Here is a 55,824-nt window from a genome sequence, read left to right as displayed (position 1 = left end):
GGTTCTCGGGGCATGTCACGCTGGAGCTGTCGAACCTGGCCACCCTGCCGATCAAGCTGTGGCCGGGGATGAAGATCGGGCAGCTGTGCATGTTCCGGTTGAGTTCGCCGGCGGAGCACGCGTACGGGAGTGAGCGGTACGGGTCCCGGTATCAGGGGCAGCGGGGGCCGACGGCTTCCCGGTCGTTTATGAATTTCCATCGGACGCAGGTGTGAGGACCGGTACGTCATGAGTGAGGCAGTGCGCGAGAACCTGACGTACGAGAAGTTCGGCGGAGCCATCCGCGAACTCGCCCAGACCATCGCCGATGACGGGTACGAGCCCGACATCGTGCTGTCCATCGCGCGCGGCGGGGTCTTCGTCGCGGGCGGGCTGGCGTACGCGCTGGACTGCAAGAACATCCACCTCGTGAATGTCGAGTTCTACACAGGAGTGGGTCAGACCCTCGAAATGCCCGTGATGTTGGCCCCCGTGCCGAACGCGATCGATTTCTCGAACAAGAAGGTCCTGATCGCGGACGACGTCGCCGACACCGGCAAGACGCTCAAGCTCGTGCACGACTTCTGCCTCGATGCCGTCGCCGAGGTGCGGTCCGCCGTGATCTACGAGAAGTCCCACAGCCTCGTGAAGTGCGAGTACGTGTGGAAGCGGACGGATGACTGGATTAACTTCCCCTGGTCGGTCGAACCGCCTGTGGTACGTCGAGAGGGTCAGGTGCTGGACGCCTGAGGCGGGTCTGAGGCGTCTGAGAGGCGCCTGAGAGGCCTTGAGACGTGACTGCGCCCGTCGGCCCTCCTGGGGCGGCGGGCGCAGCTCATGACGAGGCAGACCGAGCCGCCGTTCGGCTGATTACGCAGGCGGTGGCGTGTCGTCAGAGGGGCGAGGGGCCGGATTGCGGTTCTTCTGGCCCTATGACAGTCAGATTTCTTGTGCGGGCCGTGGCCGCGATGGCCGCCGGGCTCGTGCTGGTGGCGCTCCCGGGTGGCGCCGTCCATGCCGACGCGGCTTCCGCAGCCGCCGCTTCCGCTGTTCCCAAGGTGCTGATCAAGACCGTACAGACGCCGGGTGACGGGTTCGCGTTCGCCGGGGCCCCGGCCGGCGGCGGGGACGCGCTGGCTCCGGCGCCGCCGGCCACCAGCACCCTGGTCGACGGCGTGGTGTTCTTCTCCTCGACGACGGCGGCCACCACCTACTCGTTCAGCAACGGGACCACCACCGTGGCGATCCCCGCCGCCGCCCTCACCTCCGACGTCATCGCCGGGCGGACGGTCGTCAAGGCTGTGCTGTCCGACTTCGCGCCAGGACTCGTCGGGTCTTCGGCCTCCACGACGTTCACCGGCTCGGCCCAGGGCGGGGAAGACGTGCGGTGGCGGTTCGCCGCCATCTACACCACCCCCGGCGGTACGGAGAACAAGCAGGTCGCCCTCGTCGGCGATCCGGTCGAGGTCCCCGTCGGCGGTCAGGTCTCGATGGCGTCGGCCACGCCACTGACCCCCAGCAGCGCCACGAGTGCCCGGGTCGGTGCCCGGGGCGACATCGTGCCGACGGGTGTCGTGTTCACGGTCGACAGCAACGGGACGACCGGAACCACCCAGGCTTTCACCGACAACGTCGCTCTGGGTACGAGCGTGTGGGGCGCGGGCGCCACCTCGGCCACGGCGCGCTTCGGCCAGCTCCCCAGGGGGAATCCGTTCGCCGCCCTGGCGTATGCCGTGAGCTACGAGCTCCCGGTGGGCGTCCCCGCCGCCTCGCTCAGCCCGTCGAGTCACAACTTCGGCGATCAGAAGGTGGGGACGACGGGGCCGGGGCAGACGTTCACGCTGACCAACACCGGCGCCACCACGGTGAGCGTCTCCGGTGTGACCCTGGCCGGTGCGAACCCGGCCGACTACACCATCACCGGCAACAACTGCGGCGGAGCGGTGCTGGCGCCGACCGGCACCTGCACGGTCACGGTCGCCTTCGCCCCCACCGCCACCGGACTCCGTACGGCGACGCTGTCGGTGGCGTCGAATGCCGGTACGAAGTCGGCGGCGCTCACCGGTACGGGCGTCACGGCGCCGGCCGAGAACACGGCCGATCTGCAGATCAAGGTGGACGCGCCGAAGCAGGTCGAGCCCGGGGAGCGGTACACGTACACGGTGACGGTGAAGAACAAGGGTCCGGCGGCGGCGCAGGGTGTGGTGGCCGCGTTGGATCTGCGGGGGAACAGGCGGGTGATCTCGGTGGTCTCGGTCAGTCCGCAGCCCAGTGGCGGCGGCGAGGCGGGGCTGAACCCGCAGCTGAACTACGTGGACTGGGAGATCGGCACGCTGGCGGCGGGCGAGGTGCAGCGGTTCCGGGTGAACGTGACCGCTCCGGACCGGGCGTCGACGGTCGAGGCGCTGGCGCGGGTCAAGAGCACCACCGAGGACCCGAGGCGCAGCAACAACAGCCAGCGGATTCTGACGCGCGTCGAGTGGCGTTGATGATCGACGGATGAGGCGTGAGGGATGAAGCGTGAGGGATGAGGCGTGAGGGATGAGGCGTGAGGGATGAGGCGTGAGAGATGAGGCGTGAGAGATGAGAGAGGCCCCGGCCGGAATACCGGCGGGGCCTCTCTCACACGCGTCGTACGGATCAGGTACGGATCAGATCGTGCCGAGCTTGATGATCGACAGCAGCGCGATCAGCTGGATCGCCGACGCGCCCAGCGCCTTCGGCCACGGCAGGTCGTGCGACCTGCTCACCATCGCGGTGAACAGCGCGCCCGCCGCCAGCCACGTCAGCCAGCCCACGACCTGGACCAGCGAGTTCTCGCCGCCCAGGAAGAGGGCGAAGAGCAGCCGGGGGGCGTCCGTGATGGACATGATCAGCATGGAGAGGCCGACCGTCGGCTGCCACGCGCCGTCGCCGCCGAGCTGGCGGGCCAGGGTGTGGGTGACCGCGCCGAGGATGAGCCCGCCGATGACGAAGGCCGTACCGGTGATGAGCACGGAGACGATCACCTGGGAGAACGGTGCGTTGATCGCCTCCTCGCGGGTCTGGTCGAAGCCGAAGAGCGCGAGCAGGCCGTAGAGGAACGACACGGACAGGGCCGGGCCCCAGACCGGGTAGTCGCGCATCTGGAGGAACGTCGGGCCCGGACGCAGCACGATGCCGCTCAGCAGGGCCTTCCAGGTCAGCCGAGGGCCCGCGGGCGCGGCGGTCGAGGCGCCGGCGCGGTAGGTGGCGCCGTTGCCGTAGGGGTCCTCGCCGATGCTGAACGCCGTGGTGTGACCGGGGGTGTTCGCATACGGGTCGCCGTGCCCGCCGTGGCCGCCGTGCCCGCCGTGACCGCTGGGGGCAGGGCCCGGGGCGCCGTAGCCGTACGGGTCCGGCTGCTGCTGGTACGGGTCGCCGAAGTACTCCGGCTCGCCGTGGCCGCCCGGCCCCGGGCCATGCCCGTGCCCCGGTCCCGGCCCTTGTGCCTGGGGCCACTGCTGCTGCGGGTACGGGGGCGCGGCAGGGGCGCCGCCGTACTGCTGCGGTCGTTGTTGTTGCTGCGGGGTGCGGTTGTTGTCCCGGCCGCGTCCGATCCTGAATCCAGCCACGCAATCGAACGTACCCGGTCGCGCGTTGTCAGGCGGCCACGAGCCCGGTAACCAGGGGCCTTTGCGGCCGAGCTGTGACATCCCCTAGGGGAACCCCGGGGGGTTTTCCCCAGGTCAGGTCAGGTCAGGTCAGTGGCTCAGCAGCGTGCACATACGCGTACAGGCACGCGTACGCATACGAAAGCGGCCGGTCCTGCCCCCGAGGCAGGTCCGGCCGCTCATCGATTCAGAAGGACGACTACTTCACGGGTTCCGGTTCCGGAGCCGGCTCGGTCTCCGAGTCACCCGCTCCCGGGTCCACCGGCGTCTTGACGGAGTCGAGCAGCAGCTGCGCCACGTCCACGACCTGGAGCGACTCCTTGGCCTGGCCGTCGTTCTTCTTGCCGTTGACCGAGTCGGTCAGCATGACGAGGCAGAAGGGGCAGGCCGTCGAGACGATGTCGGGGTTGAGCGACAGCGCCTCGTCCACGCGCTCGGTGTTGATGCGCTTGCCGATGCGCTCCTCCATCCACATGCGCGCACCACCGGCGCCGCAGCAGAAGCCGCGCTCCTTGTGGCGGTGCATCTCCTGCTGGCGCAGGCCCGGGACGGCCGACATGATCTCGCGCGGGGGCGTGTAGACCTTGTTGTGGCGGCCCAGGTAGCAGGGGTCGTGGTACGTGATCAGGCCGTCGACCGGGGTCACCGGGACGAGCTTGCCCTCGTCGATGAGGTGCTGGAGCAGCTGCGTGTGGTGGATGACCTCGTACTCGCCGCCCAGCTGCGGGTACTCGTTCGCGATCGTGTTGAAGCAGTGCGGGCAGGTCGCGACGATCTTCTTCGAGGACTTGGGCTTCTTGGTGCTCTCGTCCTCGTCGTCCTCGCCGAAGGCCATGTTCAGCATGGCCACGTTCTCCTGGCCCAGCTGCTGGAACAGCGGCTCGTTGCCGAGGCGGCGCGGCGAGTCACCGGTGCACTTCTCGTCGCCGCCCATGATCGCGAACTTGACGCCCGCCATGTGCAGCAGCTCCGCGAAGGCCTTGGTGGTCTTCTTGGCCCGGTCCTCCAGGGCACCCGCGCATCCGACCCAGTACAGGTAGTCGACCTCGGAGAGGTCCTCGACGTCCTTGCCGACGATCGGGACCTCGAAGTCGACCTCCTTGGTCCACTCGACGCGCTGCTTCTTGGCCAGGCCCCAGGGGTTGCCCTTCTTCTCCAGGTTCTTGAGCATCGTGCCCGCCTCGCTGGGGAAGCTGGACTCGATCATCACCTGGTAGCGGCGCATGTCGACGATGTGGTCGATGTGCTCGATGTCGACCGGGCACTGCTCCACGCACGCACCGCAGGTGGTGCAGGACCACAGCACGTCCGGGTCGATGACGCCGTTCTCCTCGACGGTGCCGATCAGCGGGCGCTCGGCCTCCGCCAGCGCGGCCGCCGGGACGTCGGCGAGGGCCTCGGCGGACGCCTTCTCCTCGCCCTCCATCGTCTTGCCGCCCCCGGCCAGCAGGTACGGGGCCTTGGCGTGCGCGTGGTCGCGCAGCGACATGATCAGGAGCTTGGGGGAGAGCGGCTTGCCGGTGTTCCAGGCGGGGCACTGCGACTGGCAGCGGCCGCACTCCGTACACGTCGAGAAGTCGAGGATGCCCTTCCAGCTGAACTGCTCGACCTGGGAGACGCCGTAGACGTCGTCCTCGCCCGGGTCCTCGAAGTCGATCGCCTTGCCGCCGGACGTCATCGGCTGGAGCGCGCCGAGGGCGGTGGAGCCGTCGGCGTTGCGCTTGAACCAGATGTTCGGGAAGCCCAGGAAGCGGTGCCAGGCCACACCCATGTTGGTGTTCAGCGAGACCGTGATCATCCAGGTGAAGGACGTGACGATCTTGAGCGCCGCGAAGAAGTAGGTGAGGTGCTGGAGCGTGCTCAGGCTCGTGCCGTCGAGCAGCGCGATCAGCGGGTACGAGGCGAAGAAGCCCGGCTCCCAGCTGGTGACGTGGTGCTGGGCGCCCTCCAGGGCACGCAGCGTCATGATGCAGACGCCGACGATGAGGATGACGGCCTCGACGAAGTACGCCTGGCCCGTCTTGGAGCCCGCGAAGCGGGACTTGCGGCCCGCCTTGCCCGGCCTGCTCAGCTGCCGGATCACGATCAGGGTCAGGATGCCGAGGACCGTCATCAGACCGAGGAACTCGGTGAAGATCTCGTACGGCAGCCAGTCGCCGATGATCGGGATCAGCCAGTCGGCCTGGAAGAGCTGGCCGAAGGCGTTGACGATCGTGAGCAGCAGCGAGAAGAAGCCCACCGCCACGAACCAGTGCGCCACGCCGACGACGCCCCAGCGGTTCATGCGGGTGTGGCCGAGGAACTCCTTGACCAGCGTGATGGTGCGCTGCGTGGGATCGCCGGTCCGGGTGCCCGCGGGCACCGGCTGGCCGAGCCGCACGAAGCGGTAGATCTGCGCGATGGCACGGCCGAACAGCGCGACGGCCACCACCGTGATGACCAGCGACACGATGATCGCGGCGAGTTGCATTGGGGCTCCTCGGGCCTGCGAGGTGGGAAGATCCAGCACTTACTAAGCGGTAACTTATTCAGTCCGTGCTGAGACTACCCACTTATTTCGCCGCACTGTAGCCGCGCAGGCGGTGATCTGCGTCGCTCAGGCCACCCTCAGCCGGGCCGCCCTCGGCGGGCGCGTGCAGCAAGGCCGGGAGGGTGCCGAGCAGCACCTTCAGGTCCAGCCCGATCCCATGGTGCTCCACATAGTGCTGATCGAGCAGCTCGGGCTCGTCCCACGGCAGTACCGAATGGCGCCGGAGCTGGGCGAGGCCGGTCAGGCCGGGCTTCACGCTCTGGCGCCAGCGCCTGCGGGCGCGCGGATCGCCGGGCCTGAGCGCCGCCGGGCCGACGAGGGACAGCTCACCCCGTACGACATGGGGCAGCCGGGAGAGCAGGTCGAGCCGCAGCCGGCGGGTGCGCAGCGAGCGGACGGTGATCGGGGCGCCGTGCAGTCCGGTCCGTGTCTCGCGTACGAAGGCGCCGCCGGGGGTGCGACGGAGCGCCGCCGCGAGCGCCGCCACCGTCACCAGGGGTGCGGTGAGGATCAACAGCGCCGAGCCGAGGGTGAGATCGAGAAGGCGCTTGGCTCGCATGAAGTCACCCGACCGTTCCGTGCGTTCCGTGCCGTGCCGTGCAAGTTCCGTGTGCGCGCGTATGCCTTGTGTGCGCGTGTGCGCCTTGTGTTTCTGTGGCTTTGTGTCTTTTCGTGCGCTTTATCTGAACCATGGCACGGTGGAGGGCCGGAAGTGTGGAGGCCGCGCCGGGGCGCACCATAGTTGAGTCGATCGGGCTCAGGTCTGTTGACTCGATGGGGCCGGTGGTGCATCCTTGAGCGAGTTCCACTCAAGTTCTCTGGAGGAATTGAAATGGCACGTGCGGTCGGCATCGACCTGGGCACGACTAACTCCGTCGTCAGCGTTCTGGAGGGCGGCGAGCCCACCGTCATCACCAACGCCGAGGGCGCCAGGACCACGCCGTCCGTCGTCGCCTTCGCCAAGAACGGTGAGGTGCTCGTCGGCGAGGTCGCGAAGCGTCAGGCGGTCACCAACGTCGACCGGACCATCCGGTCCGTGAAGCGTCACATGGGCACCGACTGGAAGATCGAGCTCGACGGGAAGAACTTCAACCCGCAGCAGATGAGCGCGTTCATCCTGCAGAAGCTCAAGCGGGACGCCGAGTCCTACCTGGGCGAGAAGGTCACCGACGCGGTCATCACCGTCCCGGCGTACTTCAACGACTCCGAGCGGCAGGCCACCAAGGAGGCCGGCGAGATCGCGGGTCTGAACGTCCTGCGCATCGTCAACGAGCCGACCGCGGCCGCCCTGGCCTACGGCCTGGACAAGGACGACCAGACGATCCTCGTCTTCGACCTCGGTGGCGGCACCTTCGACGTCTCGCTGCTGGAGATCGGCGACGGCGTCGTCGAGGTGAAGGCCACCAACGGTGACAACCACCTCGGTGGTGACGACTGGGACCAGCGCGTCGTCGACTACCTGGTGAAGCAGTTCCAGAACGGGCACGGCGTCGACCTGTCCAAGGACAAGATGGCTCTCCAGCGTCTCCGTGAGGCCGCGGAGAAGGCGAAGATCGAGCTGTCGTCCTCGACCGAGACGACGATCAACCTGCCCTACATCACGGCGTCCGCCGAGGGCCCGCTGCACCTGGACGAGAAGCTCACGCGCGCCCAGTTCCAGCAGCTGACCGCCGACCTGCTGGAGCGCTGCAAGACGCCGTTCCACAACGTCATCAAGGACGCGGGCATCCAGCTCTCCGAGATCGACCACGTCGTTCTCGTGGGTGGCTCGACCCGTATGCCGGCCGTCGCCGAGCTCGTCAAGGAGCTGACCGGCGGCAAGGAGGCCAACAAGGGTGTGAACCCGGACGAGGTCGTCGCCATCGGCGCCACGCTCCAGGCCGGTGTCCTCAAGGGTGAGGTCAAGGACGTCCTGCTCCTCGACGTGACCCCGCTGTCCCTCGGTATCGAGACCAAGGGCGGCATCATGACCAAGCTCATCGAGCGCAACACGACGATCCCGACGAAGCGCTCGGAGATCTTCACGACGGCCGAGGACAACCAGCCGTCCGTGCAGATCCAGGTCTACCAGGGCGAGCGCGAGATCGCGGCGTACAACAAGAAGCTCGGCATGTTCGAGCTGACCGGCCTTCCGCCGGCCCCGCGCGGCGTCCCGCAGATCGAGGTCTCCTTCGACATCGACGCCAACGGCATCATGCACGTGACCGCGAAGGACCTGGGCACGGGCAAGGAGCAGAAGATGACCGTCACCGGCGGCTCCTCGCTCGGCAAGGACGAGGTCGACCGGATGCGCCAGGAGGCCGAGCAGTACGCGGAGGAGGACCACCGCCGCCGCGAGGCCGCCGAGACCCGCAACCAGGCCGAGCAGCTCGTCTACCAGACCGAGAAGTTCCTCAAGGACAACGAGGACAAGGTCCCCGGTGACGTCAAGACCGAGGTCGAGACCGCTGTCACCGAGCTGAAGGAGAAGCTCAAGGCCGGCGAGGCCGGCGACGCCGACAGCACCGCGGAGATCCGCACGGCCACCGAGAAGCTCGCGGCCGTCTCTCAGAAGCTCGGCCAGGCCATGTACGCCGACGCGCAGGCCGGCCAGGCCGCGGGCGGCGCCGACGCCCCGCAGGGCGAGGCCAAGGCCGACGACGACGTCGTCGACGCCGAGATCGTCGACGACGAGAAGCCGAAGGGCGGCGCTGCCTGATGACGGAGGAGACCCCGGGCTTCGAGGAGAAGTCTGACGTCCCCTCCGGCGCCACTCCCGAAGACGCGGCGCAGGCCGCCTCCCCCTCCACGGAGGAGGGGGCGGCCCCCGCCGGGGACGCAGCGAAGACGGAAGACCCGACCGCGGGTCTGACGGCGCAGCTGGACCAGCTCCGTACCGCGCTCAACGAGCGCACGACGGACCTCCAGCGGCTCCAGGCCGAGTACCAGAACTACCGCCGGCGGGTCGAGCGGGACCGGGTCACGGTCAAGGAGATCGCTGTCGCGCAGCTCCTGACCGAGCTCCTGCCCGTCCTCGACGACATCGGCCGTGCCCGCGAGCACGGCGAGCTGGTGGGCGGCTTCAAGTCGGTGGCCGAGTCGCTGGAGACCACGGCGGCGAAGATGGGCCTCCAGCAGTTCGGCAAGGAGGGCGAGCCCTTCGACCCGACGATCCACGAGGCCCTGATGCACTCGTACGCGCCGGACGTCACGGAGACGACCTGCGTCGCGATCCTGCAGCCGGGCTACCGGATCGGTGAGCGGACCATCCGTCCCGCGCGGGTCGCGGTGGCCGAGCCCCAGCCGGGTGCGACGCCCAAGTCGGAGGACTCCGAGGAGTCCGCCGACAAGAAGGACAGTGAGCAGTAACAGCGGCAGGGCCGGCAGTACCTGGGAGGAGGGACGTCGATGAGCACGAAGGACTTCGTGGAGAAGGACTACTACAAGGTTCTCGGCGTCCCCAAGGACGCCACCGAGGCCGAGATCAAGAAGGCGTACCGGAAGCTCGCCCGCGAGTTCCACCCGGACGCCAACAAGGGCGACGCCAACGCCGAGGAGCGCTTCAAGGAGATCTCCGAGGCCAACGACGTGCTCGGCGACGCGAAGCGGCGCAAGGAGTACGACGAGGCGCGCGCCCTCTTCGGCAACGGCGGCTTCCGGGCCGGTGGTCCCGGCGCCGGCGGCTCGTTCAACTTCGACCTGGGTGACCTCTTCGGCGGCACCCAGGCCGGAGGCGGCGGCGCCGGCGGCTTCGGCGGCGGTCTCGGCGATGTCTTCGGCGGACTGTTCAACCGGGGCGCCGGGCCGGGTGCGCGGACGCAGCCGCGCCGCGGCCAGGACATCGAGTCCGAGGTGACGCTCAGCTTCACCGAGGCCGTCGACGGGGCGACCGTGCCCCTGCGGATGTCCAGCCAGCAGCCCTGCAAGGCCTGTTCGGGCACCGGCGACAAGAACGGCACACCGCGCGTGTGCCCGACCTGCGTCGGCACCGGCCAGGTCTCGCGCGGCGGCAGCGGATCGTTCTCGCTGACCGACCCCTGCGTGGACTGCAAGGGCCGCGGGCTCATCGCCCAGGACCCCTGCGAGGTCTGCCACGGCAGCGGTCGTGCCAAGTCGTCGCGGACCATGCAGGTCCGCATCCCCGCGGGAGTGAGCGACAGCCAGCGGATCCGGCTGCGCGGCAAGGGTGCTCCGGGCGAGCGCGGCGGCCCGGCCGGCGATCTGTACGTCGTCGTCCACGTCGACGCCCACCCGGTCTTCGGCCGCAAGGGCGACAACCTCACCGTCACCGTGCCGGTCTCCTTCGCGGAGGCGGCGCTCGGCGGCGAGGTGAAGGTGCCGACGCTCGGCGGGCCCCCGGTCACGCTGAAGCTGCCGGCCGGCACTCCCAACGGCCGTACGATGCGCGCCCGGGGCAAGGGCGCGGTCCGCAAGGACGGCACCCGCGGCGATCTGCTGGTCACCGTGGAGGTCGCGGTGCCCAAGGACCTGGGAGCCGAGGCGCGGGAGGCCCTGGAGGCGTACCGCGAGGCGACTGCCGACGAGGATCCGCGGGCAGAACTGTTCCAGGCTGCGAAGGGAGCGTGACGCGATGGACGGCCGGCGCCGTAATCCGTATCAGCTGACCGACGAGACTCCTGTGTACGTCATCTCGGTGGCGGCGCAGCTGTCCGGACTGCACCCGCAGACGCTGCGGCAGTACGACCGCCTCGGCCTCGTCTCTCCCGACCGTACGGCCGGGCGGGGCAGGCGCTATTCGGCCCGCGACATCGAACTGCTCCGCCAGGTGCAGGCGTTGTCGCAGGACGAGGGCATCAACCTGGCCGGCATCAAGCGCATCATCGAGCTGGAGAACCAGGTCGCGGCGCTCCAGCAGCGGGTCGCCGAGCTGTCGCAGGCCGTCGAGGGCGCTGCGGCGGCGATGCAGCAGCGCGAGGCGCAGGTGCACGCGTCGTACCGGCGCGATCTGGTGCCGTATCAGGACGTGCAGCAGGCGAGCGCGCTGGTCGTGTGGCGGCCCAAGCGTCCCGAGTAGCTCCATCGGTCCCCACCCGGTCCCCCGGAGGCTCACGGCGCCCTCAGAGGCGCTCACGGCGCCTCCTGAGGCCCGCAGCAGGCCCCGTAAGGATCCGTAAGGCCCCGCAAGGCCTCGCAGGCCCCTTCGCTTCGGCGGAGGGGCCTGCGTGCGCACGGAGAGGCTCGCGGGCGTCCGTGCGTCCGTGCGTGCGTGCGTACGGGCGGGGGCGGGCCTCAGCCGTCCTGCTCCAGGATCCCGGACTGGGCGATGAGATAACCCAGTTGCGCCCGCGAACCGCTGCCGAGCGCGGAGGCGAGCTTGGCGATGTGCGCCCGGCAGGTGCGGACGTTCATGCCGAGCCGGCGGGCGATCGCCTCGTCGACGTGGCCCTCGACGAGCAGCTTGGCGATGGAGCGCTGGACTCCGCTGACGCCGGTCACCGTGGGCTCGTACGTCACCGGGTCGTCGAGCGGGATGGCCTGCATCCAGAACTGGTCGAAGACGCCGACGAGATACTCCACCAGGCCCGGGTGGTGCAGCTCCAGCGCGACCTGGCGGTCCCGGCTGGCCGGCACGAAGGCGACCTTGCGGTCCACGATGATCAGCCGGTCGATGATCTCCTCCAGCGTGCGCACCTCGACCTCGGGCCCTATGCGCTCCAGATACGCCAGGGTGATCGGCTGATGGCGGGCGGTGTGCTGGTAGAGGGTGCGCATCCGGATGCCCCGGCCGAGGAGCGGTCTGACCCGGCGGAGCGCCTCGCCGAAGGTGGTCGCGCTGCGGCCGCTGCCGGGCTGGACGGTCAGCAGCTCCGACGTGCACTCGGCGACGACGCGGTCGAGGCTCGCGTTGATGCGGGCGAGCCCCTCGAGGACGGTGATCGCGTGGGTCGTCGAGGGGTCCTGGGCGCTGATGGTCATGAATGGCTCGAATGCGTCCGCAAGTTCGACGGTGAGGCGTCTACGCTCCTGGATTTCGTTCTCGATCGGCAGCAGCAGCTGGGCCAGCGCGGCGGAAGGCGGGACCGGACGGAGCCACTGGATGTCGTCGGGATCGGGACGCAGCAGGTCCAGGTCGATCAGGCAGGGTGCGCCGACCACCTCTCCGCGGGCTATTCGGCCGGTGCGCAGGGCGCTCGAGTACAACCGAGAACCTGCCTCGCACAGGTCAGCATGTGTATGAGGGTGCCCCTTGTTGTCCTGTTCTGACCGCATCTATACACCCCCAGGCTTTTGCAATACAGGAACATGATGCATTGGGTCAGTGGTGGAAACGTGGAGAGTGAGCCATCGTCGTGGCTGCGGGGGAGCCGTAGGAATCACTTTCAAGTGAGGTTGCTCGGTCATGGCCAAGAAGCTCATAAGCACCGTTGTTGGTGCCGCGCTCATCGCTGCTGCCGCGGTGGGAGTGGCGGCATCGGCCGAGGATCCCGGGTGGGGTCTGAGCACTGCCCGGCAGGTTGCCGCGGCGGCCGACCCGGGCTGGGGCGTCCAGGACCCCGGCTGGGGTGTCGTACGGGCCAAGGCGGCCGACCCGGGCTGGGGCGTCGCGCCCGCCGAGGTCGCCGACCCGGGTTGGGGGTCCGCGGAGGCATGACGGTTCCCGAGGATCCCCGCTTCCGCCGCGAGATGGCGACCGCGTACCGCTCCGGGTGGCACTTCATCGACCTCGTCACGGCGGTGCCGCATCGTGGCGATTCGTTGATGGTCACCCTCTTCGGCGAACCGGTGGTCATCAACCGTGGCGAGGACGAGGAGATCCGCGCCTACCGTTGCCTCCGGCGACCCCGCGGAGCGCCACAGCCCGTTCGCTGTGCCATCAGGTACGGCATGATCTTCGTCAATCTCGACCAGCGCGACCACCAGTTGGTCGAGCCGCAAGCCACCTCCGCCACCCCCCGCAGTGCCTGAGCGGTTCCCCCGTCGTTCAAGATCGCTCAGGCGCTTCCCCCACACAGCGGCGCCATCGTGGACCTGAACCACGATGGCGCCGCTGTGCCACGTTTTGTTTCCGGGGGCTGACGCCCCCGGACCCCCACCACTGCCCGGCCCCGGGGGCCCGGCGTCCCGTTTCGGGGCCGGCGTCCCGGCCCCCCGCCGACGTCCGGGCTACGCTCGGCCCATCGCGCGGGTCAGGGTGATTTCGATGACCACGCGGTCCGGGTTCGGGGTCGGGGTGCGGCCGTAGCGGGCGGCGTAGCGGGAGACCGCGTCCGCGACCACGTCCGGCTCGGTGCGGACCGTGGCGCGGCCCTCCAGGGTCGCCCAGCGGCCCTTGTCCACCTGGCAGACCGCGACCCGTGCCCCCTCCGGGCCGGCGGCCAGGACGTTGGCGACCTTGTGGCTGTGCTTGTTCGTGATGACGCGGGCGATGCCCCGCTCGCCGCCCTCCGGGTCGTACGTGACACCCACCGCGACGACGTGCGGACTGCCGTCCGGGCGCGGGGTGGTCAGGGTGCACATGTGGTACTCGCGCCAGAAGGCGAGGTACGAGGCGTCGGGATTGCGAGGGTCGATGGCCATGGGCGCGAACCTACCGGCGGTGGCCACCTTCGACCACCTTGAGCGAAATAGACTCAACTTTGTGTACGTTGTATGAGTCACATCGAGTCGACACCGATCGGAGGAGGAGGAACCGCACGTGGACGCCGAGCTGACCAACAGGAGCCGGGACGCGCTCAACGCCGCCACCACCCGGGCCGTGTCCGAAGGGCACGCCGACCTGACCCCCGCGCACCTGCTGCTGGCGCTGCTCGAGGGGCGGGACAACGAGAACATCATCGACCTGCTGGCCGCCGTCGACGCGGACCAGGCCGCCGTGCGGTCGGCCGCCGAGCGGCTGCTCGCCGCCCTGCCCAGCGTGACCGGGTCCACCGTGGCGCCGCCGCAGGCCGACCGGGACCTGCTCGCCGTCATCGCGGACGCCTCGCGGCGCGCGAAGGAGCTCGGCGACGACTACCTCTCCACCGAGCACCTGCTGATCGGCATCGCCGCCAAGGGCGGCCGGGCCGGCGAGGCGCTGGCGGCGCAGGGGGCCACGGACAAGAAGCTGGTGGCCGCGTTCGAGAAGGCAAGAGGAGGGCGCCGGGTGACCACACCCGACCCCGAGGGCCAGTACAAGGCCCTGGAGAAGTTCGGTACGGATCTCACGGCCGCGGCCAGGGACGGGAAGCTCGACCCCGTCATCGGGCGCGACCATGAGATCCGCCGCGTCGTGCAGGTGCTTTCGCGCCGTACCAAGAACAACCCCGTGCTGATCGGTGAGCCCGGCGTCGGCAAGACCGCCGTCGTCGAGGGCCTCGCGCAGCGGATCGTCAAGGGCGACGTGCCCGAGTCGCTGCGCAACAAGCGGCTGGTGGCACTCGACCTGGGCGCGATGGTTGCCGGTGCGAAGTACCGGGGCGAGTTCGAGGAGCGGCTGAAGACCGTCCTCTCCGAGATCAAGGAGAGCGAGGGGCAGATCATCACGTTCATCGACGAGCTGCACACGGTCGTCGGCGCGGGCGCCGGCGGTGACTCCGCGATGGACGCGGGCAACATGCTCAAGCCGATGCTCGCGCGCGGCGAGCTGCGCATGGTCGGCGCGACGACCCTCGACGAGTACCGCGAGCGGATCGAGAAGGACCCCGCTCTGGAGCGGCGCTTCCAGCAGGTGCTGGTGGCCGAGCCGACGGTCGAGGACACGATCGCGATCCTGCGCGGCCTCAAGGGCCGCTACGAGGCCCACCACAAGGTGCAGATCGCCGACAGCGCGCTGGTCGCGGCCGCGACGCTGTCCGACCGGTACATCACCTCCCGGTTCCTGCCCGACAAGGCCATCGACCTCGTCGACGAGTCGGCCTCCCGGCTGCGGATGGAGATCGACTCCTCACCCGTCGAGATCGACGAGCTCCAGCGTGCCGTCGACCGGCTGAAGATGGAGGAGCTCGCGCTCTCCAAGGAGACCGACGAGGCCAGCAAGCAGCGCCTGGAGAAGCTGCGCCGCGACCTCGCCGACAAGGAGGAGGAGCTGCGCGGCCTCACCGCCCGCTGGGAGAAGGAGAAGCAGGGCCTCAACCGGGTCGGTGAGCTGAAGGAGAAACTCGACGACCTGCGCGGCCAGGCCGAGCGCGCCCAGCGCGACGGCGACTTCGACACCGCCTCCAAGCTGCTGTACGGGGAGATCCCCGCGCTGGAGCGGGAGCTGGAGGCCGCGTCGGAGGCCGAGCAGGAGGCCGCGAAGGACACCATGGTCAAGGAGGAGGTCGGCCCCGACGACATCGCGGACGTGGTCGCTTCCTGGACCGGGATCCCGGCGGGCCGTCTGCTGGAGGGCGAGACCCAGAAGCTGCTGCGCATGGAGGAGGAGCTGGGCCGGCGGCTGATCGGCCAGGGCGAGGCCGTACGGGCCGTGTCGGACGCGGTACGCCGCTCGCGGGCCGGGATCGCGGACCCCGACCGCCCCACGGGCTCCTTCCTCTTCCTGGGCCCGACGGGTGTCGGCAAGACCGAGCTGGCGAAGGCACTGGCCGACTTCCTCTTCGACGACGAGCGGGCGATGGTCCGCATCGACATGTCGGAGTACGGCGAGAAGCACAGCGTGGCCCGGCTGGTCGGCGCGCCGCCCGGGTACGTGGGCTACGAGGAGGGCGGCCAGCTCACCGAGGCCGTCCGCCGCCGCCCGTACAGCGTCGTCCTGCTCGACGAGGTGGAGAAGGCCCACCCCGAGGTCTTCGACATCCTGCTGCAGGTCCTCGATGACGGACGGCTCACCGACGGCCAGGGCCGGACGGTGGACTTGCGCAACACCATCCTGATCCTGACCTCCAACCTCGGCAGTCAGTACCTCGTCGAGCCGCTGACCAGCGAGGAGGAGAAGAAGCAGCAGGTGCTGGAGGTCGTCCGGGCCTCCTTCAAGCCGGAGTTCCTCAACCGGCTCGACGACCTGGTCGTCTTCTCGGCCCTGTCGAAGGACGAGCTGGCGCGCATCGCCGAGCTCCAGATCGACCGCCTCGCCAAGCGGCTCGCCGAGCGGCGCCTCACCCTGGACGTCACCCCGGCCGCGCTGGAGTGGCTCGCCGAGGAGGGCAACGACCCCGCCTACGGTGCCCGCCCGCTGCGCCGCCTCGTCCAGACCGCGATCGGCGACCGGCTCGCCAAGGAGATCCTCTCCGGAGAGATCAAGGACGGCGACACGGTCCGCGTCGACCGTGCCGGGGAGGGCCTGATCGTGGGTCCGGTTCGGTAGAACCGGAGCCGTATCGCGCCCGTGCGCAGACACGACGTGATCTTCCGCCCGGTGGGGGTTGCCAGCCCCCGCCCGGGATGGGGGAGGATGGCCGTATCCGTACGAAGGGAATCACCCCGTGAGCATCGACCCGTCCTCGATTCCGAATTTCGGGGGCCAGCCCCAGCCGCAGGCGACGGGACCCGCGGGCCCCGTCGTCCCTGACCAGGACCTGGTCAAGCAGCTTCTCGACCAGATGGAACTGAAGTACGTCGTCGACGACGAGGGTGACCTCGCGGCGCCGTGGGAGGAGTTCCGTACGTACTTCATGTTCCGCGGCGAGGACGACCAGCAGGTCTTCTCGGTGCGGACGTTCTACGACCGCCCCCACCCGGCCGACGACCGGGCGAAGATCCTGGACACCATCGACGACTGGAACCGTCGCACGCTGTGGCCCAAGGTCTACACCCACCTGCACGAGGACGAGGACGGCTCCGCCAGCCTCCGCCTGATCGGTGAGGCGCAGATGCTCATCGGCACCGGCGTCAGCCTGGAGCACTTCGTGTCGTCGACCGTCAGCTGGGTGCGCGCGTCGATCGAGTTCGACAAGTGGCTGGTCGAGCAGTTCGGTCTCGAGCCCGCCGCCGGTGAGGACGAGAAGCCCGCCGACGACGCCTGAGGCGTATCCGCCCGACCACGGCCCGGCCAGGGGCGGCGATGATCATGATCGCGGACCCTGGCCGGGCTTTTGGTCGGCACGGGCAACTATCTCGTCTGCCTCGTCACTCGACCGGCTGCAGCGTCCATGTCTGGGGACCGCCCGGGTCCGGCAGGCCCAACTGCAGCAGCTCGTTGCCCTCGTACGCGTCGGAGCTGTTGACCAGGAGGAGCTGCGAGCCCTTGGCGGTGACGGTGTAGCTGCTGCCGTCGGCCGCGACGTTCCACAACTGGCTGTCCGTATCGGCACACGGCTGTTGTGTCACGTTCCGGCCCGGAGCGGGCTGCCCGTCGACCTGCAGGCACTTGCCCGAGCCCACGGACGCGATGTTCACGTACCCATCGCCCATGTCGCTGAACAGCCACTGCTGGTTTTCTCCACCGTGGCGCTCGTACGCGATCAGCAGGGTGCCGTCCTCGGAGCTGCCGCCCTGGATGTCGGCGGCCTTGCCGGTGAGCTCGTTGACCATCACGTACGGCTTGTCGCCGGCGACAGGGGGCTTCTCCGCGCTGGGGGAGGCAGAGGGCGCGGGCGCCTCGTCGGCCGGGGCCTCGGCGGGCGCGCCGTTGCCCACCGTCCCGTGCCGGCCGGGGTCGCCGCTGCGTACGGCCCCGATCCCGAGCCCGGCTCCGGCGCAGGTGAGGATGGCGACGCCGATGAGCACCTTGGACAGGAGGCCGCGCCGGGCGGGAGCGGCGGCGTGGTCCTCCGGCCCGTACGGCGCGGGCCCTGTGGGCTCCTCGACGCGAGGCAGGGGCCTGGTGGTCTCCACCGGGCCCGGGACGCGCGCGATGACCTCGGTCGCCTCGGAGTCGGAAGGGTGGGTCACTCACACTCCTATGACGGAACGGCATACGAAATCACCGGGCACGCTACCGGGCCGGGGCCCTGCCGGATTCAGATCTTCCGGAGCTTGGACAGTCGGCTGGTCGCTTCTTCCACCACGGCGTTCTGCTTGCAGAGGTGCGAGGAGAACGCACTTCTGGGATCAGTCAAGCGCTGCCAGAGCGTCGAACAGGGCCCGGCCTTCCGCGGCCCTGCGACGCATCAGCATCCCCGCCACTCTGTGCAGCTCCTCCCAAGCGTGAGGGCGGCCGATCTCGGAGGCGTCGGTGATCACGCTCAGAGAGGTAGCCAGCGCGGCCTCCGTCTCCCCGGCGCCTGCGTATGCGTGGGCCAGGCAGGACCCGTACCAGGCCCGGTCCCTGCGGAAAGTCGGAGCGAAGCCGGCCAGTCCTGTCACCAGCTTCTCGGCCGCGCTCGACCATTCCTTGAGATGCAGGTCGGCCATACCGCGCTGCGCGGCGAACCACGACTCGCCGTAGAAGTACAGCCAGGGTGGGGCGTCCGAGGTGGCCGCGATGATTTGCTGTGCCTCGTCCAGCCTGCGGTACGCGTCATCGGCATCGCCTTCGAGCGCGTGCCCGCGCCCCGCCATCTGGACTGCCATGGCCCTCGTTGCCTCGCTCGCTCCCGCAGTTGACGCCGCCGCCTCACCCAGCCGGACGCAGCGCCGCCCCTTGCCCTGAGACCAGGCCAGGTGCGCCTTCATGCTCATGGTGGTGGCTGCCATGTCGCCGTACCCGGATTCCAGCGCCCAGTCATAGGACCGGTCGAACCATCCCAGCGCCACCGGGGCGTTGTCCTGATCCCGTGCCATCCAGGCGAGAAACTGCGCGTACTCGGCCAGCAGCTTGACCACGCGGTCTGCCAGGGGTCCCCGGGCCTGGTCGTAGAGGGAGGCCACCTCCTCGAACTGTGCAGTCACGAGGGGAGCGATCGTGCGTGAGCCCACGGTGTCCTCCGCCCGGCGATGCACGGCCAGTAAGGCGTCCATCGCGTCCAAAGAGGCGGCATCCAAGCGCAGGCCGCCCTTCTTCACGGCGATCAGCCTCTCCGCGTCCGTCCCCGACACCACACCGGGCAGTACGAGCGAGGGGAGGGGAAGCTCCTCGTGCCGGACGCCCAGCAGTTCAAGAGGGACACCAAGGCCGAGAATGATCCGCTGTCGTACCTCGACGGACGTCACCTCGCGCCGCCGGTTCTCGATCGCGGAGACGTCCGGCTGCGCCAGGCCCACGAGGGCGCCGAGCTTGCTCTGGCTGCTGCGCGTCAGCCTTCGCCACGTCTTCAACAGCGCCGGCCAGTCCTCCGCCGCCACGGCGGCCCGCAGTTGAGGGTGTGCCCACACGTTCGGCTCCGGCTCCATCCCCGAAATATAGGACGGCCCTATAGGACCCCGCAGTGGCCTCAGGATTCCCGGGCCGCCAGGGTGGTCAACGCACCCCGGAGCAGGACGGCTTCGGACAGTGTCTCCCCCTCGCAGCGGTCCGCAGGGCTTTTCTCCGGCGTGCCTGCGGCCCGCTGCGTCCCGAGCCGGAGCGGAGAACAGCCATGATCACCCCCTCCCTTCCTCGCCGAACCCCTGGTGCCGGCCGACGCAAGTACACCGTCCCGGAGCCGCTGCCCGGTGCCCCTAGCCGGGCCCTGCGGATACGCGCCGCGGGCGGTTGGGAGAAGTTCATGCGTCGTGCCGACCTTCCCGAGCCGGAGGAGACGTGAACCCCGTCGATCACGCCGGCTATGAGCAGCACCCCTTGCTGCACCCGGACCACGGCAGCCGACAACATCGCCCCCGCCTGACGCCCAGCACCGAAGGAGCACGATGCATATCCGGCTCGCCCGCATACCCGGTTCGGTGATCATGCAGCCGACGACACAGTGCCTGCTTATGGACTGCACCTACTGCTACCTGCTGTTACGCAAGACAGAGCACCTCACGCCGGTGGAGGTGCCCAAGCTAGTTGCCTGCCCCGTCAACGAGTGGGCCACGAGAAAACCGGAGTTCGAGGTCGTGTGGCACGGCGGGGGCCGCTCGCGGCGGGGCGCGAGCACCTGGCCGCGCTCATGGTCCGGTTCAAGGACGTGAAGCACTCTGTGCAGACCAACGACGCGCTGGTCGATGTCACATGGTGCGAGTTGCTGCTGAAGCGTCAGGTCCACGTGGGCGTCAGCATCGACGGACCCGAGGCTTCCGGGCGCACGTACGACCTCGTGGCGCGGTTCACGGGCCCGCTCATGGTGTTCATGACCGCCGCGTCCGTGGGCTTCTCCACTGCCACGGCGGTGATGCAGCGATGAAGGCGCCGGGACGGCTGTGCGGGGCGATGGCGTGGCTGAGGCCGGAGCACGTCCAACAGGCGAGCCCATGGTTCAGCCCCTGCCGGACGTAGCCGAATCGAGGCTTTCCCAGTTTCGGTCAGAGCCCTCGGCAGGGGGCCCACAGCTCCCGCCCCGGTGGAAGAATCCACTTCAAACCCTGGACAGGTCGAGTGCCTACCGGGGCGGGTCGTAAGTGCAGTGTTCACCACGACCAAGGAGACACACCTTGCAGAGCACCTTCACTCAGCCGGCCCCGGCGCCGTGGGGTATGCGTCGCATGGCTCCGCTCAACAACGGCACCCCTTCCCCGTGGCGGTACGCGGGCATCGACCCGGAGACCCAGACGGGCCGCTGGACCGACGGGGACGGGCAGATGACGCCGGCGGAGCTGGGCAAGCACGGCACGTCCGTCAACACCTACCCGCCCACCCAGGTCAGCAAGGACGGGAAGCAGGACTCCGACTCCGGCCACGACGCGACCCAGGACTAGGAGTACCGCACCCCGGGCAGCTCCCGGCAGAAGGCGAGCCCGTCCTTCTCGCCCAGGGCGGCGATGTCGGTGGTGATGAAGAACGTCCCTTCCGGCCGGAAGACCTCGAAGCCCGCTTCCGTCAGGCCCTCCGTGAGGATGTCCCGCTTACGGCGCAGGTCGTCGCGGAAGTCAGTGAAATAGCTGTCCGGGAGGCGGAGGGCTTCGGCGATGGCGTACTGGAACGGGCCGGAGCTGACGAACGTCAGGTACTGCTTCGCGGTACGGACGGCGGAGATCAGTGGCGCGGACGCGGTGGCCCAGCCGACGCCTTGTTCGTACACCCATTTGCGTGCCGCGCGACGAGCCGCACCAGGGGGATGTCCAGCGACGGCGGTGGGACAGCTGCGGCTCGATAGCAGGGCACTGTCGCCGTATTCTGCCCACACACGGGAAGGAGCCGTCCATGAGCGTCGACGCGATCATGCTCACCGAGTTTCCCAAGGGTTACACCGTCCTGTTCGGAGCCGACGGAAAGGTGATCATGACTCCGCAGAGCGAAGAGCGCTCCAGCACCATCAGGTCGATGCAGATCGACTCTCTCGCCCTCGGTCGTCACGCGAAGGTCACCTCGGACGTCTACATCGACTTCCCCGCCGACGAGAACTCCGCTCCCGACCTTGCGATCCTCCGAGAGGACGCCCGCCGCGAGGGCAAGCGCTACAGCTTCGAGGACGTCCTGCTGATCTCCGAGGTGGTCTCCACCTCCTCCGCGCGCAAGGACTACGACGACTGCACCGCGAAGTACGGCCGCTACGGCATCCCGGTCTACCTGGTGGTGGACCCCTACGCCCAGGAAGTCGTCCTCCACACCCAGCCGACCGGCACCGGTTACATCGCGGCGCACACCCACAAGTACGGCACGGGCAAGCTCCCCATCCCGCTGGCCGACGGCCGCACCTTCACCCTCGACCTCGACGAACTCCCGCGTCCGGAGCCGGAGGCGGACGCCCGCTGATTCCCGGCCAGGTTCCCGGCCGCGACGGGGCGGGTAGCGTGCCACCGCAAGGACTGCTGCGGACAGGTGGGACGGGGTCACATGCGGATGAGGTTCGAGCCCGAGGCCGAGGAGGAGTTCGAGGCGGCGCGTGGGCTGCTCCTCGACCGCCTGGTCCGGTGGGCCGGGGAACAGGGGCAGCCGGTGGACGGGTTCACGGCCGAGGCGATTCTGGACTACCGGCACGGAGCGACCGCCGACGGCCGACTGGGTCTGTGGGAGCCGCGCCACGTGGAGGAGCTCCTGGTCACGTGGCTGCCCCAGAACGTCACCGAGCTCCCTGGGGAGGAACGCTCCGACGCCCCGGGCACACTGCGCACGCTGCTGCGCTATCTGCATGCCGCACAGTTGGCGGACCCGCGCGGCCCCGCCCTCCAGGAATCCCTCGCCGCGGTCGACAGGGCCGCGGAGCAGCACCCGGCGGCGATGGCGGACCGCACTCGCTGGGGTCTGGCGAAGTTCTGGGCGATGACGGCCGCCGAGCAGGGCGTGGACGTCCGGGACGGGGCGGCGATGCAGCGCTTCGCGGACCGGGCGCGGCGCGGAGAAGCCGCCTACGACGAGCGGGCCCTCGAAGCGATCATGGAACGGCGGCTGACCGGCCGCGCGCTGTCCGGCTCAGCCCGTGCCGAGCCGCAGCTGCCCGTCGCACTGCCCGAGGACGACGAACTGCGCCGACGGGCAGAGGCGTCGAAGACGGTGGTGCAGTTGCGTGGACTCACCGAGTGGGCGGGACAGGACGGCCGCCCCGTGACGGCGACGGGACGGCTGCGGATGGCCGATGCCCGAGACCTGGTTGACGCACTCGGCACCGGGGACAAGACCGACGGGGTGCGCTCCTCGGCAGACCTGCCGCGCCTGGGACTGCTGACGGAATGGGCGAAGAAGGCGCGGCTGGTCCGGGTGGTCAAGGGGCGTCTGTACGCGGTGGCCAAAGCGCGGCCGGTGCTGGCCGACCCGCTCAGGCTGTGGCTGTGCGCCTTCGAATCGTGCTTCGAGCTGAGGCAGCACCTGCTCGGGGCGCGCAGCGGCTGGCACGTCGAGTCGATGCTCTTCGACGTCTACGAGGACGTGCTGGGAGATGTGCTGAACACGCTCTACAGCCTGCCTTACCCGATGCCCTGGCCGCGGCTGCGCGACACGGTGCACCTGGCCTATCGGACCTCCTTCCAGCTCGACGGCGGGTCGGATCTCCAGCACCGGATGTGGTTCGAGCACGCCGACCGGGACCTGCGCACGGTGCTCGACCTGCTGGACGGCCTGGGCGCGATCGAGCGAGAGCGAGGGATGGCCGACCCGGTGTTCCTCGATGCCGACCTCTCCGCCGCCGGACCCGAGCTGCTCGCAGACATGCCGCCGGCGGTCGCGCAGCTGCTGGGCGTCGAGGGCCGGACCCCGGACCCGGTGGCGCGGGAGCGGGCCGACCGGCGGCGTGAGGAGCTGACCGCCGGGCCGGTCGAGCTCATCCGTCTCACCGAGCTCGGCACCCGGGCCGTACGGCAGCGACTGCTGGCCGTCGGCCGCGACGCACCCCTGATCGGTGAACTGGCCCAGGCGTCGGCGGCCGGGCTGCTGGGCGTGCTGGCCGAGGAGTACCCGCCGGATGCCGCCCGGGCGGAGTTGGCCGGCTGGATCGCGGCGCGCGGCGAGCGAGAGGCGGCACTGCGGCAACTGACCGACGCGGTAAGAGTCACGGCTTTCCGCACGCGTGCGCAGGCGATGCTCGGCGTGCTGTTGGCGGCGCTGCCGGACGGCGAGGGCGACCGGCTGCTGCGCATGCTGCGCCGCGATCCCCAGCTCGCGCCGCTGGCACTGAACACGTTGGCGCACCATGAACTGCTGTCTCCGGAAGACATGACCGACACCGAGCATCTGCTGGTGCTCGCCGAGAACCTGCTCCAGCTCGTGGAGCTGGCGGGCGGCTCGGGCGGCGCCGAGGAGGCGCTGCGCGCCCAGGGCCCGGAGATCAGGGACGCGATCGCCGCCGCGTCGGACTCCGCGCACCCTGACCGGGCGGGTATGGAGGAGCTCGGGCGGTTGGCTGCCGAGGTGCTGCGCGTTCCCGCCGCCCGTCCCGGCCGCGCCCACAAGCGGGCGCGCCGCGCCGGCGGGAGCGGCCGCAAGCGGCGCCGCTGACCGATGACGGCATCGCCCAGGGCCGCCGGTGCCGGGGAGACCGGCACCGGCGAGGAGCCGGGACAACGGGTGAGTTCCGGCGCCGTACGTCCTCGGCCGGGTGTGCCGCCTGGCGTTCAGGACGAGAGGCTGCGAAGGCGGCTGACTGCCTCGTGGAGGACGTCGTCCTTCTTGCAGAAGGTGAAGCGGACCTGGCTGCGGCCGGCGTCGGGGTCGTCGTAGAAGACGGAGTTGGGGATGGCGACGACGCCGCAGCGTTCGGGGAGGGCGCGACAGAAGGCGTAGGCGTCCTTCTCGCCGAAGGGGGTGATGTCGGTGGTGATGAAGTACGTGCCCTGGGGCTGGTAGACCTCGAACCCGGCCGCGCGCAGGCCGTCGCCGAGGAGGTCGCGCTTGCGCTGGAGGTCGGCGCGGAAGCCGTCGAAGTACGCGTCCGGCAGGCGGAGTGCCTCGGCGATCGCGTACTGGAACGGGCCCGCGCTGACGTACGTGAGGTACTGCTTGGCGGTCCGGACGGCGGTCACGAGATCCCGGGTGCCGGTAGCCCAGCCGACCTTCCAGCCCGTGAAGGAGAACGTCTTCCCGGCCGACGAGATGGAGACCGTGCGCTCGCGCATGCCGGGCAGGGCGGCGATCGGGTGGTGCGCGCCGTGGAAGACGAGGTGCTCGTAGACCTCGTCGGTGACGACCAGCAGGTCGTGCTCGACGGCCAGGGCCGCGATGGCGCTCAGCTCCCCGGGGGTGAGCACCATGCCGGTGGGGTTGTGCGGGGTGTTCAGCAGGAGCAGCCGGGTGCGCGGGGTGATCAGGTCGCGCAGCCGGTCGAGATCCGGGCGGAAGGACGGGGCGCGCAGCGTCAGCGGGACGCGGGTGGCGCCCGCCATCGCGATGCAGGCGGCATAGGAGTCGAAGAACGGCTCGAGGGCGATGACCTCGTCGCCGGGCTCCAGCAGGGCGAGGAGCGCGGCGGCGATGGCCTCCGTCGCGCCGGCCGTCACCAGGACCTCGGTGTCCGGATCGTGGGTGAGGCCGTAGAAGCGCTGCTGGTGCTCGGCGATGGCGGTACGCAGCTCGGGGACGCCGGGGCCCGGCGGGTACTGGTTGCCCCGGCCGTCGTGGATCGCCCGCGCGGCCGCCTCGGCGATCTCGGCAGGGCCGTCCGTGTCTGGGAAGCCCTGCCCCAGATTGATCGATCCCGTCGCCGTGGCCAGGGCCGACATCTCCGCGAAGATCGTCGTCCCGAGACCGTCCAGGCGGCGGTTCAGCAGTGGCCTCGTGTTCATCGGGGCTCCTCGTGGGGTGGGGTTTCGGGCGAGAACCTCTGGACTTGCTCAATTCTGCTTTGGGTCTCCGGGGTCAGGGGGATCCCCCACACACAGGCAATCAGAACGAAGCAATCAGAACGAAGTACTCGGATCGACGGGGGATGGTGAGGACGATGGAGGCACTGCTGATCATCGCGCTCTTCACGTTCGTAGTGATCATCATGCTGGCCACGCGGGGAGCGCGGCGCAGCCGCTCGCGCGGCGGCGGTGACGGCGGCAGCTGGTGGGCCGGTGGCGGCGACGGCGGGGGGTCGTCGTGCGGCGGCGGGTCGTCGTCCTGCGGGGGTGGCGGCGGCGGAGGCGGCGGAGGCTGCGGCGGTGGCGGCAGCTGACGCGGCGGCGGAGGCGGCTGACACGGGGCAGCCGGTCCGTTCCGCGTGAAGACGTCCGTGCGGGTCGAACTCCCGCCGGACGTCTTCGTGTTGACGTGATGTGCAGGTATCCGGGGGTCTTGCGCGCACTTGGGATGGGTTTCCGTTGAACAGTTGAACCGTAAGGCCCCCTAGGGGATGGAAACCCCGGCAAGTTGGGTAAAACCCCTGTGAGCGGCGCGCACTTCGTGATTCCCTCGCTGTTGAGTACCTCCAGCCCTCGGACCTCCTATGGAACCGAGCAGGCGGTCCCCATCTCCTCTGTGCTTCTTCCGGGGCGCCCCGGACCGCCCGTCAACCCGTTACGCGTGTTTGCGGAGCCGACCCATGCTCACGACCCTGAAAACCTCCTATACGGATACCCGCGCGGCCGATCTGGCCTGGGCGCTGGGTCGGGAACCGCTGCCCGCCCTGGCCGTCCTCGATCTCGAACTCGCGGGAGCCAAACTGCAGTTGCGACTCCTCGGCGCCTCCCACCAGGTGCTGCTCGACGAGGAGCACGGCACCTGCTCCGAGACCGTCGCCTGCCTGCCCGGCAGCAGCACACCGCTGCCGCTGGGCGTGGCCAAACGGGTCGGCGAGTGGGAGTACGAATTCGCGGCGCGCGTCGAGACGCTGTCGAAGGGCTCGTTCGCGGGGCGCGCACAGGAGCTGCTGGCGCTGGTCGCGGACCATCCGAACGGGCTCGCAGGTACGTTCCCGGGCTCGCCCCACGCGTTCACGGCGATGGTGGCGCAGCGCCACGAGGGTCAGGTGCGGTGGCGGACGTGGCACGCGTACCCGCAGGAGGGGCAGCTCGTCGTGACCCGCACACGGGTGAGCGCGCGCGTGCCCGCCGGACGCTGATTCCATGCATCCGCATGGCATTTTAGGGCAGTTGCATCCGTGTGGGTGACGTGATGCGACGGATGCGTGACGTAGCGTTACGGCATGATCGACCCGCCTGTCCCTGCACCAGCGTTGACCGTCCGTCCGGGCGCGGGCCGCTTCCTCGTCCTCCTCGTGGTGTTCGTCTGCGCGGCCTGCGGGCTGGTCTACGAGCTCGAACTCGTCGCCCTCGCCTCGTACTTGATCGGTGATTCGGTCACCCAGGCCTCCGTGGTGCTGTCCGTCATGGTCTTCGCGATGGGGCTCGGCTCGCTGCTCGCCAAACGGATGCGGTGCCACGCGGCCGTCGGCTTCGGCGCGGTCGAGGCGGCACTCGCGCTGCTCGGCGGCTGCTCGGCGCTGGTGCTGTACGCGGCGTTCGCCTGGCTCGGCGAGGCGCGGTACGCGCTGGTGGGCTTCTCGCTCGCGATCGGGGTGCTCATCGGCGCCGAGATCCCGCTGCTGATGACCCTGATCCAGCGGGCGTCACGGCGCGGTGACAAGGCCGACGACGCGGCGGGCACCGTCGCCGATCTCTTCGCGGCCGACTACGTCGGCGCGCTCGTCGGCGGGCTCGCGTTCCCCTTCCTGCTGCTGCCATGGCTCGGGCAGCTCACCGGGGCGCTGCTGACGGGCGCGGTGAACGCGGTGGCGGGCGGGGCGCTGGTGCTGTGGCTGTTCCGGCGGGACCTCACGGTGCGGGCGCGGTGGTGGCTGCTCGCCGCCAATGTGACGGTCCTGGCGGTGCTGGCCACCGCGACCGCGCTGGTCGGCGACTTCGAGTCGGCGGCGCGGCGGGCGGTGTACGGCGACCCGGTGCGGGTCGCGGTGCGGACCGGGGTGCAGGAGGTCGTCCTGACCGGGGCCCGGAGCGGGCCGCTCCATCTCTTCCTGGACGGCCGGCTGCGGGTGAGCGGGCGCGGTGAGTGCCGCTACCAGGGTGCCCTGGTGCACCCCGCGATGCGCGGCGGCCCGCACGCCCGCGTGCTGATCCTCGGCGGGGGCGACGGGCTCGCGGCCCGCGAGGTGCTGCGCTACCCCGGGGTGCGCTCGGTGACCCTCGTCGAACGGGACCCGGGCGTGGTGCGCCTCGCCCGTACGGACCCGGCGCTGACGGCGCTGAACGGGCAGGTGTACCGGGACCGGCGGTTGCGGGTGGTGTACGGGGACGCGTTCCGTCGGCTGCGGGCTGCGGGGAGGGTGGATTACGACGTGGTGATCTCGGATCTGCCCGATCCGGGGCAGGCGGCCGGGGACGCGAAGCTGTACTCCCAGGAGTTCTACGGCCTCACGGCCGGGGTCCTCGCGGACGGCGGGCGCCTGGCGGTCCACGTGGGCCCGGACGCGTACTGGACGGTGGACGCCACGATGCGCGCGGCGGGCCTGGCGACCCACCCCTACCGCGCGCGGTCGGCCCCGGGCCGCGGCTTCCTCCTCGCCTCCGCCACCGCGACCCCGCCGCCGCTGGGCCCGCCCGCCCACAGCGCCGCCACGGAACGCTCCCCGGGCGTGCCGCCGTCGACGCTGCTGCACCCGAGGTACGCGCACTGAGGGGTGGGGTGGGGTGCGGGGGTGGGCGCCTGCGGCGGGCTTGTTCCCCTGCCCGCCCCTTCCCGAACTGGGGCTCCGCCCCAGCCCCCGCTCCTCAATCGCCGCAGCGGTTGGAAAATTCAGCCCGTCTGGGGGTCCCCCCACGCCCGCCAGGGCGTAGGGGGAGATTGAGGACACGGCCGGAGGCCGTACGGGGGTCTGGGGCGGAGCCCCAGTTGTCGGGAAGGGCCGCCGCAGGCGTCGGGCCGCGAACCGGTGGAGTTACGCGCGCGAGGGGGGCCACGGCCGCCCGGGCTGAGTAGGCTCGGCTCTCATGGAGCATGAGGTGTTCGTTCCCGTTCCCGCCGAGGCTCTTCGGCAGACGCTCAGCGACCCCGCACGCCTCGCGCGCTGCGTTCCAGGGCTGCAGCAGGACGCCGACGCGGAGGCAGGGCCGCTCGTAGGGCGGTTGAAGGTCAGGGTGGGAGGTCACACGATCACCTACCGGGGCGCGCTGCGGATCGCCGAGCAGGACGGGGGCGACTTCGCCGTCGAGGGGGAGGGGACGGAGGCCCGCGGTAGCGGGGCCGCGAAGCTCGCGTTGACGATCCGGCTCACCCCGGTGGAGGAGGGGACGACCGTCGGCTTCACGGGGACCGCGCACGCGGAGGGCCGGCTCGCGGAGGCCGATCCGGACGCGGTGACGCAGGCGGCGACCCGGCTGCTGAGCCGCTTCGCGTCGTCGCTGGCGAACGAGGCGGCGACGGAAGAGCCGGAAGAGCCGGAAGAGGCGTACGAAGAAGCCGACGAAGACGAAGTAGTCGTCTCCGTGTTCGACGTGGACGTGCCGCCCTCCGCCCTCGACCCCCTCGTCGACGACGAGCCCCCCGCCGAGGCCGCACACGCGCGTCGGACCATGATCGGGCGGAGCGCGGAGGAGGTCGACCACGCCCCGCCGCGCGGACGGTACGCGCCCGTGCCCCCGCCCCAGGCCACCACCGCCGGCGGCACACTGCGCTGGATCGCCCCGGCCGCCGCGATCGCGATCGCCTCCGCCGTCGTCGTGAGCCGCGCGCTGAGGCGCCGTAAGTAGGACGCCAGTACTGTCGGGGTGTGAGTAGCGAAGAATGCGTCCGGCTCGCCGCCGGTGACGTCGAGTTGACCGTCGACCCGGCGGGCGGCTGCCGGATCACGAGCCTGCGGATCGCGGGCACCGAACTGCTGCGCCAGGGGGAGCGGTACGGCTGCTTCCCGATGGTGCCCTGGTGCGGCCGGACGGCGGGCGGGCGGTTCAGCAACGGCGGCGTGGCACACCAGCTGCCCCTCAACTCCCCGCCGCACGCCATCCACGGCACCGGCCGCGACACCTCATGGCGCACCGCCCGCACGGGTCCCGCCGAGGCCGCGTTCACCTATGAGCTCGGCGAACCCTGGCCGTACCGGGGCCTCGTCACCCAGACGTTCGAGCTGACCGAGGACTCGCTGACGCTCCAGCTCGGCATCGAGACGTACGACGTGTCGTTCCCCGCGCAGGCCGGCTGGCACCCCTGGTTCCTGCGCCATGCCTTCCCCGGCGAGAAGGAGGCGCTGATCGACTTCACCCCCGATTGGCAGGAGGAGCGTGGGCCCGACCACATCCCCACCGGCCGCGGGATCGACCTCATGCACGGCCCCTGGGACGACTGCTTCGGGATGCCCGACGGCGTCGACGTCACGCTTACCTGGCCGGACCGGCTGGAGCTCACGGTGAAGAGCCGTGAGGAATGGGTCGTCATCTACGACGAGCAGGAAGAGGCCATCTGCGTCGAGCCCCAGTCCGGCCCGCCGAACGGCCTCAACACCCACCCCCGCCTGGTCACCCCCATCGATCCGCTGGAGGTCGCCGCGACGTGGACGTGGCGCCGGCTGGACAGGGCCTAAGCTCAGGACCATGAGTGACGTACGTGCTGAGCTGCTCCAGCAGATCAAGGACAAGGCCGTGGTGCACGGCAAGGTGACCCTCTCCTCGGGTCGTGAGGCCGACTACTACATCGACCTGCGCCGGATCACGCTGGACGGAGAGGCCGCGCCGCTGGTCGGCCAGGTCATGCTCGATCTGACCAAGGACCTGGACTTCGACTGTGTCGGCGGGCTGACGCTCGGTGCCGACCCCGTGGCGACCTCGATGCTGCACGCCTCCGCCGCGCGCGGCGAGCGCCTGGACGCCTTCGTCGTACGAAAGGCCCAGAAGGCGCACGGTATGCAGCGCCGTATCGAGGGCACCGACGTCAAGGGCCGGCGCTGCCTGGTCGTCGAGGACACCTCGACGACGGGTGGCTCGCCGCTCACCGCGGTCGAGGCGGTCCGCGAGGCGGGCGGCGAGGTCGTCGCCGTGGCCACGATCGTGGACCGGGGTGCCGCGGGGGCGATCGCCGAGGCCGGGCTGACGTACCTGACCGGATACCAGCTTTCGGACCTCGACCTCGCCTGACCTGCGATTTTGCTGAGGGGTGGACCGTTTCACGTGAAACGGTCCACCCCGTACGCATAGACGTGGCGTGTGGTTCTGGAAAGATGAGTGCGACGATGACGTCGCCCCCAGGTCAGGGCCAAAGTTACGCACACCCCCGCACATCCCAAGGAGCGGACAGATGCCCATCGCAACCCCCGAGGTCTACAACGAGATGCTCGACCGGGCGAAGGCAGGCAAGTTCGCCTACCCGGCCATCAACGTCACCTCGTCCCAGACCCTGCACGCTGCGCTGCGCGGCTTCGCGGAGGCCGAGAGCGACGGCATCATCCAGATCTCCACGGGTGGTGCGGAGTTCCTGGGCGGCCAGTACAGCAAGGACATGGTGACCGGCGCGGTCGCGCTCGCCGAGTTCGCGCACATCGTCGCCGCCAAGTACGACGTCACCATCGCGCTCCACACGGACCACTGCCCCAAGGACAAGCTGGACGGCTACGTCCGTCCGCTGATCGCGGTCTCCGCCGAGCGCGTCGCCAAGGGCCAGGACCCGCTGTTCCAGTCCCACATGTGGGACGGCTCCGCCGAGACGCTCGCCGACAACCTGGCCATCGGCCAGGAGCTGCTGGCCCAGGCCGCCGCCGCCAAGATCATCCTTGAGGTCGAGATCACCCCGACCGGCGGCGAGGAGGACGGCGTCTCGCACGAGATCAACGACGAGCTCTACACCACCGTCGAGGACGCGATCCGCACCGCCGAGGCCCTCGGCCTGGGCGAGAAGGGCCGCTACCTGCTGGCCGCATCGTTCGGCAACGTCCACGGTGTCTACAAGCCGGGCAACGTGGTCCTGCGCCCCGAGCTGCTCAAGGACCTCCAGGCCGGCGTCGCCGCGAAGTTCGGCAAGGCCGACCCGTTCGACTTCGTCTTCCACGGCGGCTCCGGATCGACGGCCGAGGAGATCGCCACCGCGCTGGAGAACGGCGTCGTGAAGATGAACCTCGACACCGACACGCAGTACGCCTTCACCCGCCCCGTCGCGGACCACATGTTCAAGAACTACGACGGTGTGCTGAAGGTCGACGGCGAGGTCGGCTCGAAGAAGACCTACGACCCGCGCACCTGGGGCAAGCTCGCCGAGGCGAGCATGGCCAAGCGCGTGACCGAGGCGTGCGCCGCGCTGCGCTCCGCGGGCACGAAGCTGAAGTAACCGCGTTTCGTACCGTACGACGGGCCCGGCACCACGATCCTCGGTGCCGGGCCCGTCGGCCCCCGGACCCCGGCGCCCTGGGCCCGGTCCGGCTCCGCCGATGGCCCTCGGCCCCGGTCCATGGGCCTGTGCCCTGGGCGCCGGGCCCCGGCCCCGGTCGCGGTCCTGCCGTGGCCCTGAGGGCGGGGAGCGGGGATGATCGCGGTATGGAGATCAGGCTGGCGTCCGCCACCGGCCGATGGGTGGTGCTGGCGACCGTCCTCGGGTCCAGCATGGCGATGCTCGACTCGACCGTCGTCAATGTGGCGCTTCCGCATATCGGGGACGATCTCGACGCCGATCTCGCCGCGCTCCAGTGGACCGTCAACGCGTACATGCTCACGCTCGCCGGGCTGATCCTGCTCGGCGGGGCGCTCGGGGACCGCTACGGGCGGCGGCGGGTGTTCGTCATCGGCATCGTGTGGTTCGCACTGGCCTCGCTGGCGTGCGGTCTCGCGCCCAACGCGCCAGTGCTGATCATCGCGCGGGCCCTGCAAGGCGTCGGCGGGGCGCTCCTCACCCCCGGCTCGCTGGCGCTGATCCAGGCCAGCTTCCATCCGGACGACCGGGCGAAGGCCGTGGGGCTGTGGTCCGGGTTCGGCGGGGTCGGCGCGGCCGTGGGGCCGTTCGTCGGGGGCTGGCTCGTCGACGGGCCGGGATGGCGGTGGGTGTTCCTGCTCAATGTGCCGCTGGCCGCACTGTGCGTCCCCGTGTCACTGCGGCACGTCCCCGAGTCACGCGACCCCTCGGCGCACGGCCGGTTCGACGTGCTGGGCGCGGTGCTCGGAGCGCTGAGCCTGGCGCTCGTGACGTACGCGCTGATCGACACGGCGCTGTGGGCCGGGCTCGCCGGCGTCGTCGTCGGCGCCGCCTTCGTGGTCGTCGAGCGGCGGCGCGCCAACCCGATGCTGCCGCCGTCGATCTTCGCGTCCCGGCAGTTCACGGCCGTCAATCTGGTGACCGTGTGCGTCTACGCCGCGTTCAGCGGGTTCTTCTTCCTCGCGGCGCTGCAACTCCAGGTCGTCTCCGGCTATTCGGCCCTCGCGGCGGGCACGGCCCTGCTCCCCACCACCGTGCTGATGCTGCTCCTCTCCGCGCGCTCGGGCGAGCTCGGGGAGCGCATCGGCCCGCGCATCCCGCTGACCGTCGGCCCGCTGCTGTGCGCGGCCGGGATGCTGCTGATGCTGCGCGTCGGCCCGGACGCCTCGTACGTCGTCGACGTACTCCCCGCGATGGTGGTCCTCGGCCTCGGCATGGTGATCCTGGTCGCGCCGCTGACCGCGACGGTCCTGGCCTCCGTGGACACCGCGCGGGCGGGCATCGCCAGCGGCATCAACAACGCGGCGGCCCGTGCGGCGGGACTGCTCGCGGTGGCCGCGCTGCCGCTGCTGGCCGGGATGGGGCCGGAGACGTACCGGATCCCCGAGGAGTTCGCGGCGAGCTTCGCGCGGGCGATGCCGATGTGCGCGGGCGTCCTGGTGCTGGGCGCGGCGATCGCGTGGGCGACGGTCCGGCGGCCGCCGGAGACGTGCGCCCACCCCGAGTGCAAGGTGCACTGCGGGGTCGGGGCGCCGCCTCTGGAAGAGCCGGTGTCCCAGGAGGAGCCCGTGCGGCGGGAAGAGCCGCGGGAGGAACCCCGGGACGAGCCCCGGGAGGGGTCCGCGCGGCGGGAAAGGCCCAAGGACGGCCGATCCGGTTGAAGATCCGGATGCTGTGACCGACCGGCTCCACGGACCACCCGTCGACCTGTGAGACTGGGGCCCATGGCCATCCACGAAAACCTGCTGGGGGGACCCGCCCCCACTCACCTGCCCGACGAACCGGAGCCGCGGGAGCTGCTCGCGAACGGCACGGCGCCCGCCGACGTCGCCGCGAAGTACCCGACCTCCTCGCTGGCCTGGGCCCAGCTCGCCGACGACGCGTTCGCGGCCGGCCGCGTCGTCGAGTCGTACGCCTACGCCCGTACCGGCTACCACCGCGGCCTCGACGCGCTGCGCCGCAACGGCTGGAAGGGCCACGGCCCGGTGCCCTGGGAGCACGAGCCGAACCGCGGCTTCCTGCGCGCCCTGCACGCCCTCGCCCGCGCCGCGCAGGCGATCGGCGAGAAGGAGGAGTACGAGCGCTGCTCGACGTTCCTGCGCGACTCGTCCGAGACGGCCGCGGAGACCCTGGGCTGACCGGCATCTGCGGCTGACCTGGGTGCTTGGCTGACCGGCATCTGCGGCTGACCGGCATCCTCGGCGCCCCGGGCCCATCGCTGACCTGGACAGTCGTCCGACCGAGGCGGGCGCCCCTTCCCGGGCGTCCGCCTCTGGCGGTGGGGGCGGAGGTTCCGCTTATGATGCCCGCAGGGGACCGGAGCTCCGTAACCGACGATGGAAGGGGCGGACCGCTACCCGGACACTTGTGTCAGGAGACAGCGATGTCGCAGTATCCCGATGCCTCCGGAGCCGGTTCGGACACCCCGAACCTCGACTTCGCCGGCACGACCCCGTACGAGGACTACGTCCAGGCGGATGTCCTCACCCACCTCCAGCACCCGCTCTCCGAAGACCCCGGAGAGATGGTCTTCCTGGTCACCACCCAGGTCATGGAGCTGTGGTTCACCGTCATCGTCCACGAGTGGGAGACCGCGTCCCGCGCGCTGCGCAGCGACGACCTGACGGTCGCCAGGGACGCGCTGAAGCGTTCCGTACGTGAGCTGGAGGCGCTGAACGCCTCCTGGAGGCCGCTGGCCCAGCTCACCCCCGTGCAGTTCAACTCCTACCGCGCCGCGCTGGGCGAGGGCTCCGGCTTCCAGTCGGCGATGTACCGGCGCATGGAGTTCCTGCTCGGCGAGAAGTCGGCGTCGATGCTCGTCCCGCACCGGGGCGCGCCCCGCGTCCACGCCGAGCTGGAGAAGGCGCTTCAGGAGCCGAGCCTGTACGACGAGGTCCTGCGGCTCCTCGCGCGCCGTGGCCTTCCCGTTCCGCGGTCCGTCCTCGACCGCGATCTCGCGCAGCGCTACGAGCCGTCGCCCGAGGTCGAGCAGGTGTGGGCGGCCGTGTACGCGGACGAGGACCAGCACGCCGAACTCGTACGCCTCGGGGAGGCGTTGACCGACGTCGGCGAGCTGGTGTGGCGCTGGCGCAACGATCATCTCGTGGCCACCCGCCGCGCCATGGGCTCCAAGACGGGCACGGGCGGTTCGGCGGGCGTCGCCTGGCTGGAGAAGCGGGCGACGAAGAACGTCTTCCCCGAGCTGTGGACGGCGCGCAGCCATGTCTGAGTCGCTCGCGCAGAAGGCCGCGGCGCTGGACGCCGCAGACGAACTGGTCAAGCAGCGCGAACTGTTCGCGCTCGACGAGGGCACGGTCTATCTGGACGGGAACTCGCTGGGCGCCCTGCCCCGCCACGTCCCCGCCCGCATGGCCGATGTGATCACCCGCGAGTGGGGCGAGCTGCGCATCCGCTCCTGGGACGAGAGCGGCTGGTGGACCGCGCCCGAGCGCATCGGCGAGCGGATCGCGCCGCTGGTCGGCGCGGCCCCCGGGCAGATCGTGGTCGGCGACTCGACGAGCGTGAACGTCTTCAAGGCGCTCGTCGCGGCCGTCCGGATGGCGGACGATGACCGGGACGAGATCGTCGTCGACGCGTCGACCTTTCCCACGGACGGGTACATTGCCGAGTCCGCCGCCCGGCTCACCGGCCGCCGCATCGTGCCCGTCACCCCGGCGGAGCTGCCCGCCGCGCTCGGCCCCCGTACCGCCGTCGCGCTCGTCAACCACGTCGACTACCGCACCGGCCGGCTGCACGATCTGCCGGCGCTCACGGCGGCCGTGCACGAGGCGGGCGCGCTGGCCGTCTGGGACCTGTGCCACAGCGCGGGCGCGCTGCCGGTCGGCCTCGACGCGCACGGCGTGGACCTCGCGATCGGCTGCACCTACAAGTACCTGAACGGAGGCCCGGGTTCACCGGCGTACCTGTACGTCGCCGAGCGTCACCAGGCCGCCTTCGACTCGCCCCTGCCCGGCTGGAACTCGCATGCCGACCCCTTCGCCATGACGCCCGGTTTCGCGGCGGCGGACGGGGCGGTGCGGGGCCGGGTCGGCACGCCGGACATCCTCTCGATGCTGGCGCTGGAGGCGGCGCTCGACGTCTGGGAGGGGGTCTCGGTCGAGGCGGTACGGGCCAAGTCGCTCGCCCTCACCGACTTCTTCCTGGAGTGCGTCGAGGCGTACGTCCCCCAGGGGAGGGTCGCCTCGCTGACGCCGCGCGCGCACGCCGAACGCGGCAGCCAGGTCGCCCTGTCGTGCGAGCGGGCGCCCGCCGTCATGGAGGCCCTGATCGCGCGCGGAGTGGTCGGCGATCTGCGCCGCCCCGACGTGCTGCGATTCGGGTTCACTCCGCTGTACGTCGGTTTCGCGGACACCGAGCGCGCGGCGAGGGTCCTCGCCGACGTCACGGACGGCGTGTTCGGCTGATCGCGGAGGGCCGGGGGCCCGATCCGGAGGACAGGCCCCGGCCGGCCGATCGCGTCGGCCGGGGCCTGGTACCGTCCCCGCAGGTCAGGCCAATTCGGCCCCCTCACCGAAAGGTTGGAGCAGCATGCCGGACTCCGCCGCCGCCGCTCGCGACGCTGCCGAGGAAGCCTCCGCCCTGTCGCATCCGGCCGTCGCACCGGATGCCTCGGCCGCGTACGGCACACACCCCGACCAGGTCATCGACTTCTACGCGCCGCGCGACGGCCGTGGCGATCAGCGCGATCAGGGTCTGGTGCCGCTCGTGGTGGTGCTGCACGGCGGGGCGTGGCGGGCGCCGTACGACCGGCAGCATGTGACGCCGTTCGCGGACTTCCTGGCGCGGCACGGTTTCGCCGTCGCCAACGTCGAGTACCGCCGAGGCGGCGAGGGAACGGCGGCCGGGCGCTGGCCGGATACGTTCGACGACATCGCCGCCGCGCTGGACGCGCTGCCGGAGCTGGCCCGTACGGCACTTCCGGCGGCCGACCCGCGCCGCACGGTCGTCACCGGCCACTCGGCGGGCGGGCATCTCGCGCTGTGGGCCGCCGCCCGGCACGTGCTGCCCAAGGAATCCCCCTGGCGGCTGTCCTCACCGCCGCAGCTGCGCGGTGTCGTGGCACTCGCCCCGATCGCGGACCTCGGCCGGGCGGCCGAGCTGTCGGTGTGCGGCGACGCCGTGCTCGAACTCCTCGACGGGGCTGAGGGGTTGAAGGAGCGGGCGCCGTACGCGGACCCGGCGGTGCTGCTGCCCACCGGCATCGCGACGGCCGTCGTCCAGGGACGTGACGACACCGTCGTGCCGCAGGCCGTGGCCGAGGCGTACGTCGACGCGGCGGCGAAGGCGGGCGAGACGGTCGGCTTCACGCTCCTGGAGGACGTCGGCCACTTCCCGCTGATCGATCCGGTGGCGGACGCGTGCGCGGTGGTGGCGGAGGAGATCGCTCAGCTCGCCTGGTGACGCCGGCGCCGGACGAGCGCTGGACGAGCGCTGGACGAGCGCCGGGCAAGCGCCGGGACGAGCGCCGGGCAAGCGCCGGACGAAAACCGGGCAACCCTGGAAGCCCCGGGACCACGAAAAGCTTCGCGGACAGAACCTGACCGCAACGCTCCCTACGGTCACCACCATGACGAACACCAGCCAGAAGGTCCTTGTCACCGGAGCCACCGGAACCGTCGGCCGCCAGGTCGTCGCCGAGCTGCTCGCGCGCGGCGTCGGCGTACGCGCCCTCACCCGCGCCCCCGCGAAGGCCGCCCTCCCGGCGGGCGTCGAGGTCGTCCGGGGCGACCTCACCGACCCCGACAGCCTGGCCCCGGCCCTGCACGGCGTCACCGCCCTCCATCTGATCACCTTCGGCGGGGAGTACATGGCCCCGCTGGAGACCGGTCCCCGGATCGTCGAGCTGGCCCGCAAGGCGGGCGTACGGCGGGTCACCGTCCTGCACGGCGGCGACCGTACGCCGCTCCAGGACGCGGTGGAGGCGAGCGACCTGGCCTGGACGGTGCTGATGCCGGTCGAGTTCATGGCGAACGCGCTGGAGTGGGCCGAGTCCATCCGCACCGAGGACGCCGTGCGCGAGCCGTTCACGGACCGGCTGAGCGCCATGGTCCACGAGGCGGACATCGGCGCGGTCGGCGCGGTGGCCCTCACCGAGGACGGCCACGCGGGCGAGTCGTACCTGATCACCGGCCCCGAGGTGCTGACCCTCCGGGACAAGGTGAGCGCGCTCGCGGCCGCCCGGGGCAAGGCCGTCGACCTGGTGGAGCTCACCGCCGAGGAGGCGGTCGGGAAGTGGCGCGCGGCCGGGATGCCGCAGGACGTGATCGACTTCCTCCTCGACGTGTACGGGAACACCCCGCCCGAGGGCCGTACGGTCGTCGACACCGTGGCACGGGTGACGGGCCGCCCGGCGCGTACGTTCGCGCAGTGGGCGGTGGAGCACGCCGCGGCCTTCCGCGGGTAGTACCTGAGGCGGACGCGGCAGGATCCATATCCATGGGGACGACCGCGTCCGCCCCGGCCCGTACCTTGGCTGACGTGAACGAGACGACGAAGACCCGCAGCCCCGAGTTCAGGCTGGCGGCGGGCGCGCTCAGTGGCCTGCGTCAGGACCTCTTCCACGATCCGCTGACGTACCGGCTGCTGCCGCCCATGCGGACGGACGGTCCGCTCGTGGGCCGGCTGCCCGCGCGGATACGCGCCCGTGCGGCCTGGACGCCGCACGCCGTGATCGTGGCGCTGGCCCTGCTGACGCTGCTCGTCGGCTACGCCTCCGGCGAGGGCTCGTCCATCGGATGGGCGCTCCACGGCCTCATCCCGGCCGGCGCGGTACTGCTGACCCTGGTGAGGCCGGTCGCGGCGTTCTGGCTGTCGCTCGTGTCCACCCCCTTCGTCGGCTTCCTCGTCAGCGACGGGGGCGACTGGCCCTGGTCGCCGCCCTCCTTCGTCGGCCACCTGGCGGTCCTGACCCTCGTCGCGCTCAGGACCCGGCCGCGCACCGCCGCCTGGATGTGGGTGCTGACGGCCGGGTTCGGAATGTTCGCCGGGGTGTTCCTCGACGGCACGTACGGCTCGAACACCGCGCCGCTGCTCTTCCTCTCGGCGCTCAGCCTGCTCCTCGTCACCGTCCTGAACGTGCGCCGCGAGGCGAAGGAGGAGGTCGCCGTCCAGCAGAGCGTCACCGCCGTCGAGCGTGACCGCCGCACGCTGCTGGAGGAGCGCACCACCATCGCCCGCGAGTTGCACGACGTGGTCGCCCACCACATGTCGGTCGTCGCGATCCAGGCGGAGGCGGCCCCCTACCGGGTCGAGAACCCGCCGCCCGAGCTGGAACAGGCCTTCGCCACGATCCGCGAGAACGCGGTGGCCGCGCTGACCGAACTGCGCCGCGTCCTCGGCGTCGTACGCGCGGAGGACTACGAGGCCCCGGACGCGCCGCAGCCGACGCTCGCCGACCTCGACCGGCTGCTGGCCAATGTCCGTGAGACCGGTCTCGACGCCGAGGCGACGGTCACCGGAGCGGTGCGCGAACTGCCGCAGGGCGTGGAGCTGTCGGCGTACCGGATCATCCAGGAGGCGCTGAGCAACGTGCTGCGGCACGCGCCCGGCGCGTCCGCGAAGGTCGAGGTCTCGTACGTCCTCGGCGGTCTCGGCCTGCGGATCGTCAACGGCCCGGCGCGCGGCCTGGTCAAGGCGTCGCCGGGCGCCGGGCACGGGATCACCGGCATGCGCGAGCGCGTGGCGATGCTGAACGGCGAGCTGACGGCCGACTCGACGGAGGACGGCGGCTACGAGGTCGCGGCCTTCCTCCCCCTGCCGAAGGACGAGACGTCATGACCGACCGCACCATCCGGGTACTGATCGTCGACGACCAGATGATGGTCCGCGAGGGCTTCTCCGTCCTGCTGAACGCGATGCCCGACATCGAGGTGATCGGCGAAGCGGTCAACGGCCGCGAGGCGATCGCGCAGGTCGCCGCCCTGCGCCCGGACGTGGTCCTGATGGACATCCGGATGCCCGAACTCAACGGCATCGAGGCCACGCGGGAGATCGTCGCGGCCGACGCCGGAGCGAAGGTGCTGGTCCTGACCACCTTCGACCTCGACGAGTACGTCTACCAGGCCCTGCGCGCCGGTGCGTCCGGCTTCCTGCTCAAGGACGCCTCGGCCCGGCAGCTCGCGGACGGCGTTCGGGTGGTCGCGGCGGGCGAGGCGCTCCTCGCCCCGACCGTCACCCGCCGCCTGATCACCGAGTTCTCGCGCATGTCGGCGGCCCCGCGCCCGCCGGCCCTCGCCCAGGTCGGTGACCTGACCGAGCGCGAGACGGAGGTCCTGGTGCTGATCGCCCAGGGTCTGTCGAACGCGGAGATCGCCGCGCATCTCGTCGTCGCCGAGTCCACGATCAAGACGCACGTCAGCCGGGTGCTGGTGAAGCTCGGCCTGCGGGACCGGACGCAGGCGGCGGTGTTCGCGTACGAGGCGAGGCTGGTGACGCCGGGGTAGGGCCCTGGGTCCGGTGGGTACCCGAGCGGGCCCGTGGCGGTTAGCGTCCCTCCATGGACGCGCCGCCCTTCGCCCCCTGGTCGCCCGGCTTCGTCGCCGATCCCTACCCCGCGTACGCCGAGCTCCGCGCACGCGGCCGGGTGCACTGGTTCGAGCCGACCGGGCAGTGGCTCGTGCCGCATTACGCCGATGTGGCGGCCCTGCTGCGGGACCGCCGCCTGGGCCGTACGTACCGGCACCGCTTCACGCACGAGGAGTTCGGGCGTACGCCCCCGCCGCCCGCGCACGAGCCGTTCCACACGCTCAATGACCACGGGCTGCTCGATCTCGAAGCCCCGGACCACACGCGCATCCGGCGCCTCGTGACCAAGGCGTTCACGCCCCGGACCGTCGAGGCGCTCGTACCGGCCGTGCGGCGGATCGCCGCCCGGCTCGTGGCGGACCTGAGGAAGGCGGGCGGTGGCGATCTGCTCGCGGAGGTCGCCGAGCCGCTGCCCGTCGCGGTCATCGCGGAGATGCTGGGGATCCCCGAGAGCGACCGGGCGCTGCTGCGGCCCTGGTCGGCGGACATCTGCGGGATGTACGAACTGAAGCCGTCCGAGGAGACCGCGACGAAGGCCGTCCGGGCGTCGGTCGAGTTCTCGGCGTACCTGCGCGAACTGATCGCGGCCCGCCGCCGCGCCCCGGGCGACGACCTCGTCTCCGCGCTGATCGCCGCCCACGACGAGGGGGACCGGCTCAGCGAGCAGGAGATGGTCTCCACCTGCGTGCTGCTGCTCAACGCCGGACACGAGGCGACCGTCAACACCACCGCGAACGGCTGGTGGACGCTCTTCCGCCACCCCGGGCAGCTGGCGGCCCTCCGCGCGGACCACTCGCTCCTGTCCACAGCTGTGGAAGAACTCATGCGGTACGACACCCCGCTCCAGCTCTTCGAGCGCTGGGTACTCGACGACATCGAGATCGCAGGCACGCTCATCCCGCGCGGCGCCGAACTGGCCCTCCTCTTCGGCTCCGCCAACCGCGACCCGGCCCGCTTCACCGCCCCCGACACGCTGGACCTGTCCCGCCCCGACAACCCCCACATCACCTTCGGCGCGGGCATCCACTACTGCCTGGGCGCGCCGCTCGCCCGCATCGAACTGACGGCGTCCTTCGGGGAGCTGCTGCGGGAGGCACCGCAGATGCGGCTCGCGGCGGAGCCGGAGTGGAAGCCGGGGTTCGTGATCCGGGGGGTGCGGGGGCTGCTGGTGGAGTGTTAGGGGGCGCCTGCGGGGGCTCCGCCCCCGGACCCCGCCGGGGCGCTGCCCCGGACCCCGCTCCTCAATCGCCGGAGGGGCTGGGTCTCCCAGCCCGTCTGGGGGTCCCCCCATGCCCGCCAGGGCGTAGGGGGAGATTGAGGACACGGCCGAAGGCTGTACCGGGGGTCTGGGGCTTGGCCCCCAGTTTCGGGATGGGGGTACCTCCCAGGCGAAGCTCTGGGGGAGGGCGGGGCGGGGAGAAAAGCCCGCCGCAGGCACCCACGACGCGGCGCCCGGACTCCGCCATGGGTCCGGGCGCCGCGTTCAGGGGCCGAGGGTCACGTCGTCACGTCGCGGCGGCGCAGGCCCGCCAGGCCCGCCGTCACCAGGGCCGCCGCCAGGGCCGTCAGGAGCAGGACCGGGGGCCAGTTCATCTCCGGGCCCGGCAGCTTCGGGAGGTGGCCGAACGGGGAGAGGTCCAGTGCCGCCTGCGGCAGGTCCAGCGCCGGGCCGATCCAGCCGAGGGCCAGGGACAGTCCCGCAAGGCCCCAGGCCGCCGTCGTCGCCTTCGGGAAGGCGCCGTACAGCAGCATGGCCAGGCCCGCGAGGGTCCAGATCGCCGGGATCTGGACGAGCGTGGCGCCGAGGACCGCGCCGAGGCCGGAGCCGTGGCCGATCGCCAGGCCCACGCCGCTGAGCAGCATGAGCACGGTCGCGCCGCCGAAGGCGATGATCAGGTGGCCGGAGGCCCAGCGCAGCCGGCCGACCGCGTTCGCGAGGACCGGTTCGGCCCGCTGGGAGGTCTCCTCGCTGTGCATCCGCAGGACGGCGCCGACCGCGTACAGCGCGGCGATCATCCCGAACATGCCGACCATCGTGGCGAGGAACGCGTCGGCCAGGCCCGACTGGCCGCCCATGCGCTGGAAGATCTCCTTGGCCTGCTCGTTGTCGCCGACCAGGTCCGCCGCGCCGTTCGCCATTCCGCCGAACACGATCCCGGCGAGCACGTAGGCTGCCGCCCAGCCGAGGAGCGTGCCGCGTTGCAGCCGCCAGGCGAGCCCGCCCGCCGTGGCGATCCGGCCTTCCGCCGGGCCCGGCCGGGCCGGCAGGAAGCTCATGCCGACATCGCGCCGCCCGGCCAGGGCGTACACGACGACGGCCTGCGCGCCGATCGCCGCCACGATCAGCAGCAGCACCCACCAGCGCTCGTCCGCGAAGGCCCGTACGTTCTCCGCCCAGCCGATCGGCGACAGCCAGGTCAGTACGGACGATCCTCCCCCTAGGCCTTCGGCCTGGGAGGTGCCCCCAGCCGTCCCCGCGTCACCCGCCGCCCGCAGCACGAACGCGAGCCCCAGCACACCCGCCGTCATGCCCTTGGCGAGCCGCGCGCTCTCCGTGAGCTGGGCGACGATCGCCGCCATCGTGGCGAACAGCGCGCCGGTGCCGCCGATGGCGAGCCCGAGGGCGAGCGCGCCGCCGGAGCCCTGCCCGGCCAGTCCGGCGGTGATGAGCAGCGCGACGGCCGCGTTCGCGATCAGCGCGGCGAGCAGCGCCGCCGTCAGTGGCGCCCGGCGGCCGACCATCGCGGAGGACAGCAGTTCCTGACGGCCCGTCTCCTCCTCCTCGCGTGTGTGCCGTACGACGATGATCAGGCTCATCACCGCCGCCAGCACAGATGCGAACGTGCCGAACCGCCAGGCGACGAGCCCGCCGATCGAGTCGTCGAACACCGGCCCGTACAGCGACCGCAGCGAGCTGTTCGCGGCCATCGACTCGGCGAGGTGCGCCCGCTTGGCGGCGGTGTCGTACAGGGTCTCCAGCGATCCGACGCCGCTCATGACCATGCCGGCGACGACCACGACCCACAGGGGCAGCATGATCCGGTCGCGGCGCAGGGCGAGCCTGAGCAGTACGCCCGTGCCGGCGAGTGGCCGCGTACCGGCGGGGGCCACGGCCGCGCCCACGGCTACGGCGGTCATCGCGCCACCGCCGTCGCGCCCTCGTCGCTGTAGTGACGGAGGAACAGCTCCTCCAGGGTGGGCGGGGTGCTGGTCAGCGACCGTACGCCCGACTCGGTCAGCGAGCGCAGCACCGCGTCCAGTTTGTCCGTGTCGACCTGGAGCTTGACCCGCCTGCCGTGGACGTCGAGGTCGTACACGCCCGGGAGGTGCGCGAGTCCGTTGGGCGCGGCCGCGAGTTCGGCGCTCACGCTCGTACGGGTCAGATGGCGCAGGTCGGCGAGCGAGCCGCTCTCCACGGCCTTGCCCTTGCGGATGATGCTGACGCGGTCGCAGAGCGCCTCGACCTCGCTCAGGACGTGGCTGGAGAGCAGGACGGTGCGGCCGTGGTCGCGCGCCGCCTCGGCGACGCAGCTCTGGAAGACCTCCTCCATCAGCGGGTCGAGGCCGCTGGTGGGCTCGTCGAGGATGAGGACGTCGACGTCGGAGGCGAAGGCGGCGACGAGCGCGACCTTCTGGCGGTTGCCCTTGGAGTACGTACGCCCCTTCTTGGTGGGGTCGAGTTCGAACCGCTCGATCAGCTCGGCCCGCCGGGCCTTGTCGAGGCGCCCGCCGCGCAGCCGGCCGAAGAGGTCGATGACCTCGCCGCCGGAGAGGTTGCGCCAGAGCGTCACGTCGCCGGGGACGTACGCGACCCGGCGGTGCAGTTCGACCGCGTCCTTCCAGGGATCGCGGCCGAGGAGCTGGGCGGCGCCGGAATCGGCGCGGAGCAGGCCCAGCAGGACCCGGATGGTGGTGGACTTCCCGGCGCCGTTGGGGCCGAGGAAGCCGTGGACCTCACCGGTCTCGACGGTGAGGTCGAGGCCGTCCAGCGCGTGCGTCCGCCCGAACGACTTGTGCAGCCCGGCGACGGTGATTGCCTTCGTCATGATTCAGAACGTACGCTACTTTCACAAAGTTGTGAAGTTAAGGAAGCGTATAAACTCGGAACGAGGGCCGTGAGCAGGGGAGATGGCAGGGGAGATGATCCGGGCGTGACTGAACAGACCGAGTACCAGCGGGCCGAGCGCGACGACGAGGCGGTGTCCGCGTTCATCGAGCGCTTCGCCTCGCAACTCGTCGAGGCGGGCATGGCCCGGATGCCGGCCCGGGTCTTCGCCGCGATCCTCGTCTCCGACGCCGGTGTCATGACCTCGGCCGAGCTGGGCGAGAGGCTCCAGATCAGCCCGGCCGCCGTCTCCGGCGCGATCCGCTACCTCTCGCAGGTCAACATGGTGTCGCGGGAACGCGAACCGGGCTCCCGGCGCGACCGCTACCGGGTGCACGGCAACCAGTGGTACGAGGCGCTGACCAACCGCGATCAGGTGATCAAGCGCTGGGAGGGCACGTTCCGGGAGGGCGTGAACAGCCTGGGCGTGGAGTCGAGCGCGGGCCGCCGACTGGCGGAGACGCTGGAGTTCTTCGAGTTCATGGAGAAGGAACTGCGGGGGATGATGGACCGCTGGCGGGAACACCGCGAGCAGGTCTTCGGCAAGGGATGACCGCGTACGGGACGGGCCTCGCGGGGGGACGCGTCAGGCGCGCGGGGCCGTAGCCGTCCGCTCCAGCAGTCCCACGGACTCGGCCTTCGCGGCGAGGCGGGCCCGGCTGCGCGCCGTCCACACCGGCTTCGCCCAGATCAGCTCCCCGCCGCCCTCGGGCGCGATGACGAACCCGGCGGAGTCCGGGTCGCGGGCCCACCACAGCTCGTCCCGGTTCACGACCCGGTAGCGCCGCCGCACCGAGTGCACCGCCAGCACCGTCAGCTCGCCGCTCTCCGGGTCGCTCAGCACGACCGCCGGCGCGGCAGCCGAGCGCGTCACGAACACCGAGGCGGCCGCCCGCCACGGCCCGGCGGCGAGGGTGCGGCGCAGCCGGCGGGAGTGCCACAGGAGCACCAGGCCCGAGGCGAACAGCGCGGTGCCGAGGCCCGCCCCGCTCGCGGTCACCTTGTGCGGGAGCAGCCCGGTCAGCTCGACGAGCCCGGACACGGCGGCCAGCGCCACGCCCGCCACGGCGCGGACGCGTGCGCCCGACCGGTAGCCGTCGAGACTGCGCGCCGTACGCGGACGCGTCAGCGCGTTCGTGGCGCCGGTGCTTTCCATCCCGCCCGTCCCGCCCTTCCCGTCCGCGTCTCTCGTCGCGCGAACGCTACCCCGGCAGCGTCAGCGACCAGGCCTTGGGGCTCAGCGTCCATGTGCGGCGCCCGATCGGGCCGGTGACCAGGTCGTCCGCCCGGTAGCGGAAGTCGGGCCCCGAGACGGTCACGGTCCGCGCCCGCGCCCGGACCGGCTCGGCGTCCGCACGGCGCAGCACGGTCACCTCCGCGACCCCCTCGTCCGCCCGCACCCGTACGTCCTCGACCGGCTCGTCCACATCGCTCAGCAGCACCCCGTCCACCTCCACCCGCAGCCGGTGCACGGGGGCCGCCGGGGCGGGCGGCGCCGGGTGGACGAGCGTACGGACCAGGGAGCGGCACGCGTCCCAGACCGATCCGGGGTGCGGGTCGGGGGAGACCGCCGTGGCGCCGGCCGGGATGCGCAGACCGCCCAGCACCAGCCCGTCGCTGTCGTCGACCAGCAGGTCGCGGTGGTGCGCGACCCCGTCCAGCACCGCACGCGCCGCCGTCACCACCGCCCCGGTCGGCACGCCCAGCGACCGCGCGAGACCCACGGACGGGCCGGCCCCGACCGGGACCAGCGACAGGGCCTCGTCGGCGAGCTCACGCCCGTGGTGCAGTACGGCTACGGCGCGTAGCAGCGCGCGGTCGTCACCGACCACGACGAGCCGCCGTGCACCCCTTCGGGCCAGCGCCCGGGAAAATTCCTCGGGCCCGTCGGGCAGACAGATTTTCGCCTCCGCCCCGGCACACAACACATCCTTCACGATCCGAACGGACTCGCCGTCAATCCGGCGGGCGACCGGGTCGATGACCACCAGGAGCTGGTCGTGAGCCGACACCTCGGTCCTTCCTCGGGTAGCATCTTTGTGCAAGAGCCCCTTGCGCTATTGCGCCAGGGGCTTCGTCTATTCCGGGGCACACCGGTTGGCGGCTCAGGCCCCCTGACCTTGGACATGCCCCGCCCGGAAGGGGTGTACGCCTGTGCCCGCACTTGTGCTGCTCGGTGCTCAGTGGGGTGACGAAGGCAAGGGAAAGGCCACCGATCTCCTCGGTGGATCTGTTGATTATGTAGTGCGCTACCAGGGTGGCAACAACGCCGGCCACACGGTCGTCGTCGGCGACCAGAAGTACGCGCTGCACCTTCTCCCTTCCGGGATCCTCTCACCGGGGTGTACCCCGGTCATCGGCAACGGTGTCGTCGTCGACCCGGCGGTCCTGCTCTCCGAGCTGAGCGGGCTGAACGACCGCGGCGTGGACACGTCCAAGCTCCTGATCAGCGGTAACGCTCACCTCATCACCCCGTACAACGTCACGCTCGACAAGGTGACGGAACGGTTCCTCGGCAAGCGCAAGATTGGCACGACCGGTCGCGGTATCGGCCCGACGTACGCCGACAAGATCAACCGCGTCGGCATCCGCGTCCAGGACCTGTACGACGAGTCGATCCTGGAGCAGAAGGTCGAGGCGGCGCTGGAGAACAAGAACCAGCTCCTCGCCAAGGTCTTCAACCGCCGCGCGATCGAGTCCGGCAAGATCGTCGAAGAGATGCTCCAGTACGCGGAGCAGATCAAGCCGTACGTCGCCGACACCACCCTGATCCTCAACAACGCCATCGACGAGGGCAAGGTCGTCCTCTTCGAGGGCGGCCAGGGCACCCTCCTCGACGTCGACCACGGCACGTACCCCTTCGTGACCTCGTCGAACCCGACCGCGGGCGGCGCCTGCACGGGCGCGGGCGTGGGCCCGACGAAGATCAGCCGCGTCATCGGCATCCTCAAGGCGTACACGACCCGCGTCGGCGCCGGTCCGTTCCCGACCGAGCTGTTCGACCAGGACGGCGAGGACCTGCGCCGCATCGGCGGCGAGCGCGGTGTGACCACCGGCCGTGACCGCCGTTGCGGCTGGTTCGACGCGGTGATCGCGCGGTACGCGACCCGGGTCAACGGCCTGACCGACTTCTTCCTCACCAAGCTGGACGTGCTCACCGGCTGGGAGCAGATCCCGGTCTGTGTCGCGTACGAGATCGACGGCCGCCGGGTCGAGGAGCTGCCGTACTCGCAGAGCGACTTCCACCACGCGAAGCCGGTGTACGAGTACCTGCCGGGCTGGTCCGAGGACATCACCAAGGCCAAGACCTTCGCCGACCTGCCGAAGAACGCGCAGGCGTACGTGAAGGCGCTGGAGGAGATGTCCGGCGCCCCGATCTCCGCGATCGGTGTCGGCCCCGGCCGTACCGAGACGATCGAGATCAACTCGTTCCTGTAGGCACGGACCTGCACGGACCTGCACGGACCGGCGCAGGGCACGGCCGGGCCTGGAAGGGCGCGGACGGGCACTGAGCACGGCGAAGGCCCCCGACGGACATGTCGGGGGCCTTCGCCGTGCCGGTGCGATCCGGTGCGATCAGCCGTTGGTGATCGTGTACCAGTCGGAGTTCGGCTGGGACGTCGGCACGTACGCCGTGTAGTGGCCGCGGGTGCTGCCCGTGCAGCTGTCGCCCGACCAGCCGAGGTACTCGATGTTGCCCTTCCACCAGTAGCCGCTGATGTAGGTCACCTGATTCGGTGTGTAGAAGCACTTGCTGACCTCGACGCCGTTCTGGTTCTTCCCGACGACGAGGATGGAGTAGGTGTCGCCGCGGGCGTCGGCGAACTTGAGCTGCTGGCCGTTGGACCCGGCGAAGGACTGGCCGGCGGTCCCGAGGACCCCGGCGAACGCCAGCGCCGTCGCGCCGACCGTCACGGCTGCCTTCTTGCGGATGTTCATGCTTCCCCTTGTGTCGTCTTCCGGCGTGGCCTCACACCGGTGCCCCCCGCGGGCGCTCGCCCAGCCTGCCGGTGCGGTCTGCCGGACGTCTGTCGCCGCCCTGTCACCGACCCCGCTCAGTCCCTGGGCGCCGGGCCGCCCAGTGCGGGGTCGTGGCGCAGCACGTGCTCGTGCAGGGACTGCAGCGGGCGTCCCGGCTCGTGGCCCAGCTGGTCGACGAGCGCGTCGCGGATGGTGCGGAAGCAGGCGAGGGCCTCGGCCTGCCGTCCGCTGAGGTACAGGGCGCGCATCAGGGTCTCCGCGATGCCCTCGTCGAGCGGGTGGTCCAGCGCGAGCTGGTGGAGCACCGGCACCGTCTCGGTGTGCCGGCCGAGTTCCAGCGCCAGCCGGGCATGGCTGAGCCGGGCCGACAGCACTTTGAGCTCCACCGAGCGCCGCGCCCGCTCGGCCCAGGGGGAACGCAGGTCCGCCAACGGTGTGCCGGAGGCCGTCGCGAGCGCCTCTTCGAGCAGCCGGAACGCCTCCTCGCGTCGTGCCGCACCGCATGCGGCACGTGCGGCGTCGACGAGCCTGCCGAACCTGTGCAGGTCGACGGCGTCCGGGGCCACCGCCAGGATGTAGCCGCCGTCCTGCCGGACCAGGGTGCAGCCGCCGTCCGGCGCCTCCGTGGCCGGGCCGCGGGGGAGCACCCGGCGCAGCCTGCTCGCATGGGTGTAGAGCGCGTCCCTCGGGTGGTCAGGCGGGCCCTCCCGCCACATCTCCTCGATCGCCTGCTCGTCCGAGAGGTACGCGTTCGGCTGCCAGGCGAGGAGGGCCAGCAGGTGCCGGGACTTCGCGGAGCGGAGCAGCCGCACCGCGGTCCGCCCGGTCGAGATCCCGACCGGGCCGAGGAGCTGTATCCGCATGAGGCATCCAATTGCACTAAGTTCAAGTCGTGGGGGATCAACGTACTGAGGTATTGAACAGTGTGCAAGTCGGCTGGTCGGTGAGGGTGTGCGGCCCCACCGGTCACCCGGCCCGGTCGCTCGGCGACGCGCTCGCTAGTCTGCGCGAATGGGTAACGGGGAGAACATCGGCAAGTGGCTGAGGGAGCACCGGCTCCTCGCCTCGGCGGTCGCCGTCGTCGTCCTGGCGGCGGGGGTGACGATTCCGCTGACCGTCGCGGGTTCCGGCGAGGAGCCCTGTTGGCAGCTGCCCGCCTCGGCGCGCGCCCTCGCCGACGACCCCGCGGCCGCCACCAAGGCCCTGGACCCGGGCGATGACCTCACCCGCCTCGATGCCGCGAAGGACCTCCTGGCGCACGAGAAGGTGTGCGGCGACGGCGCCCGCGTACTGGCCCGGATCGTGGACGCGGCCACCCGCTCCGCGGGCCCGGGAAAGCCGCACACCATGGCGCAGGCCCGCAGCGCCTACGCGGTGGCCGCAGCCCTTGAGGACGTCGAAGAACTTCCGGCGGGGCTGGCGCCCGGCGTGGCCCGTATGGTGGCCGAGTACGTGGTGGACGCGGGGCGGGACAATTTCATCCCGCACGACGAAGCGAACGGCCCCGCGATACCTGCCGACCGGTCGGGCCCCGACGAGGACGGCTACGTGTGGCTCGGGCGCCTCCTCGCCCCCGGCGAGGCGCACGCCGCCTTCGAATTCGCCGACAGAGGCCAGAGCGCGAGCCCCGACATGGAGGGCCTGGTCGCCGAACTCGCCAAGGACCCCGAAGCGTTCGCGATCCTCTACGACGCCGAGCGGGCCTACCTCGCGCACTATCTGGAGCGGCTGACCGTGCAGGGCGGGGACCCCGCCTACCGCCCCCCGCTCGTCGAGCGCGACAAGAACCACCCGTCGAAGCCGACGGACTGGACCGACCGCGACCTGATGGACCTCGCGGGGCGCGTCGGCAACCTCATGGAGTACCGCACCCGCTACGGCAGGGACGGCACGATCCCCGATCTCGCCGCCTTCGACAAGTCCGTACGCGAGCACACCCGGGGCACGTTCCGTCCCGCGCCCCGGCAACTGGACAGCCTCCCGCCGATGGGCGACATCGCCGAGCGGCCGGCCGCGGGGCCGGTACGCGGGGACCTGACGGACGGACGGCGCCAGATGTTCACGGTGCTGGACCAGTGGGCGAAGGAGCGCAAGGTGCCGGCCCGGCGGGCGGCCGCGATGCGGCAGCTGGTGGACGACGCGTACGTCCGCGAGCTGTGGCTGTAGGTCTGAGCCGGCGGAACGGGCCTCAGAAGGTGAACCGCAGGCCCGAACAGCCGTGCCTGCGCACCTGATCCTCCGCGAACCGCTTCAGCATTCGCTGCCTCGCGGCCTCGTCGACGCCGGGAGCGTCGCCGTACGCGTTGAGCGCGAAATTCGCGGCCTCGCCGTCGCACCGGGCGGTGGCCGTTTCCCGGCGGGGCCCGCCGAGGTCGCCCTCGAACGTGAGCCCGTTGCTCCAGTCGCCGTACCAGGCGGTGAAGGACATCCCCCATTCGCGCTGAGCGTACTTCCCGCCCTGGGCCGACAGATCGCAGCGCTCGGTGGGCGCTTCCTTGTTGCTCGCCACCAGGACCTGCCACCCGTCGCTGGCCTCCTGCGGCAGCCCGGCGTCTGCCACCCAGGCGCAGGCGGTGCCCTTCGCCCGCGACAGCGGCACCGCCTTCGGGCCGTCATCATCGTCAAAAGGGTCCACCGGCACGGCGCCCGACGTCGGTGCCTTGAGCGGCTCCGCACCGCAGCCGAGCTTCTTCGACGCGGAGTTGGTGAGCCCGACGGCTACGCGGTACGCGACTCCCGGGGCCTTCCTGTTGGTGTTGTGCCCTATCCAGGTCCGCACCAGCATCTTGCGCGGGCGGCCTTCGTCGTCCTTGCCGAGATCGGGGCAGGGCAGCAGGAGGGTGATGCTGCCGGACCTGTCGATGAACCCGGGTAGCCCGTCGGCCACCGGCACGAACCGGTGTTCGTCATCGAAGGCCCTCGTGAACTCGCGGTCCTGGTCGTCCCGCCGGGTGTACGCCGCCACCGCGACGAGGTCCGAGCCGTCCTCCCGCTTCGTCTCCTCGCCCTTGTAGGTGACACCGCAGTAGTACGAGCCGAGTATCCGGTTCTCCCTGGACTCTTCGCCCATCAGCAGTGCGTCCTCGGGCACGAGCCGCTCGACCGCGTCCCGGGGCATCGCCCCGTCGCAGGCGCTCCCGGCCAGCATCCAGTGCTGCGCGTAGGGCTCGGCGAAGTACCCGCCCAGGCCCAGGACCACCGCCGCCGTCACCGACACCTTGACCCAGCGCCGCATCGTCTCGCCCGCCCCCGTCCGACCGTTCGCACGTACGTACCACCGGACCTGGACCCTACTCGCCTCTGCGGGCACGCCGTCAGCCGGAGTCGGCGACGGCGTGGACGATGAGGTTGTCGACCGGGTGGCCCTCGGCGTCGAAGTCGCCGTCGCAGGTGATGAGGCGCAGGGCGCGGCCGTTCGTGGGGCCGTAGACCTTCTCGGTGGGGAAGGACTTCTTGCTGACCGTCTCGGTGCCGGTGACCGTGAAGTGGACGGTGGCGCCCTTCGCGTCGCGTACGGAGATGTCCGCTCCCTTGGCGATCTTCTTGAGGTCGTGGAAGACGGCCCGGCCGAAGCGGGTGTCGTTGTGGCCGATGACGACGGCCGCGCCAGGTGCGCCGGGGACGGGGCGGCCGGTGTACCAGCCGGCGGTCATGCCCCGCTCGGCCGGGGGGACTTCGACCGTGCCGTCGGCGTTGAGGCCGAGCGGCATGAGGGCGCTGTCCACCGAGAGGGACGGGATGGAAAGGCGGACGGGGTCGGCGGGGACGCCTTCCGCGGGCCTCTCGGGCGCTGACCGTGAGGGCCTCGGGACCGCGGCGGCCGAGGTGTCCCGGTCGGCGGACGAACAGCCGGTGAGCGCGGCGGAACCGACGCAGACGAGCGCCGACAGCGCGGCGGCGGTGCGGGGCATACGGGTGGTACGGGGCATACGGGCTCCAGGGCGGGGCATGACACCGGCCGGCAGCGGGGGAGGCCCGCTGCCGGCCGGTCGGTCCGGGTGTCAGCCGTTGATGTCAGCCGTTGGCGCCGGCGCGGCGGCGGAGCACGATCGTGCCGACGCCCGCGAGCAGCGCGACACCGGCGGCGGACCCGACGAGCGTGGCGGTGTTGTCGCCCGCGTTCGCCACGGGTCGCTCACCGGCCGCGACGCCGCCACGGGGAGTCTCGCGGAACGCCCCGGACGCGTCCCTCTTCTCCTTCTCCTTGCGCGCCGCGGCCTCCTTTTCGGCGGCGTCCTTGTCGGAGACGGGGGCGCTGGGCGCGGGCGAGGGCTTCTCGTCGGCGAAGGCCGCGGTCGCCGCGGCGGTCGGTACGAGCAGCGCGCCCGCGACGGCGGCGGTCAGAAAGGCGGTACGCAGGGACATGAAGATGGCTCCAATTCCGGTTCGCCCTGTGGGGGCTGTGCAGTGCCCACAGCGTGGACCGGAGTTGTGAGGAACCTGTCAGATCGCTGTCAGGCCACTGTCAGACCGCTGTTCTCCTCAAGTACGACGCCGCCGGCGGGCAGCCTGAGCGTGAACACCGAGCCTTCCCCGACCGTGCTGCGCACCTCCACCGTGCCGCCGTGCGCCTCCGCGAGCTTGCGCACGATCGCCAGGCCGAGGCCGCTGCCGCCGGTGCGCCTGCTGCGGGACTTCTCGGCGCGCCAGAAGCGGTCGAAGACGTACGGGAGGTCCTCGGCCGGTATCCCGGTGCCGGTGTCGGCCACCTCGACCACGACCAACTCGCCTTCGCCGTCGGCGTTCCCGGAGCCGTACGCCCGCAGCGTCACGCTTCCCCCCTCCGGGGTGTGCCGTACGGCGTTGGAGACGAGGTTCCCCACGGCCTGCCGCAGCCGGACGGGGTCGGCCGTCAGCGGCGGCGGTTCGGTCCCCTCGGGAGCCCCCACCGTCAGAGTGACCCCCGCGCCCTCCGCCGCGCCCCGGTGCGCGGCGGCCGCCTGGCCGAGGATGTCCTCGATCCGGACGGCCGGTTCGGGGCGCAGGCGCAGCGCGCCCGCGTCCGCCTGGGCGAGGTCCTGGAGGTCGTCGACGATGTGCTGGAGCTGTACCGCTTCCTCCAGCAACGAGGCGATGAACGCGGGGTCCGGCTCGGCGATGCCGTCCTGCGCGCCCTCCAGCCAGCCGCGGATCGTGGACAGCGGGGTGCGCAGTTCGTGGGCGACATCGCTGACCATCACCTTGCGCTGCTCCTCGAGCCGGGCGCGGTGGGCGGCCATGTCGTTGAACGCGGCGGCCAGCCGGGCGATCTCGTTGTCCCCGGTGACCGGGACCGGTCCCGCGTCGTCCCCGTCCTTCATCCGCTGCGCGGCGCCGGTGAGCGCGCGCAGCGGCCGTACCAGCCGCGACCCGGCGAGTACGGACGCGCCGACCGTGAGCGCGAGGACGAGGGCGGCGACACCCGCGATCCGGGCGGTGTTGGCCGCCGACAGTGTGAAGCCGGGGTCGGTGGTGTCGCCACCGCCGGGGTCGGTGATGAACAGCAGGGCGGGCGGGGCGACATAGGCCCCGAGCTGTTCGTGGCGGGCGGTGGCCAGGCAGGACGCGACGGCCGGTTCGAGGGCGCCGAAGGACTCGCCCTTCGCCACGGGGCGCGGCTTGCCCGGGTCCCAGGACAGGTCGGGGTGCAGCCGCACGCCGGGGAGGCGCTGTCGGTCCAGGCAGGCGTCGACCAGTGTGTTCAGCGCGGCGAGTGCCCTGTTCTCGGTCGTGGTCGGCTGGTCGAGCTCGTCGGTCGGGCAGGAGTCGCGGCGGACGAGCCCGTTCCTGAAGTCCTTGCCCACCGGCTCGATGCGGGGGCGTCCGCCGGGGCCCTCGACGATCTCCGACGCGAGGCCGATCTTCTGCAGGCACATCGCGGTCTGCTCGGCGAGGTCGCGCAGTTGGGCGCGTTCCCGGGCGGGCAGCCGGAAGGGCCCGACCGCGCGCGGATCGATACGGTCCGTCGCCGACGCCGTCCCCGCGACGATGGCGGAGTCCACGGACAGCGGGTCGACGACCGCCGACGCCCGCGTGGGCAGTGCGGGCCGCTCCGGCCCGCCGGCGGAGTCCGCGAGCGGCTGCCGCTGCTCGGTGGTGAGCGTGATCCGGCGGCCCGACTGCCGCGCCATCGCGCGCACGGTCGCCTCGACGCCGTCCCAGCGGGGATGGGTGGCCGCGTACCCGACCAGCGTGTCGTAGATACGGGCGTCGTCGGCGAGGTTCTGGCCCTGCTGCTGCTTGATCGCGCCGGAGGTCGTCTGCACGGCGAGCCACGCGGTCGCCGCCACCGAGCAGGCCGCCACCAGCGCCGACGCGGCCAGCAGCCGGCCGAGCAGGCTCTTGCGCAGCGGAAGCCTCTCCCGCTCCGTCTGCGCTCGGCGAGCTCTACGAGGACGCACGCCGGGCCTGCCCCTTCGCCGGGTCCGTCAGCTTGTAGCCGACGCCGTAGACGGTGAGCAGCCGGACGGGCCGTCGTGGCGCGGGCTCGATCTTCTTGCGCAGGTTCATGATGTGGACGTCCACGGTCCGGCCGCTGACGTACCGGTCGTAGCCGTTCAGCTCCTCCAGCAGCCGCTGCCGGGTGAACACCCGGTCCGGCTCGCCCGCCATCGCCACCAGGACCCGGAACTCGCCCGGAGTGCACACGACCGGCGCACCGTCGACGGACACCTCGTGCCGGTCCGGATCCACCGTGAGCGTGCCCACGGCCAGCACGTTCGCCGACCCGTCGGCGGATGCCGCCGACCGTCGCGTACGCCGCAGCAGCGTACGCACCCGGGCCATCAGCTCACGCGGGCTGTACGGCTTGGTCATGTAGTCGTCGGCACCCAGGTCGAGCCCGAGCAGCAGATCGTCCTCGGTGCTCCGGGCCGTCAGCATCAGCACCGGCAGCTCCCTGTCCTCCGCCCGCAGCACCCGCACCACGTCCAGTCCGTCGGCCCGGGGCATCATCACGTCGAGCACGAGCAGGTCGGGGGCGCGCCGCCGGACCGCCTCCAGGGCGGCGAGACCGTCCGGGACCAGCAGCACCGAGTGCCCCTCGCGCTCCAGATAGCGCCGGACCAGCTCGGCCTGCTTCTCGTCGTCCTCCGCGACCATCACGTGTGCGCACACGCGGCCGATCGTAGGCGAGCCTCGGGGCGGCGGCGTCGGCAGAGGTTTCGCCAGCGGTTGCGATCGAAACGAATCTCCCGTCTGTCGCGCCAGAGACGCCAGTTCTGTTGCATCTGGCGGATCGGGGAACCATTCGCATCTGCTTATCGTCGAATGAATCGAGTTCGGCACCACACACAAAACCATTGCGCAGCACAGCGGTTCGGACCGCCTGGGCCCCACAGGGTCCGAACGGTCCGGCCGGCACGATGTCCGCTCCGCTGGTGCCGGTCCAAGAACACTCCCACTGTCCCGGAGCGCCCGTTCCTTGTCCGGCGCGTGCCAAGGGGCCGACCGAGAAACCTCCTGGAGATCGCCTTCATGTATCCGAGACCACGCCGACGACGCGTGC

Annotated in this window: 53 protein-coding genes and 1 pseudogene (1 of these 54 only partly in view); 34 read left to right on the top strand and 20 right to left on the bottom strand. The window is 71.1% G+C overall.

Annotation, left to right across the window (positions count from 1 at the left end):
* The 3 genes from dcd to ABT342_RS23110 all read left to right on the top strand — a co-directional run.
* Positions 1-215 carry the 3' portion of a dCTP deaminase gene (gene dcd / locus ABT342_RS23120; protein ID WP_351576944.1) on the top strand. 361 nt of this gene lie to the left of the window's left edge, so 215 of the gene's 576 nt are visible here — the last part of the coding sequence; its start codon lies beyond the left edge, outside the window; the stop codon is at positions 213-215.
* Positions 216-228: 13 nt separating this feature from the next.
* Positions 229-729, top strand: coding sequence for a phosphoribosyltransferase (locus ABT342_RS23115; RefSeq protein ID WP_351576942.1), 501 nt, complete (start codon positions 229-231; stop codon positions 727-729).
* Positions 730-911: 182 nt separating this feature from the next.
* Positions 912-2,468 carry a choice-of-anchor D domain-containing protein gene (locus tag ABT342_RS23110; RefSeq protein WP_351576939.1) on the top strand — a complete coding sequence of 519 codons (1,557 nt, stop codon included), beginning with the start codon at positions 912-914 and terminating at the stop codon, positions 2,466-2,468.
* A 162-nt stretch (positions 2,469-2,630) separates the two neighbouring features.
* Here ABT342_RS23110 and ABT342_RS23105 read toward each other — a convergent pair whose 3' ends face one another.
* From ABT342_RS23105 to ABT342_RS23095, 3 genes are all read right to left on the bottom strand, one after another.
* Positions 2,631-3,572, bottom strand: a complete 942-nt coding sequence (locus tag ABT342_RS23105; protein ID WP_351576936.1) for a Yip1 family protein — start codon at positions 3,570-3,572, stop codon at positions 2,631-2,633.
* Between the two features lie 238 nt (positions 3,573-3,810).
* On the bottom strand, positions 3,811-6,081 hold the full coding sequence (locus tag ABT342_RS23100; RefSeq protein WP_351576933.1) for a (Fe-S)-binding protein: 2,271 nt from the start codon (positions 6,079-6,081) through the stop codon (positions 3,811-3,813).
* A gap of 82 nt (positions 6,082-6,163) precedes the next feature.
* Positions 6,164-6,700, bottom strand: a complete 537-nt coding sequence (locus tag ABT342_RS23095; protein WP_351576930.1) for a sugar transferase — start codon at positions 6,698-6,700, stop codon at positions 6,164-6,166.
* A 273-nt stretch (positions 6,701-6,973) separates the two neighbouring features.
* Here ABT342_RS23095 and dnaK point away from each other — a divergent pair, with 273 nt between their 5' ends.
* The 4 genes from dnaK to ABT342_RS23075 are packed head-to-tail and all read left to right on the top strand — an operon-like array spanning position 6,974 to position 11,155.
* Positions 6,974-8,839 (top strand): molecular chaperone DnaK, encoded by a 1,866-nt coding sequence (gene dnaK, locus ABT342_RS23090; RefSeq protein WP_351576927.1) that lies wholly within the window; start codon positions 6,974-6,976, stop codon positions 8,837-8,839.
* A complete protein-coding gene (gene grpE, locus ABT342_RS23085; RefSeq protein WP_351576925.1) occupies positions 8,839-9,489 on the top strand; it encodes a nucleotide exchange factor GrpE in 651 nt (216 codons plus the stop codon). Before dnaK ends, grpE begins: the two co-directional genes overlap by 1 nt.
* A gap of 39 nt (positions 9,490-9,528) precedes the next feature.
* Positions 9,529-10,707: a molecular chaperone DnaJ gene (dnaJ, locus tag ABT342_RS23080; RefSeq protein ID WP_351576923.1), complete on the top strand. Its 1,179-nt coding sequence runs from the start codon at positions 9,529-9,531 to the stop codon at positions 10,705-10,707.
* 4 nt (positions 10,708-10,711) lie between these two features.
* Positions 10,712-11,155, top strand: a complete 444-nt coding sequence (locus tag ABT342_RS23075; RefSeq protein ID WP_351576920.1) for a heat shock protein transcriptional repressor HspR — start codon at positions 10,712-10,714, stop codon at positions 11,153-11,155.
* 215 nt (positions 11,156-11,370) lie between these two features.
* On the opposite strand, the gene ABT342_RS23070 is transcribed toward ABT342_RS23075, so the two are convergent.
* Positions 11,371-12,351 carry a helix-turn-helix transcriptional regulator gene (locus tag ABT342_RS23070; RefSeq protein ID WP_351576917.1) on the bottom strand — a complete coding sequence of 327 codons (981 nt, stop codon included), beginning with the start codon at positions 12,349-12,351 and terminating at the stop codon, positions 11,371-11,373.
* A 130-nt stretch (positions 12,352-12,481) separates the two neighbouring features.
* Between ABT342_RS23070 and ABT342_RS23065 the strand changes: the two genes are divergently transcribed.
* Entirely contained in the window at positions 12,482-12,733 is a 252-nt protein-coding gene (locus tag ABT342_RS23065; RefSeq protein WP_351576914.1) for a hypothetical protein, read from the top strand.
* The gene (locus ABT342_RS23060; protein WP_351576911.1) at positions 12,730-13,047 is read left to right on the top strand and encodes a (2Fe-2S)-binding protein; all 318 of its coding nucleotides are present in this window, start codon (positions 12,730-12,732) and stop codon (positions 13,045-13,047) included. Before ABT342_RS23065 ends, ABT342_RS23060 begins: the two co-directional genes overlap by 4 nt.
* A 198-nt stretch (positions 13,048-13,245) precedes the next feature.
* On the opposite strand, the gene ABT342_RS23055 is transcribed toward ABT342_RS23060, so the two are convergent.
* Positions 13,246-13,659 carry a pyridoxamine 5'-phosphate oxidase family protein gene (locus tag ABT342_RS23055; protein ID WP_351576908.1) on the bottom strand — a complete coding sequence of 138 codons (414 nt, stop codon included), beginning with the start codon at positions 13,657-13,659 and terminating at the stop codon, positions 13,246-13,248.
* 118 nt (positions 13,660-13,777) lie between these two features.
* On the opposite strand from ABT342_RS23055, the gene clpB reads away from it, so the two are divergent.
* Positions 13,778-16,363 carry an ATP-dependent chaperone ClpB gene (gene clpB / locus ABT342_RS23050; RefSeq protein ID WP_351576905.1) on the top strand — a complete coding sequence of 862 codons (2,586 nt, stop codon included), beginning with the start codon at positions 13,778-13,780 and terminating at the stop codon, positions 16,361-16,363.
* Between the two features lie 118 nt (positions 16,364-16,481).
* Entirely contained in the window at positions 16,482-17,021 is a 540-nt protein-coding gene (locus tag ABT342_RS23045; RefSeq protein ID WP_351576902.1) for a type III secretion system chaperone family protein, read from the top strand.
* A 103-nt stretch (positions 17,022-17,124) separates the two neighbouring features.
* On the opposite strand, the gene ABT342_RS23040 is transcribed toward ABT342_RS23045, so the two are convergent.
* Together ABT342_RS23040 and ABT342_RS23035 are read right to left on the bottom strand one after the other, a co-directional pair.
* A complete protein-coding gene (locus ABT342_RS23040; protein WP_351576899.1) occupies positions 17,125-17,889 on the bottom strand; it encodes an RICIN domain-containing protein in 765 nt (254 codons plus the stop codon).
* A gap of 159 nt (positions 17,890-18,048) precedes the next feature.
* Positions 18,049-19,269 carry an NsdA family TPR-like regulatory protein gene (locus ABT342_RS23035; RefSeq protein WP_351576896.1) on the bottom strand — a complete coding sequence of 407 codons (1,221 nt, stop codon included), beginning with the start codon at positions 19,267-19,269 and terminating at the stop codon, positions 18,049-18,051.
* A 647-nt stretch (positions 19,270-19,916) separates the two neighbouring features.
* On the opposite strand from ABT342_RS23035, the gene ABT342_RS23030 reads away from it, so the two are divergent.
* Together ABT342_RS23030 and tgmA are read left to right on the top strand one after the other, a co-directional pair.
* Complete coding sequence (locus tag ABT342_RS23030) at positions 19,917-20,201, top strand: hypothetical protein (RefSeq protein ID WP_351576893.1); 285 nt, start codon at positions 19,917-19,919, stop codon at positions 20,199-20,201.
* A gap of 247 nt (positions 20,202-20,448) precedes the next feature.
* Positions 20,449-20,712, top strand: coding sequence for a putative ATP-grasp-modified RiPP (tgmA, locus tag ABT342_RS23025; RefSeq protein ID WP_351576890.1), 264 nt, complete (start codon positions 20,449-20,451; stop codon positions 20,710-20,712).
* 14 nt (positions 20,713-20,726) lie between these two features.
* Here tgmA and ABT342_RS23020 read toward each other — a convergent pair.
* Positions 20,727-21,020 (bottom strand): annotated as a pseudogene (locus ABT342_RS23020) (aminotransferase class I/II-fold pyridoxal phosphate-dependent enzyme); the annotation flags it as partial.
* Between the two features lie 137 nt (positions 21,021-21,157).
* Here ABT342_RS23020 and ABT342_RS23015 point away from each other — a divergent pair.
* Positions 21,158-21,709: a Uma2 family endonuclease gene (locus tag ABT342_RS23015; protein ID WP_351576886.1), complete on the top strand. Its 552-nt coding sequence runs from the start codon at positions 21,158-21,160 to the stop codon at positions 21,707-21,709.
* A gap of 81 nt (positions 21,710-21,790) precedes the next feature.
* On the top strand, positions 21,791-23,884 hold the full coding sequence (locus ABT342_RS23010; protein ID WP_351576883.1) for a hypothetical protein: 2,094 nt from the start codon (positions 21,791-21,793) through the stop codon (positions 23,882-23,884).
* 116 nt (positions 23,885-24,000) lie between these two features.
* On the opposite strand, the gene ABT342_RS23005 is transcribed toward ABT342_RS23010, so the two are convergent.
* Complete coding sequence (locus ABT342_RS23005) at positions 24,001-25,167, bottom strand: pyridoxal phosphate-dependent aminotransferase (RefSeq protein ID WP_351576880.1); 1,167 nt, start codon at positions 25,165-25,167, stop codon at positions 24,001-24,003.
* A gap of 155 nt (positions 25,168-25,322) precedes the next feature.
* On the opposite strand from ABT342_RS23005, the gene ABT342_RS23000 reads away from it, so the two are divergent.
* The 16 genes from ABT342_RS23000 to ABT342_RS22925 all read left to right on the top strand — a co-directional run bounded on the left by ABT342_RS23000 (position 25,323) and on the right by ABT342_RS22925 (position 41,432).
* Entirely contained in the window at positions 25,323-25,541 is a 219-nt protein-coding gene (locus ABT342_RS23000) for a hypothetical protein (protein WP_351576877.1), read from the top strand.
* A gap of 366 nt (positions 25,542-25,907) precedes the next feature.
* Positions 25,908-26,426 carry a DUF2617 family protein gene (locus ABT342_RS22995; RefSeq protein ID WP_351576874.1) on the top strand — a complete coding sequence of 173 codons (519 nt, stop codon included), beginning with the start codon at positions 25,908-25,910 and terminating at the stop codon, positions 26,424-26,426.
* Positions 26,427-26,510: 84 nt separating this feature from the next.
* Positions 26,511-27,998 carry a polyamine aminopropyltransferase gene (locus ABT342_RS22990; protein WP_351576871.1) on the top strand — a complete coding sequence of 496 codons (1,488 nt, stop codon included), beginning with the start codon at positions 26,511-26,513 and terminating at the stop codon, positions 27,996-27,998.
* Between the two features lie 313 nt (positions 27,999-28,311).
* The gene (locus tag ABT342_RS22985; protein WP_351576868.1) at positions 28,312-29,070 is read left to right on the top strand and encodes an SRPBCC domain-containing protein; all 759 of its coding nucleotides are present in this window, start codon (positions 28,312-28,314) and stop codon (positions 29,068-29,070) included.
* A 20-nt stretch (positions 29,071-29,090) separates the two neighbouring features.
* A complete protein-coding gene (locus ABT342_RS22980) occupies positions 29,091-29,897 on the top strand; it encodes an aldose epimerase family protein (RefSeq protein WP_351576865.1) in 807 nt (268 codons plus the stop codon).
* 10 nt (positions 29,898-29,907) lie between these two features.
* Positions 29,908-30,447, top strand: coding sequence for an orotate phosphoribosyltransferase (gene pyrE / locus ABT342_RS22975; RefSeq protein WP_351576862.1), 540 nt, complete (start codon positions 29,908-29,910; stop codon positions 30,445-30,447).
* 160 nt (positions 30,448-30,607) lie between these two features.
* Positions 30,608-31,630, top strand: coding sequence for a class II fructose-bisphosphate aldolase (fbaA, locus tag ABT342_RS22970; RefSeq protein WP_351576859.1), 1,023 nt, complete (start codon positions 30,608-30,610; stop codon positions 31,628-31,630).
* Between the two features lie 206 nt (positions 31,631-31,836).
* Positions 31,837-33,369, top strand: coding sequence for an MFS transporter (locus ABT342_RS22965; RefSeq protein WP_351576856.1), 1,533 nt, complete (start codon positions 31,837-31,839; stop codon positions 33,367-33,369).
* A gap of 63 nt (positions 33,370-33,432) precedes the next feature.
* Entirely contained in the window at positions 33,433-33,846 is a 414-nt protein-coding gene (locus ABT342_RS22960) for a DUF3151 domain-containing protein (protein ID WP_351576854.1), read from the top strand.
* Positions 33,847-34,091: 245 nt separating this feature from the next.
* Positions 34,092-34,937, top strand: coding sequence for a tryptophan 2,3-dioxygenase family protein (locus tag ABT342_RS22955; protein WP_351576852.1), 846 nt, complete (start codon positions 34,092-34,094; stop codon positions 34,935-34,937).
* On the top strand, positions 34,930-36,132 hold the full coding sequence (kynU, locus tag ABT342_RS22950; RefSeq protein ID WP_351576849.1) for a kynureninase: 1,203 nt from the start codon (positions 34,930-34,932) through the stop codon (positions 36,130-36,132). The genes ABT342_RS22955 and kynU overlap by 8 nt, the downstream gene beginning before the upstream one ends.
* A 124-nt stretch (positions 36,133-36,256) precedes the next feature.
* On the top strand, positions 36,257-37,129 hold the full coding sequence (locus ABT342_RS22945) for an alpha/beta hydrolase family protein (RefSeq protein ID WP_351576847.1): 873 nt from the start codon (positions 36,257-36,259) through the stop codon (positions 37,127-37,129).
* A 166-nt stretch (positions 37,130-37,295) separates the two neighbouring features.
* Entirely contained in the window at positions 37,296-38,132 is an 837-nt protein-coding gene (locus tag ABT342_RS22940; RefSeq protein WP_351576844.1) for an NmrA family NAD(P)-binding protein, read from the top strand.
* A 32-nt stretch (positions 38,133-38,164) separates the two neighbouring features.
* Positions 38,165-39,505 (top strand): sensor histidine kinase, encoded by a 1,341-nt coding sequence (locus tag ABT342_RS22935; RefSeq protein WP_351576841.1) that lies wholly within the window; start codon positions 38,165-38,167, stop codon positions 39,503-39,505.
* Entirely contained in the window at positions 39,502-40,170 is a 669-nt protein-coding gene (locus ABT342_RS22930) for a response regulator (RefSeq protein WP_351576838.1), read from the top strand. Before ABT342_RS22935 ends, ABT342_RS22930 begins: the two co-directional genes overlap by 4 nt.
* A 53-nt stretch (positions 40,171-40,223) precedes the next feature.
* Positions 40,224-41,432 carry a cytochrome P450 gene (locus ABT342_RS22925; RefSeq protein WP_351576835.1) on the top strand — a complete coding sequence of 403 codons (1,209 nt, stop codon included), beginning with the start codon at positions 40,224-40,226 and terminating at the stop codon, positions 41,430-41,432.
* Between the two features lie 317 nt (positions 41,433-41,749).
* On the opposite strand, the gene ABT342_RS22920 is transcribed toward ABT342_RS22925, so the two are convergent.
* Together ABT342_RS22920 and ABT342_RS22915 are read right to left on the bottom strand one after the other, a co-directional pair.
* The gene (locus tag ABT342_RS22920) at positions 41,750-43,390 is read right to left on the bottom strand and encodes an ABC transporter permease (protein ID WP_351576832.1); all 1,641 of its coding nucleotides are present in this window, start codon (positions 43,388-43,390) and stop codon (positions 41,750-41,752) included.
* Positions 43,387-44,298 carry an ABC transporter ATP-binding protein gene (locus tag ABT342_RS22915; RefSeq protein ID WP_351576829.1) on the bottom strand — a complete coding sequence of 304 codons (912 nt, stop codon included), beginning with the start codon at positions 44,296-44,298 and terminating at the stop codon, positions 43,387-43,389. The genes ABT342_RS22920 and ABT342_RS22915 overlap by 4 nt, the downstream gene beginning before the upstream one ends.
* Positions 44,299-44,403: 105 nt before the next feature.
* Here ABT342_RS22915 and ABT342_RS22910 point away from each other — a divergent pair, with 105 nt between their 5' ends.
* Positions 44,404-44,910 carry a GbsR/MarR family transcriptional regulator gene (locus ABT342_RS22910; protein WP_351576826.1) on the top strand — a complete coding sequence of 169 codons (507 nt, stop codon included), beginning with the start codon at positions 44,404-44,406 and terminating at the stop codon, positions 44,908-44,910.
* A gap of 33 nt (positions 44,911-44,943) precedes the next feature.
* On the opposite strand, the gene ABT342_RS22905 is transcribed toward ABT342_RS22910, so the two are convergent.
* Positions 44,944-45,513: a hypothetical protein gene (locus ABT342_RS22905; protein ID WP_351576823.1), complete on the bottom strand. Its 570-nt coding sequence runs from the start codon at positions 45,511-45,513 to the stop codon at positions 44,944-44,946.
* A gap of 46 nt (positions 45,514-45,559) precedes the next feature.
* Positions 45,560-46,369 (bottom strand): diacylglycerol kinase, encoded by an 810-nt coding sequence (locus ABT342_RS22900; protein WP_351576820.1) that lies wholly within the window; start codon positions 46,367-46,369, stop codon positions 45,560-45,562.
* A 142-nt stretch (positions 46,370-46,511) separates the two neighbouring features.
* Between ABT342_RS22900 and ABT342_RS22895 the strand changes: the two genes are divergently transcribed.
* Positions 46,512-47,795: an adenylosuccinate synthase gene (locus ABT342_RS22895; protein WP_351576817.1), complete on the top strand. Its 1,284-nt coding sequence runs from the start codon at positions 46,512-46,514 to the stop codon at positions 47,793-47,795.
* A 138-nt stretch (positions 47,796-47,933) separates the two neighbouring features.
* Here the strand turns inward: ABT342_RS22895 and ABT342_RS22890 are convergent, their stop codons facing one another.
* Both ABT342_RS22890 and ABT342_RS22885 read right to left on the bottom strand, forming a co-directional pair.
* The gene (locus ABT342_RS22890) at positions 47,934-48,296 is read right to left on the bottom strand and encodes a hypothetical protein (protein WP_351576814.1); all 363 of its coding nucleotides are present in this window, start codon (positions 48,294-48,296) and stop codon (positions 47,934-47,936) included.
* A 116-nt stretch (positions 48,297-48,412) separates the two neighbouring features.
* A complete protein-coding gene (locus tag ABT342_RS22885; RefSeq protein ID WP_351576811.1) occupies positions 48,413-49,201 on the bottom strand; it encodes an AfsR/SARP family transcriptional regulator in 789 nt (262 codons plus the stop codon).
* Between the two features lie 148 nt (positions 49,202-49,349).
* Here ABT342_RS22885 and ABT342_RS22880 point away from each other — a divergent pair, with 148 nt between their 5' ends.
* The gene (locus ABT342_RS22880) at positions 49,350-50,504 is read left to right on the top strand and encodes a hypothetical protein (protein ID WP_351576808.1); all 1,155 of its coding nucleotides are present in this window, start codon (positions 49,350-49,352) and stop codon (positions 50,502-50,504) included.
* A gap of 22 nt (positions 50,505-50,526) precedes the next feature.
* Here ABT342_RS22880 and ABT342_RS22875 read toward each other — a convergent pair whose 3' ends face one another.
* The 5 genes from ABT342_RS22875 to ABT342_RS22855 all read right to left on the bottom strand — a co-directional run bounded on the left by ABT342_RS22875 (position 50,527) and on the right by ABT342_RS22855 (position 55,418).
* Positions 50,527-51,573 carry a hypothetical protein gene (locus ABT342_RS22875; RefSeq protein WP_351576805.1) on the bottom strand — a complete coding sequence of 349 codons (1,047 nt, stop codon included), beginning with the start codon at positions 51,571-51,573 and terminating at the stop codon, positions 50,527-50,529.
* A 79-nt stretch (positions 51,574-51,652) separates the two neighbouring features.
* Complete coding sequence (locus tag ABT342_RS22870; RefSeq protein ID WP_351576802.1) at positions 51,653-52,267, bottom strand: class F sortase; 615 nt, start codon at positions 52,265-52,267, stop codon at positions 51,653-51,655.
* Between the two features lie 85 nt (positions 52,268-52,352).
* Positions 52,353-52,703 carry a sortase-dependent protein gene (locus ABT342_RS22865; protein WP_351576799.1) on the bottom strand — a complete coding sequence of 117 codons (351 nt, stop codon included), beginning with the start codon at positions 52,701-52,703 and terminating at the stop codon, positions 52,353-52,355.
* Positions 52,704-52,792: 89 nt separating this feature from the next.
* The gene (locus tag ABT342_RS22860; RefSeq protein ID WP_351576796.1) at positions 52,793-54,718 is read right to left on the bottom strand and encodes a sensor histidine kinase; all 1,926 of its coding nucleotides are present in this window, start codon (positions 54,716-54,718) and stop codon (positions 52,793-52,795) included.
* Positions 54,705-55,418, bottom strand: a complete 714-nt coding sequence (locus tag ABT342_RS22855; RefSeq protein ID WP_351577093.1) for a response regulator transcription factor — start codon at positions 55,416-55,418, stop codon at positions 54,705-54,707. Before ABT342_RS22855 ends, ABT342_RS22860 begins: the two co-directional genes overlap by 14 nt.
* Positions 55,419-55,824 lie beyond the last annotated feature (406 nt).

The sequence above is a fragment of the Streptomyces sp. NPDC000410 genome (genome assembly GCF_040300305.1).
GTDB lineage: Bacteria > Actinomycetota > Actinomycetes > Streptomycetales > Streptomycetaceae > Streptomyces.
This window is presented reverse-complemented; position numbering and strand designations above follow the sequence as displayed.

Excerpts from the sequence above, each read along its gene's own strand:
- ABT342_RS23115 (WP_351576942.1), top strand. The coding sequence starts at position 229 with ATGAGTGAGGCAGTGCGCGAGAACCTGACGTACGAGAAGTTCGGCGGA.
- ABT342_RS23110 (WP_351576939.1), top strand. The coding sequence starts at position 912 with ATGACAGTCAGATTTCTTGTGCGGGCCGTGGCCGCGATGGCCGCCGGG.
- ABT342_RS23100 (WP_351576933.1), bottom strand. The coding sequence starts at position 6,081 with ATGCAACTCGCCGCGATCATCGTGTCGCTGGTCATCACGGTGGTGGCC.
- ABT342_RS23095 (WP_351576930.1), bottom strand. The coding sequence starts at position 6,700 with ATGCGAGCCAAGCGCCTTCTCGATCTCACCCTCGGCTCGGCGCTGTTG.
- dnaK (WP_351576927.1), top strand. The coding sequence starts at position 6,974 with ATGGCACGTGCGGTCGGCATCGACCTGGGCACGACTAACTCCGTCGTC.
- grpE (WP_351576925.1), top strand. The coding sequence starts at position 8,839 with ATGACGGAGGAGACCCCGGGCTTCGAGGAGAAGTCTGACGTCCCCTCC.
- dnaJ (WP_351576923.1), top strand. The coding sequence starts at position 9,529 with ATGAGCACGAAGGACTTCGTGGAGAAGGACTACTACAAGGTTCTCGGC.
- ABT342_RS23075 (WP_351576920.1), top strand. The coding sequence starts at position 10,712 with ATGGACGGCCGGCGCCGTAATCCGTATCAGCTGACCGACGAGACTCCT.
- ABT342_RS23070 (WP_351576917.1), bottom strand. The coding sequence starts at position 12,351 with ATGCGGTCAGAACAGGACAACAAGGGGCACCCTCATACACATGCTGAC.
- ABT342_RS23065 (WP_351576914.1), top strand. The coding sequence starts at position 12,482 with ATGGCCAAGAAGCTCATAAGCACCGTTGTTGGTGCCGCGCTCATCGCT.
- ABT342_RS23060 (WP_351576911.1), top strand. The coding sequence starts at position 12,730 with ATGACGGTTCCCGAGGATCCCCGCTTCCGCCGCGAGATGGCGACCGCG.
- ABT342_RS23055 (WP_351576908.1), bottom strand. The coding sequence starts at position 13,659 with ATGGCCATCGACCCTCGCAATCCCGACGCCTCGTACCTCGCCTTCTGG.
- ABT342_RS23035 (WP_351576896.1), bottom strand. The coding sequence starts at position 19,269 with ATGGAGCCGGAGCCGAACGTGTGGGCACACCCTCAACTGCGGGCCGCC.
- ABT342_RS23015 (WP_351576886.1), top strand. The coding sequence starts at position 21,158 with ATGAGCGTCGACGCGATCATGCTCACCGAGTTTCCCAAGGGTTACACC.
- ABT342_RS23010 (WP_351576883.1), top strand. The coding sequence starts at position 21,791 with ATGCGGATGAGGTTCGAGCCCGAGGCCGAGGAGGAGTTCGAGGCGGCG.
- ABT342_RS23005 (WP_351576880.1), bottom strand. The coding sequence starts at position 25,167 with ATGAACACGAGGCCACTGCTGAACCGCCGCCTGGACGGTCTCGGGACG.
- ABT342_RS23000 (WP_351576877.1), top strand. The coding sequence starts at position 25,323 with ATGGAGGCACTGCTGATCATCGCGCTCTTCACGTTCGTAGTGATCATC.
- ABT342_RS22995 (WP_351576874.1), top strand. The coding sequence starts at position 25,908 with ATGCTCACGACCCTGAAAACCTCCTATACGGATACCCGCGCGGCCGAT.
- ABT342_RS22990 (WP_351576871.1), top strand. The coding sequence starts at position 26,511 with ATGATCGACCCGCCTGTCCCTGCACCAGCGTTGACCGTCCGTCCGGGC.
- ABT342_RS22985 (WP_351576868.1), top strand. The coding sequence starts at position 28,312 with ATGGAGCATGAGGTGTTCGTTCCCGTTCCCGCCGAGGCTCTTCGGCAG.
- pyrE (WP_351576862.1), top strand. The coding sequence starts at position 29,908 with ATGAGTGACGTACGTGCTGAGCTGCTCCAGCAGATCAAGGACAAGGCC.
- fbaA (WP_351576859.1), top strand. The coding sequence starts at position 30,608 with ATGCCCATCGCAACCCCCGAGGTCTACAACGAGATGCTCGACCGGGCG.
- ABT342_RS22965 (WP_351576856.1), top strand. The coding sequence starts at position 31,837 with ATGGAGATCAGGCTGGCGTCCGCCACCGGCCGATGGGTGGTGCTGGCG.
- ABT342_RS22960 (WP_351576854.1), top strand. The coding sequence starts at position 33,433 with ATGGCCATCCACGAAAACCTGCTGGGGGGACCCGCCCCCACTCACCTG.
- ABT342_RS22955 (WP_351576852.1), top strand. The coding sequence starts at position 34,092 with ATGTCGCAGTATCCCGATGCCTCCGGAGCCGGTTCGGACACCCCGAAC.
- kynU (WP_351576849.1), top strand. The coding sequence starts at position 34,930 with ATGTCTGAGTCGCTCGCGCAGAAGGCCGCGGCGCTGGACGCCGCAGAC.
- ABT342_RS22945 (WP_351576847.1), top strand. The coding sequence starts at position 36,257 with ATGCCGGACTCCGCCGCCGCCGCTCGCGACGCTGCCGAGGAAGCCTCC.
- ABT342_RS22940 (WP_351576844.1), top strand. The coding sequence starts at position 37,296 with ATGACGAACACCAGCCAGAAGGTCCTTGTCACCGGAGCCACCGGAACC.
- ABT342_RS22935 (WP_351576841.1), top strand. The coding sequence starts at position 38,165 with ATGGGGACGACCGCGTCCGCCCCGGCCCGTACCTTGGCTGACGTGAAC.
- ABT342_RS22930 (WP_351576838.1), top strand. The coding sequence starts at position 39,502 with ATGACCGACCGCACCATCCGGGTACTGATCGTCGACGACCAGATGATG.
- ABT342_RS22925 (WP_351576835.1), top strand. The coding sequence starts at position 40,224 with ATGGACGCGCCGCCCTTCGCCCCCTGGTCGCCCGGCTTCGTCGCCGAT.
- ABT342_RS22920 (WP_351576832.1), bottom strand. The coding sequence starts at position 43,390 with ATGACCGCCGTAGCCGTGGGCGCGGCCGTGGCCCCCGCCGGTACGCGG.
- ABT342_RS22915 (WP_351576829.1), bottom strand. The coding sequence starts at position 44,298 with ATGACGAAGGCAATCACCGTCGCCGGGCTGCACAAGTCGTTCGGGCGG.
- ABT342_RS22905 (WP_351576823.1), bottom strand. The coding sequence starts at position 45,513 with ATGGAAAGCACCGGCGCCACGAACGCGCTGACGCGTCCGCGTACGGCG.
- ABT342_RS22890 (WP_351576814.1), bottom strand. The coding sequence starts at position 48,296 with ATGAACATCCGCAAGAAGGCAGCCGTGACGGTCGGCGCGACGGCGCTG.
- ABT342_RS22885 (WP_351576811.1), bottom strand. The coding sequence starts at position 49,201 with ATGCGGATACAGCTCCTCGGCCCGGTCGGGATCTCGACCGGGCGGACC.
- ABT342_RS22880 (WP_351576808.1), top strand. The coding sequence starts at position 49,350 with ATGGGTAACGGGGAGAACATCGGCAAGTGGCTGAGGGAGCACCGGCTC.
- ABT342_RS22875 (WP_351576805.1), bottom strand. The coding sequence starts at position 51,573 with ATGCGGCGCTGGGTCAAGGTGTCGGTGACGGCGGCGGTGGTCCTGGGC.
- ABT342_RS22870 (WP_351576802.1), bottom strand. The coding sequence starts at position 52,267 with ATGCCCCGTACCACCCGTATGCCCCGCACCGCCGCCGCGCTGTCGGCG.
- ABT342_RS22865 (WP_351576799.1), bottom strand. The coding sequence starts at position 52,703 with ATGTCCCTGCGTACCGCCTTTCTGACCGCCGCCGTCGCGGGCGCGCTG.
- ABT342_RS22855 (WP_351577093.1), bottom strand. The coding sequence starts at position 55,418 with ATGGTCGCGGAGGACGACGAGAAGCAGGCCGAGCTGGTCCGGCGCTAT.